At 65.0% G+C, this 57363-nt stretch carries 54 protein-coding genes (1 of these 54 cut by a window edge); 20 read left to right on the forward strand and 34 right to left on the reverse strand.

The features are described from left to right. Positions 1 to 34: 34 nt before the first annotated feature. A complete protein-coding gene (locus tag CIT37_RS36020; RefSeq protein WP_038974849.1) occupies positions 35 to 2911 on the forward strand; it encodes an EAL domain-containing protein in 2877 nt (958 codons plus the stop codon). Positions 2912 to 3059: 148 nt separating this feature from the next. On the opposite strand, the gene CIT37_RS36025 is transcribed toward CIT37_RS36020, so the two are convergent. Next, positions 3060 to 3323: a DUF7662 domain-containing protein gene (locus CIT37_RS36025; RefSeq protein ID WP_026202061.1), complete on the reverse strand. Its 264-nt coding sequence runs from the start codon at positions 3321 to 3323 to the stop codon at positions 3060 to 3062. 171 nt (positions 3324 to 3494) lie between these two features. Between CIT37_RS36025 and CIT37_RS36030 the strand changes: the two genes are divergently transcribed. Further along, positions 3495 to 4991 carry a sensor domain-containing diguanylate cyclase gene (locus tag CIT37_RS36030; RefSeq protein WP_095424693.1) on the forward strand — a complete coding sequence of 499 codons (1497 nt, stop codon included), beginning with the start codon at positions 3495 to 3497 and terminating at the stop codon, positions 4989 to 4991. 177 nt (positions 4992 to 5168) lie between these two features. Here the strand turns inward: CIT37_RS36030 and CIT37_RS36035 are convergent, their stop codons facing one another. Beyond that, entirely contained in the window at positions 5169 to 6044 is an 876-nt protein-coding gene (locus CIT37_RS36035) for a UTP--glucose-1-phosphate uridylyltransferase (protein ID WP_095424692.1), read from the reverse strand. A 215-nt stretch (positions 6045 to 6259) separates the two neighbouring features. Here CIT37_RS36035 and CIT37_RS36040 point away from each other — a divergent pair, with 215 nt between their 5' ends. Further along, complete coding sequence (locus CIT37_RS36040) at positions 6260 to 7645, forward strand: lytic murein transglycosylase (RefSeq protein ID WP_174719467.1); 1386 nt, start codon at positions 6260 to 6262, stop codon at positions 7643 to 7645. Positions 7646 to 7816: 171 nt separating this feature from the next. Beyond that, positions 7817 to 9526, forward strand: coding sequence for an SGNH/GDSL hydrolase family protein (locus CIT37_RS36045; RefSeq protein WP_095424691.1), 1710 nt, complete (start codon positions 7817 to 7819; stop codon positions 9524 to 9526). A 221-nt stretch (positions 9527 to 9747) separates the two neighbouring features. Here CIT37_RS36045 and CIT37_RS36050 read toward each other — a convergent pair whose 3' ends face one another. After that, positions 9748 to 10116: a CsbD family protein gene (locus tag CIT37_RS36050; protein ID WP_028142049.1), complete on the reverse strand. Its 369-nt coding sequence runs from the start codon at positions 10114 to 10116 to the stop codon at positions 9748 to 9750. 196 nt (positions 10117 to 10312) lie between these two features. After that, entirely contained in the window at positions 10313 to 11050 is a 738-nt protein-coding gene (locus CIT37_RS36055) for an SDR family NAD(P)-dependent oxidoreductase (RefSeq protein ID WP_095424712.1), read from the reverse strand. A gap of 97 nt (positions 11051 to 11147) precedes the next feature. Here CIT37_RS36055 and CIT37_RS36060 point away from each other — a divergent pair, with 97 nt between their 5' ends. Beyond that, positions 11148 to 11927, forward strand: coding sequence for an SDR family NAD(P)-dependent oxidoreductase (locus CIT37_RS36060; protein WP_095424690.1), 780 nt, complete (start codon positions 11148 to 11150; stop codon positions 11925 to 11927). Positions 11928 to 12024: 97 nt separating this feature from the next. Beyond that, a complete protein-coding gene (locus tag CIT37_RS36065; RefSeq protein WP_095424689.1) occupies positions 12025 to 12912 on the forward strand; it encodes a TauD/TfdA dioxygenase family protein in 888 nt (295 codons plus the stop codon). Positions 12913 to 13159: 247 nt separating this feature from the next. On the opposite strand, the gene CIT37_RS36070 is transcribed toward CIT37_RS36065, so the two are convergent. Next, a complete protein-coding gene (locus tag CIT37_RS36070) occupies positions 13160 to 13804 on the reverse strand; it encodes a YqgE/AlgH family protein (protein WP_028142053.1) in 645 nt (214 codons plus the stop codon). 142 nt (positions 13805 to 13946) lie between these two features. Between CIT37_RS36070 and CIT37_RS36075 the strand changes: the two genes are divergently transcribed. The 3 genes from CIT37_RS36075 (at position 13947) to CIT37_RS36085 (ending at position 17475) form a co-directional block, all read left to right on the forward strand. Then, positions 13947 to 14786 (forward strand): protein-disulfide reductase DsbD domain-containing protein, encoded by an 840-nt coding sequence (locus tag CIT37_RS36075; RefSeq protein ID WP_038950067.1) that lies wholly within the window; start codon positions 13947 to 13949, stop codon positions 14784 to 14786. Between the two features lie 300 nt (positions 14787 to 15086). Continuing rightward, positions 15087 to 16454, forward strand: a complete 1368-nt coding sequence (locus CIT37_RS36080) for a flippase (protein WP_161966268.1) — start codon at positions 15087 to 15089, stop codon at positions 16452 to 16454. Positions 16455 to 16650: 196 nt separating this feature from the next. Continuing rightward, positions 16651 to 17475, forward strand: coding sequence for a sulfite exporter TauE/SafE family protein (locus CIT37_RS36085; protein ID WP_028142056.1), 825 nt, complete (start codon positions 16651 to 16653; stop codon positions 17473 to 17475). 155 nt (positions 17476 to 17630) lie between these two features. On the opposite strand, the gene CIT37_RS36090 is transcribed toward CIT37_RS36085, so the two are convergent. The 12 genes from CIT37_RS36090 to cysG form a co-directional block, all read right to left on the reverse strand. Then, positions 17631 to 18419 carry a 3-hydroxybutyrate dehydrogenase gene (locus CIT37_RS36090; RefSeq protein WP_028142057.1) on the reverse strand — a complete coding sequence of 263 codons (789 nt, stop codon included), beginning with the start codon at positions 18417 to 18419 and terminating at the stop codon, positions 17631 to 17633. A 1-nt stretch (position 18420) separates the two neighbouring features. Further along, a complete protein-coding gene (locus CIT37_RS36095; RefSeq protein ID WP_028142058.1) occupies positions 18421 to 19596 on the reverse strand; it encodes a DUF3734 domain-containing protein in 1176 nt (391 codons plus the stop codon). Between the two features lie 77 nt (positions 19597 to 19673). Beyond that, positions 19674 to 20177 carry a CAP domain-containing protein gene (locus tag CIT37_RS36100; RefSeq protein ID WP_018318739.1) on the reverse strand — a complete coding sequence of 168 codons (504 nt, stop codon included), beginning with the start codon at positions 20175 to 20177 and terminating at the stop codon, positions 19674 to 19676. 197 nt (positions 20178 to 20374) lie between these two features. Next, on the reverse strand, positions 20375 to 21409 hold the full coding sequence (locus CIT37_RS36105) for a sulfate/molybdate ABC transporter ATP-binding protein (RefSeq protein ID WP_095424687.1): 1035 nt from the start codon (positions 21407 to 21409) through the stop codon (positions 20375 to 20377). After that, positions 21399 to 22322 (reverse strand): sulfate ABC transporter permease subunit CysW, encoded by a 924-nt coding sequence (gene cysW, locus CIT37_RS36110; RefSeq protein WP_038950062.1) that lies wholly within the window; start codon positions 22320 to 22322, stop codon positions 21399 to 21401. The genes CIT37_RS36105 and cysW overlap by 11 nt, the downstream gene beginning before the upstream one ends. A gap of 10 nt (positions 22323 to 22332) precedes the next feature. Next, positions 22333 to 23118, reverse strand: coding sequence for a sulfate ABC transporter permease subunit CysT (cysT, locus tag CIT37_RS36115; protein ID WP_038950061.1), 786 nt, complete (start codon positions 23116 to 23118; stop codon positions 22333 to 22335). A gap of 88 nt (positions 23119 to 23206) precedes the next feature. After that, on the reverse strand, positions 23207 to 24208 hold the full coding sequence (locus CIT37_RS36120) for a sulfate ABC transporter substrate-binding protein (RefSeq protein ID WP_038950060.1): 1002 nt from the start codon (positions 24206 to 24208) through the stop codon (positions 23207 to 23209). Positions 24209 to 24328: 120 nt separating this feature from the next. Continuing rightward, the gene (locus CIT37_RS36125) at positions 24329 to 25060 is read right to left on the reverse strand and encodes a phosphoadenylyl-sulfate reductase (protein ID WP_095424686.1); all 732 of its coding nucleotides are present in this window, start codon (positions 25058 to 25060) and stop codon (positions 24329 to 24331) included. Then, positions 25057 to 25572: a DUF934 domain-containing protein gene (locus CIT37_RS36130; protein WP_095424685.1), complete on the reverse strand. Its 516-nt coding sequence runs from the start codon at positions 25570 to 25572 to the stop codon at positions 25057 to 25059. The genes CIT37_RS36125 and CIT37_RS36130 overlap by 4 nt, the downstream gene beginning before the upstream one ends. Next, the gene (locus CIT37_RS36135) at positions 25559 to 27214 is read right to left on the reverse strand and encodes a nitrite/sulfite reductase (protein WP_095424684.1); all 1656 of its coding nucleotides are present in this window, start codon (positions 27212 to 27214) and stop codon (positions 25559 to 25561) included. The genes CIT37_RS36130 and CIT37_RS36135 overlap by 14 nt, the downstream gene beginning before the upstream one ends. Positions 27215 to 27225: 11 nt before the next feature. After that, complete coding sequence (locus CIT37_RS36140; RefSeq protein WP_028142067.1) at positions 27226 to 27543, reverse strand: DUF2849 domain-containing protein; 318 nt, start codon at positions 27541 to 27543, stop codon at positions 27226 to 27228. Then, positions 27540 to 28964 (reverse strand): siroheme synthase CysG, encoded by a 1425-nt coding sequence (gene cysG / locus CIT37_RS36145; protein WP_095424683.1) that lies wholly within the window; start codon positions 28962 to 28964, stop codon positions 27540 to 27542. Before cysG ends, CIT37_RS36140 begins: the two co-directional genes overlap by 4 nt. A 245-nt stretch (positions 28965 to 29209) precedes the next feature. Between cysG and cysD the strand changes: the two genes are divergently transcribed. From cysD to CIT37_RS36165, 4 genes are all read left to right on the forward strand, one after another. Continuing rightward, positions 29210 to 30004, forward strand: coding sequence for a sulfate adenylyltransferase subunit CysD (cysD, locus tag CIT37_RS36150; protein WP_038950054.1), 795 nt, complete (start codon positions 29210 to 29212; stop codon positions 30002 to 30004). A 19-nt stretch (positions 30005 to 30023) separates the two neighbouring features. Next, entirely contained in the window at positions 30024 to 31940 is a 1917-nt protein-coding gene (cysN, locus tag CIT37_RS36155; RefSeq protein WP_095424682.1) for a sulfate adenylyltransferase subunit CysN, read from the forward strand. A 398-nt stretch (positions 31941 to 32338) separates the two neighbouring features. Next, the gene (locus CIT37_RS36160; RefSeq protein WP_038971358.1) at positions 32339 to 34504 is read left to right on the forward strand and encodes a malate synthase G; all 2166 of its coding nucleotides are present in this window, start codon (positions 32339 to 32341) and stop codon (positions 34502 to 34504) included. 142 nt (positions 34505 to 34646) lie between these two features. Further along, positions 34647 to 34847, forward strand: a complete 201-nt coding sequence (locus CIT37_RS36165) for a CsbD family protein (protein WP_008546815.1) — start codon at positions 34647 to 34649, stop codon at positions 34845 to 34847. A 170-nt stretch (positions 34848 to 35017) separates the two neighbouring features. Here the strand turns inward: CIT37_RS36165 and CIT37_RS36170 are convergent, their stop codons facing one another. Then, entirely contained in the window at positions 35018 to 35173 is a 156-nt protein-coding gene (locus CIT37_RS36170; RefSeq protein ID WP_007599832.1) for a Thivi_2564 family membrane protein, read from the reverse strand. A gap of 271 nt (positions 35174 to 35444) precedes the next feature. Here CIT37_RS36170 and CIT37_RS36175 point away from each other — a divergent pair, with 271 nt between their 5' ends. Continuing rightward, the gene (locus CIT37_RS36175; RefSeq protein ID WP_095424681.1) at positions 35445 to 37538 is read left to right on the forward strand and encodes a methyl-accepting chemotaxis protein; all 2094 of its coding nucleotides are present in this window, start codon (positions 35445 to 35447) and stop codon (positions 37536 to 37538) included. A gap of 198 nt (positions 37539 to 37736) precedes the next feature. Then, positions 37737 to 39830, forward strand: a complete 2094-nt coding sequence (locus tag CIT37_RS36180) for a methyl-accepting chemotaxis protein (RefSeq protein ID WP_095424680.1) — start codon at positions 37737 to 37739, stop codon at positions 39828 to 39830. 217 nt (positions 39831 to 40047) lie between these two features. Here the strand turns inward: CIT37_RS36180 and CIT37_RS36185 are convergent, their stop codons facing one another. Continuing rightward, positions 40048 to 40695 (reverse strand): DUF2865 domain-containing protein, encoded by a 648-nt coding sequence (locus CIT37_RS36185; protein ID WP_028142074.1) that lies wholly within the window; start codon positions 40693 to 40695, stop codon positions 40048 to 40050. Between the two features lie 17 nt (positions 40696 to 40712). Next, entirely contained in the window at positions 40713 to 41492 is a 780-nt protein-coding gene (locus CIT37_RS36190; RefSeq protein WP_028142075.1) for a L,D-transpeptidase, read from the reverse strand. A gap of 209 nt (positions 41493 to 41701) precedes the next feature. Here CIT37_RS36190 and CIT37_RS36195 point away from each other — a divergent pair, with 209 nt between their 5' ends. From CIT37_RS36195 to CIT37_RS36215, 5 genes are all read left to right on the forward strand, one after another. Then, on the forward strand, positions 41702 to 42814 hold the full coding sequence (locus CIT37_RS36195) for an AI-2E family transporter (RefSeq protein WP_161966269.1): 1113 nt from the start codon (positions 41702 to 41704) through the stop codon (positions 42812 to 42814). 78 nt (positions 42815 to 42892) lie between these two features. Continuing rightward, positions 42893 to 43264: an ElaB/YgaM/YqjD family protein gene (locus tag CIT37_RS36200; protein ID WP_028142077.1), complete on the forward strand. Its 372-nt coding sequence runs from the start codon at positions 42893 to 42895 to the stop codon at positions 43262 to 43264. A gap of 93 nt (positions 43265 to 43357) precedes the next feature. Continuing rightward, positions 43358 to 43813, forward strand: a complete 456-nt coding sequence (locus CIT37_RS36205; protein ID WP_038950047.1) for a hypothetical protein — start codon at positions 43358 to 43360, stop codon at positions 43811 to 43813. Between the two features lie 189 nt (positions 43814 to 44002). Continuing rightward, positions 44003 to 45145 carry an OpgC domain-containing protein gene (locus tag CIT37_RS36210; protein WP_038950046.1) on the forward strand — a complete coding sequence of 381 codons (1143 nt, stop codon included), beginning with the start codon at positions 44003 to 44005 and terminating at the stop codon, positions 45143 to 45145. A gap of 84 nt (positions 45146 to 45229) precedes the next feature. After that, the gene (locus CIT37_RS36215; protein WP_038971346.1) at positions 45230 to 45838 is read left to right on the forward strand and encodes a TetR/AcrR family transcriptional regulator; all 609 of its coding nucleotides are present in this window, start codon (positions 45230 to 45232) and stop codon (positions 45836 to 45838) included. Positions 45839 to 45903: 65 nt separating this feature from the next. Here the strand turns inward: CIT37_RS36215 and CIT37_RS36220 are convergent, their stop codons facing one another. The 14 genes from CIT37_RS36220 to urtB form a co-directional block, all read right to left on the reverse strand. Further along, positions 45904 to 47562 carry a CHASE domain-containing protein gene (locus tag CIT37_RS36220; protein WP_028142081.1) on the reverse strand — a complete coding sequence of 553 codons (1659 nt, stop codon included), beginning with the start codon at positions 47560 to 47562 and terminating at the stop codon, positions 45904 to 45906. 296 nt (positions 47563 to 47858) lie between these two features. Continuing rightward, positions 47859 to 48482 (reverse strand): urease accessory protein UreG, encoded by a 624-nt coding sequence (gene ureG, locus CIT37_RS36225; protein WP_008131868.1) that lies wholly within the window; start codon positions 48480 to 48482, stop codon positions 47859 to 47861. Between the two features lie 39 nt (positions 48483 to 48521). Further along, on the reverse strand, positions 48522 to 49250 hold the full coding sequence (locus CIT37_RS36230; protein WP_081494296.1) for an urease accessory protein UreF: 729 nt from the start codon (positions 49248 to 49250) through the stop codon (positions 48522 to 48524). Next, positions 49231 to 49881 (reverse strand): urease accessory protein UreE, encoded by a 651-nt coding sequence (locus CIT37_RS36235; protein ID WP_095424678.1) that lies wholly within the window; start codon positions 49879 to 49881, stop codon positions 49231 to 49233. The genes CIT37_RS36230 and CIT37_RS36235 overlap by 20 nt, the downstream gene beginning before the upstream one ends. Positions 49882 to 49895: 14 nt before the next feature. After that, positions 49896 to 50195 carry a putative quinol monooxygenase gene (locus CIT37_RS36240; protein ID WP_018318764.1) on the reverse strand — a complete coding sequence of 100 codons (300 nt, stop codon included), beginning with the start codon at positions 50193 to 50195 and terminating at the stop codon, positions 49896 to 49898. 142 nt (positions 50196 to 50337) lie between these two features. Next, positions 50338 to 52053, reverse strand: coding sequence for an urease subunit alpha (ureC, locus tag CIT37_RS36245; RefSeq protein WP_095424677.1), 1716 nt, complete (start codon positions 52051 to 52053; stop codon positions 50338 to 50340). A 34-nt stretch (positions 52054 to 52087) separates the two neighbouring features. Continuing rightward, entirely contained in the window at positions 52088 to 52627 is a 540-nt protein-coding gene (locus CIT37_RS36250; RefSeq protein ID WP_095424676.1) for an HD domain-containing protein, read from the reverse strand. Positions 52628 to 52684: 57 nt separating this feature from the next. Beyond that, positions 52685 to 52990, reverse strand: coding sequence for an urease subunit beta (locus CIT37_RS36255; protein WP_035708642.1), 306 nt, complete (start codon positions 52988 to 52990; stop codon positions 52685 to 52687). 111 nt (positions 52991 to 53101) lie between these two features. Beyond that, positions 53102 to 53404, reverse strand: coding sequence for an urease subunit gamma (locus CIT37_RS36260; RefSeq protein ID WP_028142087.1), 303 nt, complete (start codon positions 53402 to 53404; stop codon positions 53102 to 53104). A gap of 37 nt (positions 53405 to 53441) precedes the next feature. Next, positions 53442 to 54272, reverse strand: coding sequence for an urease accessory protein UreD (locus CIT37_RS36265; RefSeq protein ID WP_095424675.1), 831 nt, complete (start codon positions 54270 to 54272; stop codon positions 53442 to 53444). A 33-nt stretch (positions 54273 to 54305) separates the two neighbouring features. Next, the gene (urtE, locus tag CIT37_RS36270; RefSeq protein ID WP_038971341.1) at positions 54306 to 55001 is read right to left on the reverse strand and encodes an urea ABC transporter ATP-binding subunit UrtE; all 696 of its coding nucleotides are present in this window, start codon (positions 54999 to 55001) and stop codon (positions 54306 to 54308) included. Positions 55002 to 55004: 3 nt separating this feature from the next. Next, positions 55005 to 55766, reverse strand: a complete 762-nt coding sequence (gene urtD / locus CIT37_RS36275) for an urea ABC transporter ATP-binding protein UrtD (protein WP_018318771.1) — start codon at positions 55764 to 55766, stop codon at positions 55005 to 55007. 6 nt (positions 55767 to 55772) lie between these two features. Next, positions 55773 to 56942, reverse strand: a complete 1170-nt coding sequence (gene urtC / locus CIT37_RS36280; protein WP_028142090.1) for an urea ABC transporter permease subunit UrtC — start codon at positions 56940 to 56942, stop codon at positions 55773 to 55775. Beyond that, positions 56939 to 57363, reverse strand: partial view of an urea ABC transporter permease subunit UrtB gene (gene urtB / locus CIT37_RS36285; protein WP_095424674.1) — the final stretch only. 1183 nt of this gene lie beyond the right edge of the window; the window shows 425 of its 1608 coding nt (coding positions 1184–1608); the start codon falls outside the window, past its right edge — the gene reads right to left on this strand; its stop codon occupies positions 56939 to 56941. Before urtB ends, urtC begins: the two co-directional genes overlap by 4 nt.

Here is a 57363-nt window from a genome sequence, read left to right on the forward strand (position 1 = left end):
CTGAAGAGTTTGCGTCGAACGCGGAGAACTGGCCTTGCGTCTGATCAGGTGCCTCGCGCCCATCGCGCTGGGCCTCATGATTCTTGTCGCCGCGCATCCCGCGCGCGCGCTCGACGCCGTCAGCGTCCGCAGTGACGCGCCCGCGATCGACCTCACCGGCGTGCTCGAGCATCAGCGCAGCGATGCCGATCGCATCCAGGTCTCCACCGCGCCGGGCACCGACGGCATCGTCCGCCGCATCGAGGTGCGCGCCCGCGAGGGAGGCCAGAACTGGGTGGTGTTCGCGCTCGCCAACAACACCGACGACCAGCTCGACCGCCTGATCGTCGCCCCGCACTACCGTATCGTCTCCTCGGGGCTCTTGTGGCCCGACCTCGGCCTGTCGCGCATCGCGACCATCACGCCCTCGACCGGCGACCGGCCTGAGCGGCAGGAAAGCCCGACCGCCGACGTGTTCCGCGTCACGCTCGACCCCGGCGCCGTCATCACCTTCGTCGCGGAGCTGCGCACCGACAAGCTGCCGCAGCTCTATCTGTGGGAGCCTGAAGCCTACAAGGACAAGGTCAACTCGTTCACGCTGTACCAGGGCATCGTGATCGGCATCTCGGGCCTGCTGGCCTTGGTGCTGACCATTCTGTTCGTGGTGAAGGGCAGCATCATGTTCCCGGCCGCCGCGGCGCTGGCCTGGGCGGTGCTGGTCTATATCGGCGTCGATTTCGGCTTCTGGGGCAAGGTGCTCGACATGTCGAACAACGCCGAGCGCATCTGGCGCGCGGCGGGTGAAGCGATTTTGGCGGCCACGCTGCTCGTGTTCCTGTTCGCCTATCTCAACCTCAGCCGCTGGCATGTGCGCTATTCGCACATCACGGTGGGCTGGCTCGCGTTCCTGGGGTCGCTGGTGGCGCTGGCCCTGTTCGATCCGGCGGTGGCCTCCGGCATCGCGCGCATTTCGCTGGTGCTGATCGCCTTCGCGGGCTTCGCGCTGATCGTCTATCTCTCCACCCACGGCTTCGACCGCGCAGTGCTCTTGATCCCGACCTGGTTCCTGCTGGTGGTCTGGGTGGTCGCGGCCGGCATGACGGTCGCGGGTTCCGTGACCAACGACATCGTCGGTCCCGCCCTGCTCGGCGGCCTCGTGCTGATCGTGATGCTGATCGGGTTCACGGTGATGCAGCACGCTTTTGCCGGCGGCGGCGCCACCACCGGCGTGGTCTCCGACATCGAGCGGCGCGCACTGGCGCTGGCCGGCTCCGGCGATCTGATCTGGGACTGGGACGTCTCCGCCGACAAGGTCTTCACCAGCCCCGAAACCGAAGCCCTGCTCGGCCTCAAGCGCGGCACGCTCGAAGGGCCCGCGGCCTCCTGGCTAGAGGTTCTGCATCCGCTCGACCAGGATCGTTTCCGCGCCGCGCTCGACAGCGTGCTCGACCAGCGCCGCGGCCGCCTGGTGCAGGATTTCCGCCTGCGCACGCCGGACGGCCATTTCATGTGGTTCGCGCTGAAGGCGCGGCCGGTGGTCGGCTCCGACGGCGAGGTCTCGCGCGTGGTCGGCACACTCACCGACGTCACCGAGCTGCGCAACGCCGAGGAACGCCTGCTGCACGATTCCGTGCATGACAACCTCACCGGCCTGCCCAACCGCAAACTGTTCATGGACCGGCTGGGTGCGGTGGCGCATTTCGCCAAGACCATGCCGACGCTGCGACCGACGCTGATGGTGATCGACCTCGACCGCTTCAAGCAAGTCAACGATTCCGTCGGCATCGCGGTCGGCGATTCCATCCTGTTGACGCTGGCCCGCCGCCTCACCCGCATCCTGAAGCCGCAGGACACGCTGGCGCGGCTTGCCGGCGACCAGTTCGGCCTGATCCTGCTCTCGGAGCAGGACCCGGCCCGCATCACCGCCTTCGCCGAGACCATCCGCAAGACCATCCGGGCGCCGATCGCCTTCAACGATCGCGAGATTTTTCTCACGGCCTCGATCGGTCTCGCCCTTTCTGATCCGCAGGTTCAGCTCACGGACGAGATCATCAAGGATGCCGAGCTTGCGATGTATCACTCCAAGCGCATCGGCGGCGACCGCATCGACGTCTACAAGCCCGCGATGCGCGCGCGGAAGACCGATCGCCTGACGCTGGAGAGCGAGCTGCGCCGCGCCATCGAGCGGCAGGAACTCACGATCCTGTACCAGCCGATCGTGCGGCTGGAAGATCGTTCGGTCGCCGGCTTCGAGGCGCTGGTGCGCTGGGATCACCCGAAGCTCGGCCGCATGGCACCCTCGGAGTTCATCACCATCGCCGAAGAGACCGGCCTGATCGTCGACCTCGGCATGTTCGTGCTCGACCAGACCGCCAAGCAGCTCTCGATCTGGCAGCGCGCGATGCGCTCACGCGAGCCGATCTTCGCCTCGGTCAACGTCTCCTCGCGGCAATTGCTGCGGCACGATCTGATCCACGACATCCGCACCGTGCTGTCGCGCTCCTCGGTGGCGCGCGGCACGCTCAAGCTGGAATTGACGGAATCGCTGGTGATGGAGAATCCAGAGCACGCAGCGCAGATGCTGACGCGGATCCGCGAGCTCGGCACCGGGCTCTCGCTCGACGATTTCGGCACCGGTCATTCGTCACTGGCCTATCTCCAGCGCTTCCCGTTCGACACCATCAAGATCGACCAGTCGTTCGTGCGCACCACCAATCGCGGCACGCGCCCGGTGATCCTGAAGTCGATCATCGCGCTCGCGCATGATCTCGGCATGGATGTGGTCGCCGAAGGCGCCGAGACCGATTCCGACGCGGTCGAGCTCTACCAGATGGGCTGCGAATACGCGCAAGGCTTTGCCTTCGGCGAGCCGATGGACGCGGACGCCGCGATGCGGCTATTGACCGAAGTGCGGCTCGAAGCGGCGAGCTGAACTCGCCGCGCGTCCGGTATCGTAGGGTGGGCAAAGGCGCGAAGCGTCGTGCCCACCATACATCCAGCACCGCAAAGAAGTGGTGGGCACGCTTACGCTTTGCCCACCCTACGATACTTTCCCCCTGGTGAAGGACGAACGCACGCCGCTACCGCCGCCCGTCCTTCTTCATCTTCGTGAACCGCACGCTCTGGCCGTCCGGCATCCGCACTGCCTTGAACCCGGCAGCAAGGCAGGCTTCGCGTTGCGGCATCTGGATGTCGGGGCTGCGCAGGCTGTCCCACCATGAGGCCCGATTGGCCGCGCGCGGCAGGGCCGCGCCGATGATCTCTTCGATCTGTTCGAAGCTCAGGACGAATTCGGCCTGCTTCTGCCGCAGCAGATAGTCGCGCAACGCGTCGTAGTCGTTCACAATTGTCCTCTCGTCCGAACCCCAACCTGCTCAAATGAGCCCGCTCACATCCGGGCTGCCCAAAACCGTGAGCGGCGTAAACCGATTCTTAACTCACTACGGCAGCGTTGTTCCACCTTAAACACTACTCAAGATTTCGGGCGCATCCACTAGGGGTATCGGGAGCAAGCGATGCTGTCTGGATGGCGCGAAGTCATGGCCCGCCGGCCGTGGCGGATTTCGGCGAAGCTGCTGATCATCTCGTCCGTGGTGACGGTGATCGGCTTTTCCGCCATTTGCGTCAACGTCATGCTCGACATGCGCCGGGGCGAGGAGGCGCTTGCCCGCCAGACGCTGGAGAACCTCGCGACCACCATCCAGTCCGACGTCAGCCGCAACGTCGAGATCTACGACCTGGCGCTGAAGGCGGTCGCCAGCAACATGCTGCTGCCCGAGCTCGCGACCGTGTCGAAGCCGATCCGTCACCTGATCCTGTTCGATCATGCGACGACGGCGAGGCATTTCGGCGCCATCCAGGTGTTCGACGCCGAGGGCAGGCTGGCCATCGACGCTTCCACGCTCGATCCCCTCCCCGAGAACCGGAGCGAGGAGGAGTATTTCAGGGTTCACCGCGACAATCCCGACGTCGGGCTGTTCATCAGCCGCCCGATGCTGTTCCGCGGCGCCTACGCGATCGTGCTGAGCCGTCGCATCAGCGATACCGACGGCGGCTTCCTCGGCGTCGTCGCCGGCTCGATCCGCTTCAGCTATTTCCACGAATTGTTCGAGCGGCTGAATCTCGATCCTGAAGACACCATCACCGTGCTCAGGCGTGACCGCACCATCATGATGCGGCGGCCGTTCGATCTCGACATCATCGGCACCAATTTGAACGACCGCCGGACGTGGAAGGCCGACAATCTCCCGGTCGGCACCGCCTATTCGGGAAAGGGCCCGGTCGATCCGACGCCGCGGCTCTATGTCCGCAGCGCCGACAACGGGCCGCTGTTCGTGGTGGCGGGCAAGCCGCTGACTGCGGTTTTCGCGCTCTGGCAGAAGGAGGCGTATCGCATCGGCGCCGTGGTGCTGGCGCTCGCGCTGTTCGTGCTGGGATCGACGCTCGTGCTCGCGCGCGAGATCGGCCGCCGCGCCGAGGCCGAGCGCAAGCTCGAGGAGATGGCGACGACGGACGCGCTCACCGGCCTGAAGAACCGCCGCAAGTTCGATACCGTCATCGACGTCGAATGGCGGCGCGCAATGCGGCAGAAGGCGCCGGTCGCGCTGTTGATGATCGATGCCGATCACTTCAAGGCCTACAACGACACGTTCGGCCATCAGGCCGGCGACCAGGTGCTGGTCGGCATCGCCATCTGCATTTCCGATTCGGTGAGCCGGGCCGGCGACTGCGCCGCGCGCTATGGCGGCGAGGAATTCGCGGTGCTGCTCCCCAACACGTCTGCGACCGACGCCTTCAAGGTCGCCGAGACGATCCGCCTCAAGGTGCAGGGCTGGTCTGACGACGAGGTGACGTTGACGGTCTCCTGCGGCGTCGCCAGCCTCGTTCCCACCGCCGGCATGGACTGGGCGATCCTGGTCGCCGCCGCCGACAAGGCGCTCTATGCGGCGAAGGCGGGCGGACGCAATCAGTCCGTGGTTGCGAGCCTGCCGAAGCTGTCGCTGGTGGCGTGAGTGTTGTAAGCGGAGCCGCGCGCCACATCCCCGGTGTCGTCCCGGCGAAGGCCGGGACCCAAGCCACAGGGAAGAGTTTGGCGAAGACTCGCAGTTCGGTACTGCTACCGACTGCAATCGATGAATCACGCGGTATGGGTCCCGGCCTTCGCCGGGACGACACCGAGAGTGTAGCGACTACTGCCCCAGATACTTCTTCATCTCCGCGATCAGCCCGTCCCGCAGCTCCGGGCGCTTCAGGCCGTAGGCGATGTTGGCGCGGAGGAAGCCGGGCTTGGAGCCGCAATCATGGCGCTCGCCCTCGAACTCGACGCCGTAGAACTTCTGCGACTTGGCAAGGCCGATCATGGCGTCGGTGAGCTGGATCTCGCCGCCGGCGCCGCGCTCCTGTGTCTCGAGGATCTTGAAGATCTCAGGCTGCAGGATGTAGCGGCCGGTGATCGAGAGATTGGAGGGCGCGGTGCCCTTGGCCGGCTTCTCGACCATGCCGTCGACCTCGAACATCTTGCCGTTGCGCTTGCCGACGCCGCAGATGCCGTATTGATGGGTGAGATGGTCGGGCACCGCCTCGACCGCGACCAGGTTGGATTTCTCGCCGAGCGTCGACGCCGTCTCGATCATTTGCTTGAGGCAGCCGGGCGAGTTGAGCACGAGCTCGTCGGGCAGCACGACGGCGAACGGCTCTTTGCCGACGATGTCGCGCGCGCACCAGACCGCGTGACCGAGGCCGAGCGGCGCCTGCTGGCGGGTGAAGCTGACGGCGCCGGCTTCAGGCTGGTTCTGCGCCAAAATCTCCTGCTCGGCCTTCTTGCCGCGCTGGCTGAGCGTCGCATCGAGCTCGAACATCCGGTCGAAGTGATCTTCGATGACATTCTTGTTGCGGCCGGTGACGAAGATGAAGTGCTCGATGCCGGCCTCCCTCGCCTCGTCATAGACGTACTGGATCAGCGGCTTGTCGACGATGGTCAGCATTTCCTTCGGCATCGCCTTGGTGGCGGGCAGGACACGGGTGCCGAGGCCGGCGACGGGGAATACGGCTTTGCGAATTTTCATGTGATTGATCGAATACCTGGGGGCACATGGGAACGGCGGAACGGAGCAATGGCATCTTGCTAGCCTGTTTGCAGCCGCCAACAAAGGCGGATGTGGGGCCTCACCCGCGCAGAGTTAAGAAAAAGGCCGCCACCAAAATTTCACGTTTGTTAAGCTATTGGCAACGGTAACCGGGCCTCCTGATGGCAGATTTTTGGAAGGCCGATGGGTGGGACATGATGCAATTGGTGGCAGGGCAGGCAAGACGGGCAGGATCCGTGACCGGCGCGGCGATGATCGCGGCCGCTCTGCTGCTGCCCGTCAGCGCGCACGCCCAGGCGCAGAACGGCCTGTCCAATCTGTTCGGCGGCATCTTCTCGGGCCCCAACGCTGCGCCCTCGCAACCTGCGCCCGGTCCCGGCGGCGCTCTCCCCTGGAGCGGTGAGGACGGGGCTTCCGGCCATCCGCTGATGACGGCCGCGGCGATCCGCGAGGCCGCCGGCAATTTCAGCAATTGCGTTGCCGCGATGTGGCCCGATGCCGCACGGCGCAACATCACCCAGGAAAACTTCCAGCGCTTCACGGCCGGGCTCTCACCCGATCTGCGCATCATGGACCTGATGGACTCGCAGCCGGAGTTCACAAAATCGATCTGGGACTATCTCGACATCCTCGTGAACGACAACCGCCTCGCCAAGGGCCGCGAGATCCTCGCCAAGTACAAGGCGCAGTTCGACGCCACCGAAAAGGCCACTGGCGTCGACCGCTTCATCATCGCCTCGATCTGGGGCATCGAGTCCAATTACTCGACGCAGATGGGCGATCGCAGCGTGCTGCAATCGACCGCGACGCTCGCCTGCATCGGCCGCCGCCAGGCCTATTTCAAGGACGAGTTCCTCTCCGCGCTGGAGATCCTCAACCGCGGCGACCTCAGGCCGGAGCAGATGCGCGGCTCCTGGGCCGGCGCGTTCGGCCCGACCCAGTTCATGCCGACCGCGTTCAAGCGCTTTGCTGTCGACGGCGATGGCGACGGGCGGCGCGACGTCGTCGACAATCCGACCGACCTGATCGCATCGACCGCCAACAACCTGAAGAAGGACGGCTGGCAGGCCAGTCAGACCTGGGGCTTTGAGGTCGTGGTGCCCCAGGGGTTCAACTACATGCTGGCCGACCGCGCCAAGGCGATGACGATCGCGCAATGGGAGAAGCTCGGGCTGAAGCGGGCGACGGGCCAGCCGTTCCCGCATCCGGCGGAGAAAGCCTATCTGCTGGCCCCCGCCGGCGCGCAGGGGCCCGGCTTCCTGATGCTGCAGAATTACCGCGTCATCATGAAATACAACCCGGCCGAGGCCTATGCGCTGGCGATCGGCCATTTCGCCGACCGCCTGCGCGGAGGGCAGCCCTTCGTGCAGCCCTGGCCGCGGCAGGAGCGCGAGCTGTCGCGCACCGAGCGGCTGGAGCTGCAGCAGCTGCTGGCCCAGCGCGGCTTCTACAAGGGCACCCCGGACGGCCAGTTCGGCGGCCAGACCCGGGAAGCCCTGCGCAATTTCCAGGCCTCGATCGGAGTGCCCGCGGACGGTTTTGCCTCCTCGGACGCACTGGAACGGCTGCGCGGACGGTAAAATCGCGCCGAAAGTAACCCTGAACGGGGATTTTGGCAGGCAGCCTTGACGTAGGCGGCTGTTCCCCGGTGTATGGGTTCAAGAATCTGCAACGGAATTTGCCCGTTTGGCGCCTGATTCCGTTATTATATTGAGCTACCTCCGATCCCCATTGCGTTGGCCCGAGATCGCATGTCGAAGCCGAAGTCCCTGTTCAAGGCGCTGACCGAGACCGGCCCGTTGATCGCGCTGGGGACGGCGCTTGCGATTCTGGTCTCGGTCGCAGGGCCTGCCTCGGCGCAGTTCTTCAACTTCCCCGGCTTCGGCGGCCCGCCGCAGCGTTCGGCTCCGCCACCACAACGGGGCGGTGGCGGAGGCGGCGGCTGGTTCGGCGGCGACTTCTTCACGCCGTTCCAGCAGCAACAGCCGCAGGCGCCACGCCAGGATTTTTCGCGCGCGCCGGCGCCAGCCAAGCGCGACACCATCCCTGAGAAGAACGTGCTGGTGATCGGCGACGCCATGGCCGACTGGCTCGCCTATGGCCTGGAAGACGCCTACACCGAGCAGCCCGACATGGGCGTGATCCGCAAGCACAAGACCACGTCCGGTCTGATCAAGTACCAGCCGCGCGGCGAGCCCGCGGATTGGACGACTGCCGCAAGGGGCATCCTCGAGACCGAAAAGCCCGACGTGATCGTCGTCATGCTGGGTCTCAACGACCGCAGCGCGATCCGCGAGCCCGTCGCCGACAAGACGGACAAGGCCGCCGCAGACAAGGACAAGAAGAACGACAAGGGCGCGCGCGCCAAACAGCCAGCGAAGCCGGGGGACGCCAAGCCCGGCAACGACACCGCCGCCAAGCCCGACGACAAGCCTGCCGATGCCGATCTGCCGCAGGACGACGCCGACAATGCCGACGCGCCGGCGGCCGCGCCCGAAAAGACGGCCCGCAATCCGAACGGCCTCTACGAATTCCGCGACGACCGCTGGGTCGAGCTCTACGGCAAGAAGATCGAGGAGCTCGCTAACGTCCTCAAGACGAAGGGCGTGCCGGTGCTGTGGGTCGGCCTTCCCGCCATCCGCGGGCAGAAGGGCACGGCGGACATGCTGTTCCTGGATTCGCTCTATCGCGAAGGCGCGGCCAAGGCCGGCATTACCTATGTCGACGTCTGGGATGGGTTTGTCGACGAGGCCGGCCGCTTCCTCCAGAAGGGTCCGGACTTCGAAGGCCAGATCCGTCAGCTCCGCAGCTCTGACGGCGTCTTCTTCACAAAGCCCGGCGCGCGCAAGCTCGCGCACTATGTCGAGCGCGAGATCACGCGCCTGCTGGCAGGACGCTCCGGCCCGATCGCGCTGCCGAGCGAGCCGGCGACGCCCGACACCAGCGCCGAGCCCGGCAAACCCGCACCGCGGCCGCTGGCGGGGCCGATCGTGCCGCTGGTTGCGGCCTCGATCTCGACCGATCAATTGCTGGGCGGCCCGGGCTCGCGTCCCGCCGCCGTCGATGCGCTGGCTGCGAAGACGATGGTGAAGGGCGAGCCGCTGGCCGCTCCAGCCGGCCGGGCCGACGATTATGCCTGGCCGCGCCGCGAAGTCGGCCGCGAGCAGGCCAAGGGCGATACGCCGATGGCCGCGACGACGCCCGACGGCGGCGCGCCTTCCGCATCGCCGGGCGCAGCCGCGGCGATCGCGCCGCCAAGGCTCGCGCCGAAGAAGCCGCCGGTGGTGCAGCAGCCGGCACAGGCCCAGCCGTCGTTCCGCGATTTCTTCGGCTTCGGCTCTCCGCAGCCGGCGCCAGCACCGCGTCAACTGGCGCCTGCGCCGCGCAACCCAAATCCGGCCAATCCAGGGATTCCTCGTCCGCCCGGCAGCGTCGGGCGCTCGGCGGAGATGTTCCGGTAGTTCCCGGAGTTGCTCTTCCCGGAGTTGCTCGCGTGTCCCGGACGGGCAGCAGCGTGTAATGCTGCTGCTCAGAGCCGGGACCCAGCTTGAGCGGCGCTTACAAAAGAACGAGCCCCGGCTCAGCAATGCGGCTTTGCCGGACGATGCTACGCATCGCCTGGGCCGCATTGCGTCCGGGGCACGAGAGTTCGGGCGTTAGTTACGGGACTTGGTCACAAATCCTAATAGCGCCAGCGCGTCGGCGGACGGCGTGCAGGTCGCGACATCAGAAGCGCGAGCGCGAAACCGATGCCGCCGGCAACCAGCAGCGCGCCGAGCGGATTGTCCTGCACCTTCTTCGACAATGCCTGCGTACCATCGCGAAGAGTCTCGCCGCTGTTGTCGTAGGCGTCCTTGGCGTAGTCTGCCGCAGTCTCGCCGGCCTCGCGTACGGCATCCTTGGCCTGGCCGTAGAGATTCTGCACCGTGCCCGCGGCTTCCCGCGCCTTGCCCGATGCCTGCGTCTTCGCATCGCCTGCCATGTCTCCGACCGCGCCTTCCGCGCGTCCGGCATATTCCTTGGCCGATCCAACAATCCGATCCGTGTCCATGATGATCCTCCTCGGTGGTCAGCCGAAGTAACCGATCAGGCGCGGCGCAGTTCCAAATCATGACGAAAGTGTAGAAGGCGTAGTGCGCAGCCCGGATAAGCCAACGGATCGGCGCGAAGCGCCGTCCCGATGACAGGCTCCGCGACATCCGGGACTTTGCTTACACCGTTCCCGGGTATCGCTGCGCTCACCCCATCTACAGGATCAGCCCGCCATCGACGACCAGCGTCTGTCCGACGATGTAGGACGACAGCGGCGAGGCCAGGAACAGGGCCGCGCCGGCCATGTCGGCCGGCGTTCCCAGGCGCCGCAGCGGAATGCGTGATAGTGCGCCTTCGAGCCGCTTGGGATCGTCGGTCGTCACCTTCGTCATCTTGGTGTCGACGAGTCCCGGCGCGATGCCGTTGACACGGATGCCATCCTCGGCCCAGGCCTCGCCCAACGTCCGCGTCAATCCGACCGCACCGGTCTTCGAGGCGTTATAGGCGGGATTGCCCATGGTGGAATGATAGGCCGCGGTCGAGGACACCATGATCAGCGACCCCTTCGCATCCCGCAGCATGGAATGAAATCGCGTGGCGCAGGCCATCAGGCTCATCAAATTGACCTCGACCACCTTGCGAAAGCCGATCATCTCGAATTCGCCGCGGCGATAGAGCACGGCGCCCTGCGCCAGCACGAGCACGTCGAGCCGTTCGAAGGACGGCTTGAATGCCTCGATCGCACTGGGGTTGCTGACGTCGAGCTGCGCGTAAGACAGACCCGTGAGATCAGAACCTTCCTCGATCGAATAATCCTTTGGCTGCGCACGCGTGCCGCAAACCGCGACATGCGCGCCCCTCGTGCGAAACGCTTGCGCGATGCCGTTGCCGATCCCGCTGGAACCGCCGACCACCAGCACCTGCCTGCCTGAGAAATCGAGCTCGTTCGCCATCGCGGCCTCCCCTCTTGTCTTGCTTGTTTGACCTGTCTGCGGATCGATGCCAGCCTTGTCAATCATAACAAGAACAAGCAGGGCGCGAGGAAACAGCATGTCCGAGTTCAAACGGCTCAGCCGGTCCGTAAAGGGCCTGACCGTTCTCGTCACCGGCGCAGCCAGCGGCATGGGGCGCGCCACCGCCTACGTGTTCGCCGCGGAGGGCGCGAACGTTGCCGTCACCGACTATGATGAGCAAGGCGCGCTCGCCGTCGCGAAGGAGATCGCCGCGAGCGGCGGTTCGGCAAAAGCCTGGAAGCTCGACGTCGCCGATGGCACCGAGATCGAGCGCGTGGTGAATGATGTCGCGGCACATTTCGGCGGGCTCGATATCGTCGTCAACAATGCCGGCATCTCCGTGCGCATCGCGATCGACGACGAGGCCTATGAGGACGCCTGGGCAAAGGGCATCGCCGTGATGCTGACGGCGCATCCGCGCATCATCCGCGCGGCACTGCCTTACCTGCGCAAATCGAAGAGCCCGCGCATCGTCAACATCGCCTCGACCGAGGCCCTCGGCGCCACCGCATTGCATAGCCCCTATTCGGCGGCGAAGGGCGGCGTGGCGAGCCTCACGCGCTCGCTTGCCGTCGAGCTCGGCCGCGAGGGCATCACCGTCAACTGCATCTGCCCGGGTCCGATCCGCACCGCAATCACCGACCGCATCTCGGAGGAGCACAAGACGATCTACGCCAAGCGCCGCACCGCACTCGGCCGCTACGGCGATCCCGAGGAGGTCGCGCATATGACGCTGAGCCTGTGCCTGCCGGCGGCGTCCTTCCTCACCGGCGCGGTGATCCCGGTCGACGGCGGTCTGATGGCGCGCAACGCGTGAGAGCCATGCGCGCCGAGCGTTGACAACGGCGAGTGCGAGAGTAGCTTTTTCGCCGACAGAGCGGGGCCAAACGCTCGCACATGCGGGAGAAAACGCCATGACGATCGCCATCCGGCAGCTTCAGAAGCATTTTGTCGGCGAGGTTTCCGGCCTCGATTTGCGAAAGCCTCTGACCGAGGTCGAGGCGCGCGAGGTCGAGGCCGCCATGGACAAATACGCGGTGCTGGTTTTCCACGACCAGGACATCACCGACGAGCAGCAGATGGCCTTTGCGCTGAACTTTGGTCAGCGTGAGGATGCGCGTGGCGGCAACATTACCAAGGCCAGCGAACACCGCCTCAACTCGGGCCTGAACGACGTCTCCAACCTCGGCAAGGACGGCAAGCCGCTGCCGAAAGACAGCCGCGCCAATCTGTTCAACCTCGGCAATTGCCTGTGGCACTCCGACAGCTCGTTCCGGCCCATCCCTGCAAAACTCTCGCTGCTGTCGGCGCGGGTCGTGAACCCGAAGGGCGGCAACACCGAATTCGCCGACATGCGCGCCGCCTATGACGCGCTCGACGACGACACCAAGGCGGAGATCGACGATCTCATCTGCGAGCACTCGCTGATGTATTCGCGGGGATCGCTCGGCTTCACCGAATACACCGAGGATGAGAAGGAGATGTTCAAGCCGGTGCTGCAAAGGCTGGTGCGGACGCATCCCGTGCATCGCCGCAAGTCGCTGTATCTGTCATCGCATGCCGGCAAGATCGTCGGCATGAGCGTGCCCGAGGGCCGCCTGTTGCTGCGCGATCTCAACGAGCACGCAACGCAAGGAGAGTACGTCTACGTCCACAAATGGAAGCTGCACGACCTCGTGATGTGGGACAACCGCCAGACCATGCACCGCGTTCGCCGCTACGACCAGTCGCAACCTCGCGACATGCGTCGCGCGACGGTGGCGGGGACGGAGCCGACGGTGCAGCAGCAGGCGGCGGAGTGAGTGGCATTGGAGTAGCCACAAATTCGGCCGTCGTCCCGGACAAGCGTAGCAAAGCGAAGCGCAGATCCGGGACCCATAACCACAGGCAGTGGTTTGACGAAGACTCGGAGTTAAGTTCCCACGCTCTAATTCCGGCCTGGGGTTATGGGTCCCGGATCTGCGCTTCGCTCTGGACAACGCTACGCGTTGCCAGAAGCTCCGCTTGTCCGGGACGACACGGGAGGTTGTTGCAACAGCTACTAGCCAGCTACGCGTGCCCGGCCTCGTTCGAGAGCATGCCGGGGTCGATGCCGATCTTGCGCAGGGCGCGTCCGTACTTGTCGTCGACGTCGTCTCCGAAGATCAGATCCGCATCCGCATCGCAATGCAGCCAGCCGTTGCTCTGGATCTCGGTCTCGAGCTGGCCCGGCGCCCAGCCGGCATAGCCGAGCGCGAGGATGGCGTGCTTGGGGCCGGAGCCGTTGGCGATCGCGCGCAGGATGTCGACGGTCGCCGTGAGGCAGACGCCGTCGTCGATCCGCAACGTCGCGTTTTCGATATAGAAGTCGCTGGAATGCAGCACGAAGCCGCGCCCCGTGTCGACCGGGCCGCCGCGCAGCACCTTCATGCTTTCGGCGTTCTCCGGCAGCTTGATGTGCTCGCCCTTCTTGATGATGCCGAGCTGCTGCAAGAGTTCGGGGAAGTCGATGCTGCCAGCCGGGTGGTTCACGATGATGCCCATCGCTCCCTCCGCCGAATGGGCGCAGAGATAGATCACCGAGCGTTCGAAGCGGGAATCGCCCATCACCGGCATCGCGATCAAGAGCCGGCCGTCGAGATAACCGGCCGAATTAGGGAGCACGGGTCCCGCGCTGCGGGTGCTTTCGCCCGTCCTCTTGCCTGTGGGAGCCATCGGTTAAGCACTCCGGTTTCAATTCCTATCCTGATGTCGGGCCGGGCCGCTGTCAAATCAAGGCTTGCAGAGACTTGATTCAAGTGCATCCATCACAAGCAATTCAATGGTTTGCCTCAGGGCGACCCTGTAAAGACGTGCCATGCTCACAAGAGTTCCCCTACGTGCGGCGATTGGCGTCGCGACAACCCTGTTTGCGTCGTCGCTGGCCATCGTAGCCCGGGCCGATGACGCCTCGCCGTGGCAGCGCGACGGACATTCCGCGGTGCGGCTATTGGCGGGATCGCGCAGCGGCGCCGTCCTGCTCGGCGGTATCGCCATCCAGCTCCAGCAGGGGTGGAAGACCTATTGGCGCTCCCCCGGCGATTCCGGTGTCCCGCCGCGGTTCGATTTTTCCAAGTCGGACAATGTCGAGGCGGTGACGGTGATGTGGCCTGCGCCGCTGAAATTCAACGACGGCGCCGGCGGCCATTCGATCGGCTATCACAACCAGATCGTGCTGCCCCTGCGCATCGTCGCCAAGGCAGCCGACAAGCCCGTGACCCTGCGCGCAGAGATCAATTACGCGGTGTGCGAAAAACTCTGCATTCCGGTCGAGGCCAGCGCCGAGCTCGGCTTCAACAGCGTGGCCTCGACCGAGGATGCCAATCTACGTGCGGCCCTCGACACCGTGCCGAAGCCCGCCAATATCGGCGATCCCAATCCACTCACCATCCGCGACGTCAAGCGCGACGGCGCCACCAAGGTGACGGTCGACGTGGTCACGCCGGATGCGCGCGACGTCAATCTGTTCGTGGAAGGTCCGACGCCCGACTGGGCGCTGCCGATTCCGGCTCCGGTCGAGCAGAGCCCGCCAGGGGTGAAGCGATTTTCGTTCGAGCTCGACGGCCTGCCGCCTGGCGCCAAGCCGGAGGGCGCGGCGTTGAAATTCACGCTGGTCGGGCCGGACAAGGCGTACGAGTTCAATACGAATTTGGAGTGAGTACCGGTTAGCGCGAGGAAGTTGCACGGCTCGCGCCCCACTTTCAGCTGTCGTCCCGGACAAGCGCGCCTCAGCGCGCGCCGATCCGGGACCCATGGCCACAGGCGTGGTTTGGCGAAGACTCGGAGTGACCAGCTCGCCCACAACTTCTTCTCGGGGTTATGGGTCCCGGATCTTCGCTTCGCTCGTCCGGGACGACACCGAGTATGGAACGCCACCCAACCGAATCTTAACGAATGGTTGCTAAGCCCCAGGGCCACCGCAGCAAGCCTGCGTCATGCGGTAGCCTGGGGACTTTAATTGGCCGTGATGGATGCAGAACCTGCAACGACCGGACCGGCCGGGCTGATCGCGCGGCTGCGGGCCAGGCTGACGGGCGGCCCGAGCGAGGCATCGCTGACGCGGCGGCTGGCCGGCACCATCTTCATCATCCGGGTCATCAGCGCGGGCCTTGCCTATTTTTCGCAGGTCCTGCTCGCGCGCTGGATGGGCACCTCCGACTACGGCATCTACGTGTATGTCTGGACCTGGGTGCTGCTGCTCGGCAGCATGATGGATTTCGGCATCTCGGCCTCGGCGCAGAAAATCATTCCGGAGTATCGCACCAGCGGCGAGCAGGCGCTGCTGCGCGGCTTTCTCTCCGGCAGCCGCTGGCTGACCTTCGCGGTGTCCACGCTGGTCTCGCTCGCTCTTGCCGGCATCGTCAGGCTGCTGTCGCCCTGGATCGACCCGGCCGAGGAGCTGCCACTCTATATCGGCTGCATGACGCTGCCCGCCTTCGTCGTCGCCAACACCCAGGACGGCATCGCGCGCTCGCATGACTGGATGCAACTCGGCCTGATGCCGCAATTCATCATCCGCCAGGCGCTGATCATCGGCATTACGGCCAGCGCCTTCCTGCTCGGCTACCATCTCGGCGCCGTCGCCGCGATGGTCGCGAGCGCCGGCGCAGTGTGGGTCGCGATGACCGGGCAGATGGTGGTGCTGAACCGCAAGCTCGCCGACCATATCGAGCCCGGCCCCAAGACCTATGACATCGGCGGCTGGCTCGCCGTCTCGCTGCCGATCCTGCTGGTCGAGAGCTTCTACCTGCTGCTGTCCTACACCGACGTGCTGGTGCTGCAGCAGTTCCGCCCCTCCGACGAGGTCGGGGTCTATTTCGCGGTGGTGAAGACGCTGGCGCTGGTCTCGTTCATCCACTACGCGATGTCGGCAACGACGGCGCATCGCTTCGCCGAATACAACGCCAGCGGCGACAAGGCGCGCCTGTCCGCCTATGTCGCGCATGCCATCAACTGGACGTTCTGGCCGTCGCTGGCGGCGACCATCGTGCTGCTCGCGCTCGGCAAGCCGCTGCTCTGGCTGTTCGGGCCGCAATTCGTGGTCGGCTACGACATCATGTTCGTCGCCGCGATCGGGCTCGTGGTGCGCTCCGCGATCGGACCGGTCGAGCGGCTGCTCAACATGCTCGGCCAGCAGAAGATCTGTGCGCTCGCTTATGCATTGGCCTTCGTGATGAACCTCATGCTCTGCATCGCACTCGTGCCGCGCTACGGCGGCCACGGCGCCGCGGCCGCGACCTCGATCTCGCTCACCTTCGAGACGGTGCTGCTGTTCTGGATCGTACGACAGCGGTTGGGGCTGCACGTGCTGGCGTTTGGTAAATAGGTACTAAGGCGCGCCCTTGCTCGCTCCCCGTGGGGAACGACTGTTTCGCAGTGCGCCTGGGAACAACCGGAAACACCTCTCCATTTCCGACACGCAGCACAATTTTTCTTATTCCGCCCAAGCGGTTGCGCCCCGGGGAAAGTTTATTCTACGTCGTATTGCTCAACCGACGAGATCAACCTAAGATTCTCCAGACATGATCGATCCACTCTACGTCGCCTCCGGTTTCGGCGTCGGCCTGCTCGTCGGGATGACCGGCGTGGGCGGCGGTTCCCTGATGACGCCGCTGCTGATCCTGCTGTTCGGTGTTCATCCCTCCACCGCGGTCGGCACCGATCTGCTCTATGCCGCCGCCACCAAAACCGGCGGCAGCGTGGTGCATGGCTGGTCGCGCAGCGTGCACTGGCCGGCGGTGCTGCGGCTCGCCTGCGGCAGCATTCCCGCGAGCGCAGTGACGCTGCTGGTGCTGTGGAAGCTCGACCTCAGAAGCGATTCCGAGCGCAGCCTGGTTAATCTGGTGCTGTGCTTTGCGTTGCTGCTGACCGCGACCTCGCTGATCTTCCGCAAATCGATCATGGAGCGTTATCGCGGCCGGCTCGAACAGGTCGACGAGCGCACCACCGCGATTGCCACCGTCGTCACCGGAATCGTGCTCGGCGTGTTGGTGTCGATTTCGTCGGTGGGCGCCGGTGCGGTCGGCGTGACCGTGCTGCTGCTGCTCTACCCCCGCCTGCCCATGGCGACCATCGTCGGCTCCGACATCGCCCATGCGGTGCCGCTGACGCTGGTCGCCGGCATCGGGCACTGGGCGCTCGGCGACGTGGATTGGGCCCTGATGGGCGTGCTGCTGATGGGCTCGCTGCCCGGCATCATCATCGGCAGCTACAGCGCGACGCGGGTGCCGGAGACGGTGCTGCGGCTGACGCTTGCCAGCGTGCTGTTCGTGGTCGCAGGCAAGATCATGTTTGCGGAGCTGAACCTGTCGTCGGCGTTCGTGACGGCGCTGGCCTGGACGCATTGAGCGGGAGCGGACGCCTCGTTCTCGGTTTCGTAGGGTGGGTTAGCCGAAGGCGTAACCCACCTCTTTTGTTTCCGCGGTGACAGACGCGGTGGGTTACGCCGAGCAGATACGCTTCGCGTATCTGCAGGGCTAACCCACCCTACGGCATCGAGCCGTTACTCCGCCGTCCAGCCGCCATCGATCGAGAGATTGGTGCCGGTGATCTGGGCGGCATCATCGCCGCACAGGAACAGCGCCAATGCGGCGACCTGCTCGGACGTCACGAACTCCTTGGTCGGCTGCGCGTCGAGCAGAACGTCGTTGATGACCTGCTCGCGCGTCAGATTGCGCGCCTTCATCGTGTCGGGGATCTGCCGCTCCACCAGCGGGGTCCAGACGTAGCCGGGACTGATGCAGTTGCAGGTGATCTTGTGGGTCGCGACCTCCAGCGCCACGGTCTTGGTCAGGCCTGCGATGCCGTGCTTGGCCGAGACGTAGGCCGACTTGAAGGGCGAGGCGACCAGCGAATGCGCCGATGCCGTGTTGATGATGCGGCCCCAGCCTTTCTTCTTCATGCCGGGCACGGCGGCACGGATGGCGTGGAAGGCCGAGGACAGGTTGATGGCGATGATCTGGTCCCACTTCTCGAGCGGAAACTCCTCGATCGGCGAGACGAACTGGATGCCGGCATTGTTGACGAGGATGTCGACTGAACCAAAGGTCTTCTCGCCGAGCGCGATCATGCCGGCGATCTCGGCCGGCTTGGTCATGTCGGCGGGCGAATAGATCGCCTTCACCTTGAAGTCCGCCTCGATCTTCGCGCGCTCCTTCTCAATGTCCTCCGGCGTGCCGAAGCCGTTGATGACGACATTGGCGCCGGCGGCGGCGAAGGCGCGTGCATAGGCGAGCCCGATGCCGCTAGTGGACCCGGTCACGACGGCATTCTTGCCTGACAGACTACCCATTCTATTCGCTCCTTTTTGCCGGGGGCGCGGTGACGTCCCCCGTGAGATCGTAGGTCACCATGGTCTCACCGGACTGCGGCCGCTCGAGCCAGTCCTTGTGGCGCATCGACAGATGCACGTCGCGCACGCCGGCCTCCCAATGCTCGACCATGGCGACGTGCGAGAAGTCGTAATCCTTGGACGAGGATTCGTAGTTCTTGCTGCGGTAGATCAGATGCACGACGGTGACGGTGCTTTCGCGCGACACCTTCGCCAGGAATTCGACGGAAGGATCGTTCTTGAGATAATCCGGCAATTTGCCGATCAGGTCGCGCACCGCCCTGCGGGCGTTGTGGATCTGCTTGTTCTTGTCGGTGTTCATCCGCGTGCGGCTGGAATAGCGGATGTCCTTCTCGCGCTCGGCGGCCTCCAGCAGCGAGGTCGGCAGATCGCCGCGCGCGGAAAACAGGTCGACCTGGAAGATCAGCATGTCGCGATCGACCTCGGCGTCGAGCACGTAGTCGAGCGGCGTGTTGGAGGCGATGCCGCCGTCCCAATAATGCTCGCCCTCGATCATCACGGATGGAAAGCCGGGCGGCAGCGCGCCGGAGGCCATGATGTGCTCGGGGCCGATGGTCTTGCCGAGCTTCTTGAACTCGTAATTGTCGAAATATTTGAAGTTGCCGGAGGTGACGCCGACCGCGCCGACCGACAGGCGCGTCTTCAAATCGTTGATGCGGTCGAAATCGACCAGACGCTCCAGCGTCTTCTTCAGCGGTGCGGTGTCGTAATAGCTCTCGGCCTGCGGGCTGCCGGGCGGCCAGAGCGGCGCCGGCGGAATCCGCGGCGTGAAGAAGCCGGGCACGCCGAAGGTCGCGATCAGCGCGGCACTGGTCGAATTGAACAGCTCGCGGCTGTGGTCGCTCTTGCCGATCGGTTTCCACGGCACCGGCGCGGAGACCATCTCCCAGAATTCCTTGAGCCGCTTGACGCGCGTCGGGCCCTCGTTGCCGGCGATGATGGCGGCGTTGACCGCGCCGATCGAGATGCCGGCGACCCATTCCGGCTCGAAACCGTGGCCGCACAGCGCCTGATAGGCGCCGGCCTGATAGGAGCCAAGCGCGCCGCCGCCCTGAAGGACCAGGACGCGTTGCGCATTCGCGGGGATGCTGGCGGATTCCGGGCTATGATCGATCATGCAGGAACAATAGCAAAAGGCGAGCCACCGTGGCGACCCTCCGCCGCGGCGTCAATGCATCCCGGATCAAGTCTGGCTTATCGGGGCTCGGTCGAGGCCAGGATCATGGTCCAGAACACCTTGTATTTGGTGCCGGGAGCATAGCTCGCCGCGATGCCCAATTTTGTGACACCGCCCTTGAGCATGTTGGCGCGGTGGGGCGGCGAATCGCGCCAGCCGGAAAACGCTTCCGCCAGCGTATGATAGCCGGCCGAGACGTTCTCGACGGCAACGGTGGCGGGATAGCCGCCGGTGGCAAGGCGCTTGGCCAGCGGCGCGCGGACGTCGTGATCCATCTTGTTGGCCGCAGCCATAGCCTGGGACTGGGATTCGGCGAGCCGCATCAGGTCAGGGTCGATGACGACGGTGCCGAGGGCGTTGTTCTGGCGGTATTGCGAGATCATGATCGCGGCCGCCTGCGCATCGAGCTTGGAGCCCGGGACCGCCATATCGGCATACATGGACGGCTGCTGGACCGGTGCCTCGTTGCCGGCACAGCCGGCAAGCAGCAAAGTGATGAGAATTGCGGCCGCAGCGCGCATGTAAAGCCCCCGAATGAGGGGCCGTTGTTGCATACCAACCGTGGCTGAAAGGTGAATTTTGAAGAAAATCGTTCCTGTCATTCCGGGGCAGCGCGTAGCGCTGAACTGTGGTGCGCAATCGCGCACCTGAGACTCTCGCGCCATAACCTCGAGATTCCGGGGGCGATGCTTCGCATCGCCACGGAATGACAGAGCGTTTAGCCCGCAAATATCCGGTAACGGCGCGGCTCGAGGCCGATGGTGTCGCCGGCGCGCAGTTCCTTGTCGCGGGGGGCGTCGATCTCGATGGTCTCGCCGCCCGACAATGCGACCTCGGCGCGCTGCACGGGACCGAAATTGCGGACGTGCTGGACCGCGCCCTCGAAGGCGCCGCTGCCGGGGGGCCCGACCAGCATGTCATGTCGCCGCACGAACAGTTTTGACGCGCCAGGCGCAAGCCCGTCCGCCGCGAGGGTGAGCGGCCGGTCACCCAGCCTGATCACGCCGCCTTCGACCTGAACCGGCAGTTCGATGGACTCGCCGATAAAGCCGTGCACGAAGGCCGTCGCCGGGGTCTCATAGACGTCGTCGGGCGAGCCGATCTGCTCGATCCTGCCCTTGTCCATGACGACGACGCGGTTGGCGACTTCGAGCGCCTCCTCCTGGTCGTGGGTGACGAAGATGGAGGTGACGTTGATCTCGTGATGCAGCGAGCGCAGCCATCGGCGCAGTTCTTTCCGCACCTTGGCATCGAGCGCGCCGAAGGGCTCGTCGAGCAAGAGGATGCGCGGCTCGATCGCGAGCGCGCGGGCGAGCGCAATGCGCTGGCGCTGGCCGCCGGAGAGCTGGCTCGGATAGCGGTCGGCGAGCCAGTCGAGCTGAACGAGGTCGAGCAGTTCCTTGACCCGCGCCCGGATCGCGGTTTCGTCCTTGCGTACCGCGCGCGGCTGCACGCGCAGGCCGAAGGCGACGTTCTCGAACACGGTCATGTGGCGGAACAGCGCGTAATGCTGGAACACGAAGCCGACATGCCGCTCGCGCGCACCCTGCGCCAGCGCGTCCTCGCCATTGAAGGAGACCTCGCCGGAATCAGGCCAGTCGAGGCCGGCGATGATCCGCAGCAGCGTGGTCTTGCCGGAGCCTGACGGACCGAGCAGCGCCAGCAATTCACCATTGTCGACCTTGAGGTCGACGCCGTCGAGGGCGGCAAAACTGCCGAACTTCTTGACGAGATTCTTGACTTCAATGGTCACTTGCGTCGTCTCCTTCGTCGAGGTGACGTTCGAGAACGGTCTTTGCGATCAGCGTGATCAGCGCCAGCATCGCCAGCAGCGAGGCGATCGCGAAGGCGGCGACGAACTGGTATTCGTTGTAGAGGATCTCGACCAGCAGCGGCATCGTGTTGGTCTCACCGCGGATATGGCCTGAGACGACGGAGACCGCGCCGAACTCGCCCATCGCACGCGCATTGCAGAGCAGGACGCCATAGAGCACGCCCCATTTGATGTTGGGCAGGGTGACGCGGAAGAAGGTCTGCAAGCCCGAAGCGCCGAGCGAAACCGCGGCCTCCTCCTCCTGCGTGCCCTGCTCCTGCATCAGCGGGATCAGCGCGCGCGCGACGAACGGGAAGGTCACGAAGGTGGTGGCGAGCGCAATGCCGGGCACGGCGAACAGGATCTGGATGTCGTGATCCCTGAGCCAGCCGCCGAAATAACCCTGCGCGCCGAACAGCAGCACGAAGACGAGACCGGAGATCACCGGGCTGACCGAAAACGGCAGGTCGATCAGCGTGATCAGGAAGGTCTTGCCCGGGAAATCGAATTTTGCAATCGCCCAGGCGGCGACGAGGCCGAAGACAAGGTTGAGGCCGACCGAGATCGCCGCGACGATCAACGTCAGCTTGATCGCGGCCAGCGCCTCCGGCTCGGCGAGCGCGGAGAGATAGGCGAGGATTCCCTTCGAAAAGGCCTGCGCGAACACGACCACCAGCGGCAGCACGACGAAGACGGAAAGAAAGATCATCGCCAGCGCGATGATGGTGATGCGCACCGCGCGCGGTTCGGTGCGCAAATTGTCTTGCGCCGCCGCCGCATGTGCCCGTGCCTTCGCACGTGCCTTGGCGTCGGGAGCCGAGAGCGACACGGAGTCTGCGATCTGCATCGTCATCGCATCCTCCTCAGCGCGCCGGGATCCGGCTCCGCGCCCAGCGCTGGAGCCGGTTGACGGCGAAAATGATGACGAAGGAGACGACGAGCATGACCACAGCGATGGCGGTCGCGTCGGCGTAGCGAAATTCGGACAGCCGGATCACGATCAAGAGCGGCGCGATCTCGGAGACATTAGGCAGATTGCCGGCAATGAAGATCACCGAGCCGTATTCACCGACCGCGCGGGCAAAGGCGAGCGCGAGCCCGGTGAGCAGCGCCGGCGCGAGCGAGGGCAGGATCACGCGGATGATGGTCTGCCAGCGGCTGGCGCCCAGGCTGCCCGCGGCCTCCTCGATCTCGGGGTCGAGATCCTGCAGCACCGGCTGCACCGTGCGCACCACGAAGGGAATGCCGATGAAGATCATGGCGACGAAGATGCCGACCGGCGTGAACGCCACCTTGATGCCGAGCGCCGCGAGCGGCGCCCCGAGCCAGCCCTTCTCGGCGAACAGCGCGGTCAGCGCGACCCCGGCGACCGCCGTCGGCAGCGCGAAGGGCACGTCGACGATGGCGTCGAACAGCCGCCGGCCGGGGAAGCGGTAGCGCACCAGCGCCCAGACGATGATGCTGCCCATGACGAGGTTGACGCAGGCCGCCGCGAACGCGAGGCCGAAGGAAACCCGCAGGGCATTCAGGGTGCGCCGGCTGGAGAGGATGTTCCAGAATTGCTCGGGGCTGAGCTCGAGCGATTTCAGGAACAGCCCGGCGAGCGGAATCAGGATGATGATCGACAGCCAGGAAAGCGTCAGTCCCATGGTGAGACCGAAGCCCGGCAATGTCCGGCGTCGTGCTGCGCGTGCGCTCACCAGGCCCCCTGCTAAAGCCCATTAAGACAGCGCCAGATCAATTCTTATAGATCTGGTCAAAGATGCCGCCGTCGGCGAAATGTTCCTTCTGCGCCTTGGTCCAACCACCGAAAACGTCGTCGATCGTGAATAGTTCGACCTTTGCGAAGGCATTTTCGTATTTTTTGGCAATCTCGGCATCGCGCGGGCGGTAGAAGTTGCGCGCGGCGATCTCCTGCCCCTCCTTGGTGTACCAATACTGGAGGTAGGCATCGGCGGCGTTGCGGGTGCCCTTCTTGTCGGCAACCTTGTCGACGATCGCGACCGGCGGTTCGGCGAGGATGGATTGCGGCGGCGCCACGATCTCGAATTTCTCCCGGCCGAATTCCTTCAGGGCGAGAAACGCCTCGTTCTCCCAGGCGAGCAGCACGTCGCCGACGCCGCGCTCGACGAAGGTCACGGTGGCGCCGCGCGCGCCGGTATCGAGCACCGGCACCTGCTGGTAGAGCTTTCCGATGAAGTCCTTGGCCTTGTCGGCGGCGCCGTATTTCTTCTGCGCAAAGCCCCAGGCCGCCAGATAATTCCAGCGCGCGCCGCCCGACGTCTTCGGGTTCGGCGTGATCACGGCAACGCCCGGCTTGATCAGATCGTCCCAGTCCTTGATCGCCTTGGGGTTGCCCTTGCGCACCAGGAACACGATGGTTGACGTGTAGGGCGACGCATTCTGCGGTAACCGCTTCTGCCAGTCCGTCGCCGTGAGGCCCTTGCCGGCGATCGCGTCGATGTCGTAGGCGAGCGCGAGCGTCACCACATCGGCCTGCAATCCGTCGATCACCGCCCGCGCCTGCGAACCGCTGCCGCCATGCGACTGCTTGATCTCGACGCTCTTGCCGGTTTCCTTCTGATAGGCATTCGCGAACGCCTTGTTGAATTCGGCATAGAGCTCGCGCGTCGGATCATACGACACGTTGAGCAAATTGATGTCGGCAGCGAGAGCCGCGCTTGCCACAAAAACCGTCGCGAGAAGTCCTGCAGCGAGCGGAACGATACGGCGCATCATGTCCATCTCCATTCACTTCGATGACATCGGTGTCAGCGAAGGCAGGCGAAACTCGCGGCGAAACGCACTTAAGTCAACGAAACCGGATTTTCTTGTTCGCAGCGTGGCAGCGTGACTGTGCTACGAAGTCTTCATCGTGTGGATGCCGCATTCTGTCTTGGCCCGGCCGCGCCAGCGACCGGCACGTTCATCCTCACCTTCGGCCGTTCTGCTCGTGCAAGGCATACACCCAACCGACAGGAAACCGGAGGCGGCCAGTGGATGACGCGGCAATTTGGCGCGGACGAAGATGGCCTCGAGTTCCTCGCGCGAGACGTTGGCGAAGGGGTTGAACTTCAACCGCACGCCATCGTCTTCAACCACCGGAATGTCGGCGCGCGCATTGCCCTGGAAGCGCTTGCGGCCGTTGATCCAGGCCGAGAACGGCTTCAATGCCCGCGCCAGCGGCTCGACTTTACGAATGCGACAGCAGGCATCGGGATCAGAGAACCAGAGATCGCGGTCGGCATCTTCGCGCGCCAGCGTCTCCTCCGCCGGTTTGATCGAGCGGACGTCCTTCAATCCAAGCGTCGCGATCAGCATGTCGCGATAGGCCAGCGTCTCCTCGAACAGCCAGCCGGTATCGAGGAAGATCACGGGGATCGCGGGGTCGACGTCCGCCATGACCTTCAGCAGCGTCGCCGATTCCGTGCCGAACGACGACACCAGCGCCAGCTTTTCGCGCCCGACCGTCTTCAGCGCCGCGGCGACGATCTCCGCGGGCGAGGCATCGCGCAGCGCGCGATCGAGTTCGTCCGCCGACGGCAGCGCAGAGGCAGACGTCGGCGAAACCTGAGGCGCGATCGCGTTCACGTGCCGACGCCTTCGGAATGGCGCAGCTGCATGCGCCGGTGCAAGGCCGTGATGCGGCCGTCGCCGGTCGGCTGGTAGAACACCGAATAGCGCTTGGCGGTCTGCATGAAGGCTTCCGCGTCGGCCTGCTTCTTGACGTCGAAGGAATCAAAGCCGGCGCGCAGCATGAACACGAACTGGTCGCGCAGCACCTGGCCGGTGGCGCGCAATTCGCCGCGGTAATTGTATCGCTCGCGCAGCAGCCGGGCCTGGCTGTAGGCACGGCCGTCGCGGAAGGTCGGGAACACCAGCGCAACGACGGCGATCTTGCCGAGATAGGGGACCAGTTCGGCGATGTCGCGGTTGTTCGGCCAGATCACGCCGACCTTGCCGGCACGCTCGAGCAGCGCATCGGCCTCGCCGATGAAGCGCTCGGCCGGCACCAGGATGTCGCCGCCCTCGGGCAGCGGCGTGTCGACGGCCAGCTTGACGAAGCTGTCGTCGGCGATCTTTCCGCCGTTAACGAGTGGCATAAACGCGCTCCTTGAAGGGTTCGACGCCGAGGCGTTTCACTGTGTCCATGAACAGCTCGTCGGGCCGCTCGCGCAGCGCCAGATAGGCTTCCACGATGTCCTCGACGACGTCGGCGACCTCGTCGAACTTGACGCCCGGCCCGATCAGGTTCCCGAGCGCGGCGTTTTCGTCTGCACGGCCGCCGATGGTGATCTGGTAGACTTCCTCGCCGTTCTTCTCGACGCCGAGAATGCCGATATGGCCGACATGGTGATGACCGCAGGCGTTGATGCAGCCTGAGATGTTGATGTGGAGCCGGCCGATCAGGTTGGCGAGCTCGTGGTTGGCGAAGCGCCGCGTCAGTTCCTGCGCGATCGGGATCGAGCGCGCATTCGCCAGCGAGCAATAGTCGAGACCCGGGCAGGCGATGATGTCGGTGATCAGGTTGACGTTCGGCGTCGCAAGGCCAAGCTTGTCGAGTGCCTTCCACAGCGCCGGCAGATCGCGCTTGGCGACATGCGGCAGTGCCAGGTTCTGTTCGTGACCAACGCGGATCTCACCGAAGGAATATTTGTCGGCGAGATCGGCCAGCGCATCCATCTGCTCCGCCGTGGCATCGCCCGGGGGCGCGCCAATCGGCTTCAGCGAGATCGTGACGATGGCATAGCCCTGGTTCTTGTGCGAGGCCACCGAGTTCTTGCGCCACGCTTCGAAATCGGGATCGGCCGCGGCCTGCCGAAGTTCGTCCGGCATGTGCGGGAGCTTTTCGTAAGGAGGATAGGTGAAGCGCGAGCGGATGTCCTCGATCACCTCGTCGTCGATGTGGAGCGAGGAGTTGCGGATGTGCTGCCACTCCTCCTCGACCTCGCGGGAGAACTTCTCGATGCCGAGCTCGTGCACCAGGATCTTGATGCGCGCCTTGTAGATGTTGTCGCGGCGACCGTACTGATTGTAGACGCGCAGGATCGCCTCGATATAGCTCAGGATATCGCGGCCGTGCACGAAGTGCTTGATGGTCTTGGCGATGAACGGCGTGCGGCCAAGACCGCCGCCGACCAGCACCTCGAAGCCGGTCTCGCCCTTTTCGTTCTTGATCAGGCGAAGGCCGATGTCGTGGATCTTGATCGCGGCACGGTCGTGGTCCGACGCGGTGATCGCGATCTTGAACTTGCGCGGCAGGAACGAGAACTCCGGATGCAGCGTGGTGTGCTGGCGGATCAGCTCCGACCAGATGCGGGGATCCTCGATCTCGCCCGGCGCGACGCCGGCCCACTGGTCCGAAGTGACGTTACGCATGTTGTTGCCGGAGGTCTGCATCGCATGGATGCCGACCTTGGCGAGATCTTCCAGCGCGTCCGGCAATTCAGCGAGCTTGATCCAGTTGAACTGGATGTTCTGCCGCGTGGTGAAATGGCCGTAGCCGCGGTCGTATTTGCGCGCGACATGGGCGAGCGCCCGCAGCTGGTTCGTCGCCAGCGTGCCATAGGGGATCGCAACGCGGAACATGTAGGCGTGCAGTTGCAGATAGACGCCGTTCTGCAGGCGCAAGATCTTGAACTCGTCCTCGGTGAGCTCGCCGGAGAGGCGCCGCTTCACCTGGTCGCGGAACTCCGAGACGCGCTCATTGACGAGCGTGCGGTCGATTTCGTCGTAAGCATACATAAGAAAGCGCCTTAAACCTGGGCCGACTGTCCGATGGTCACACCGGTGCGGCGGATCTGTTCGCGCAGATTGCCGGGTTCGATCTTGCCGTCCGCGCCGACCTGCACCGGGGCGATATAGGGACCGATCGCGCCGACGTCATCGGCGACGGACTCCGCAAGCAACGCCTTGGCCTCGTCGGAGTTGCGCACGATCGCAGCTTCCGACAGGTCCGGGGACCAGCTCCTGGCGGCGGTGCGATAAACCACGATGCCGTCCCAGGTACGGTTGGCGGTCACGATCGAGGGGCCGGCGATCTTGATCTTCTTCTGTTCAAGCGGAGAGGTCATTCGGCTGCATCCAATAGGTCAGAGATGATTTGCTTTGGGGTTTCGCGGCGAAGGGAACCGGCATGCCGGACCACCTCGCCGATGATGACAATGGCGGGACCGCCGCTGACCCGCCGCACCAGCTCGGGAAGGTCGCGCAGCGTGCCGATCGCGCTCTGCGCGTCGGGACGCGTCACACGCGCGAACACCCCGACCGGCGTCTCCGGCGAACGGCCAGCGGCGAACAGGCCGGCGCGCACGGCGGGCGCGGCAGTCATGCCCATGTAGACCACAACGGTCATTCTGGTGTCGGTCAGCGTGGCCCAGTCCACGACTTCCGCGTCGCGCGCCTTGTGCGCGGTGAGGAAGGTGATGCGGGTCGCTTCGTGACGGTAGGTGAGCGGCACCTCGAAATCGGCGGCGCCGCCGAGCCCCGCGGTGATGCCGGGGATGATCGAATAGGCGACGCCTGCCGCGCGCAGGGCTTCGACCTCTTCGCCACCACGGCCGAACACGAAGGGATCGCCGCCCTTCAGCCGCACCACGCGCTGACCGGATTGCGCGGCCTCGATCATGCGCTTGTTGATGGCGTCCTGGCCGATGCCGGGCTTGCCGACGCGGCGGCCGACGGCAACGCGCGTGGTGTCGCGGCGGATGCGGTCGAGAATTTCGCCCGAGACCAGCTCGTCATGGAAGACGATGTCGGCGTCCTGCAATGCGCGCAGCGCCTTGATGGTGAGAAGATCGGGATCGCCGGGACCGGCGCCGACCAGCGCGACCGAGCCTTCCGGCTTATCGGCACGCGCGAATTCGGAGGGATCGGCAATCGCCTTGAGCGCGGCATCCGCCTCGCTCCTGCGGCCGCCGAGCACGGCAGCGCCGATCGGGCCGTCGATGACGCGCTCCCAGAACCGGCGGCGCAGCGGAAACTCGGTGATGCGCTCGTTGATGGACTTGCGAAAGCCGCCGATGAACTCGGCGAGCTCGCCGATACGGGCCGGCAGCAGCGCCTCGATCTTCTCGCGCACGCGCCGTGCCACGACGGGCGAAGTGCCGCCGGTGCCGACTGCGACCACGACATCGCCGCGATCGACGATCGCCGGGAAGATGAAGCTGGAATGTTCGAGATCGTCCATGACGTTGACGGGCAGACCGAGAGCCTTGGCGCGAACCGACATCGCCACGCCCACATCACCCGCACCAGCGCAGACGATGGCGATGACGCCGGCGAGATCGGCGGTCAGTGGATCGCCGGCAGCGATCTCGATGCGCACCGCGTCCTCCGAGTTGAGACCCAGATCATGATTGCCGTCGATCGCATGCACGCGGATGCGCGCACCGGCCGCAGCGAGCACGCGCAGCTTGGCACGCAAAAGCTCACCCGCGCCGATGAGGACCACCGGACCGGCCTTGAGATCGAGAAACACCGGCAAGAACCGCATGCGATACTCGCTTCCCCCACATCCGGGGTTGACTGGAATTATTTTCTATATATGTGTCGTTTCGAGCGCGCAAAGAGAAAATTTTTTCTTCTCTTCCGCACCGCAACTATAGAATTTTCGCCTCCAAACGCAAAGTGGCAGAGATGCATCTTCTCAAGGACGATTCCGCAGCGAGCGGACTGAGCAGCCCGGCCCCGGCCGAGCGCGCACGCACGCAAGAATTTTCTGCTGACCTTGCCCCCAGCATGGACCATCTCGACCAGCTCGAGGCGCAGAGCATCTACATCTTCCGCGAGGCCTTCGCCCGGCTGAAGAAGATCGCGCTGCTGTGGTCGCTCGGGAAGGACTCCAACGTCATGATCTGGCTGGCAAGGAAAGCGTTCTTCGGCCGCGTGCCGTTCCCGGCTTTGCATGTCGACACCGGCAAGAAGTTTCCGGAGATGTACCGCTTTCGAGATCACTACGGCAAAGAGTGGGATCTCGATTTGCGCGTCGAGCCCTGCCCGCCCATCGATGCCGTCGATCCGACGCTGCCGCCGGCCGCGCGCTCCGCTGCGCGCAAGACCGAAGGCCTCAAGATGGCGCTCGGCAAATTCGGCTTTGACGGCCTGATCGCCGGCATCCGCCGCGACGAGGAGGCAACGCGCGCGAAGGAGCGTGTGTTCTCGCCGCGCGGGCTCGAAGGCAATTGGGACGTGCGCGACCAGCCGCCGGAGTTCTGGGACCATTTCAACGCCTCGCCGCCGCAGGGCGCGCATTTGCGCATCCATCCGATCCTGCATTGGACCGAGGCCGATATCTGGGCCTACACCAAGCGCGAGAACATCCCGATCATCCCGCTATATCTCGCCAGGGACGGCAAGCGCTATCGCTCGCTGGGGGATCAGGACATCACCAATCCGGTCGCGTCTACCGCGTCCAACATCGACGAGATCCTGATCGAGCTCGAGCAGACCAAGGTGCCGGAGCGCGCCGGCCGCGCACTCGACCACGAGACCGAGGACGCCTTCGAGCGCCTGCGCGTCGCCGGCTATCTCTGATCAAGAACGCGAGCGCGATATGAACATGATCGTCACCCCCGCTTCGCCGGCCACCCCGAACGGCACCACCCGTCCGCAGGTCCGCATCGTCATCGTCGGCCATGTCGACCACGGCAAATCGACGCTGGTCGGCCGCCTCTTGCACGAGACCGGCAGCCTGCCCGACGGCAAGCTCGAAATGCTGAAAGCCGTCAGCGCGCGACGCGGCATGCCGTTCGAATGGTCGTTCCTGCTCGATGCGCTGCAGACCGAGCGGGACCAGGGCATCACCATCGACACCACGCAGATCCGCTTCCGCACCAATTCGCGCGACATCGTTCTGATCGACGCGCCCGGCCACGCCGAATTCCTGCGCAACATGATCACCGGCGCCTCGCAGGCCGACGGCGCGGTGCTGATCATCGACGCGCTCGAAGGCGTGCGCGACCAGACACGGCGGCACGGCTATCTCCTGCATCTGCTCGGCGTGAAGCAGGTCGCGATCGTCGTCAACAAGATGGACCGAGTCGACTTCTCCGCAGAGCGTTTCAAGGAGATCAGCGACGAGATCTCCGCGCATCTGAACGGCCTCGGCGTGAAGCCCACGGCGGTGATCCCGATCTCCGCGCGCGACGGCGACGGCGTCGCAATGCGCACCGATCGCATCTCCTGGTACAAGGGACCGACGGTGGTCGAGGCGCTCGACGCTCTCGAGCCGGCCCGGCCGCTGGAAGCGCTGGCGCTGCGGCTGCCGGTGCAGGCGATCTACAAGTTCGACGACCGCCGCATCGTCGCGGGCCGCATCGAATCCGGCAGCCTCATTGCCGGCGACGAGATCGTGATCATGCCGGCTGGCAAGATCGCGAAGATCAAGACCGTCGAGAGCTGGCCGGTGACGCCGGTTGCGGGACGGCAGGGCGCGGGCCGCTCGGTCGGCATTACGCTCGACCGCGAACTATTCGTCGAGCGCGGCGATATCATCGCGCACGCGAGCGCCGCCCCGCGCGAGACGCGGCGGCTGCGCGCGCGGATCTTCTGGCTGCACGACAAGCCGCTCGCCAAGGGCGACCAGCTCCTGGTCCGCTGCGGGCCAAAGGAAAGCCGCGCCACGGTCGTCGCGATCGAGAAGGCGGTCGATCCGGGCGAGCTCTCGAGCAGCGAGAACAAGGCGATCGGCCGCAACCATGTCGGCGAGATCGACATCTCGCTGTCGAATCCGATTGCCACCGATCCCTACACCGAGAATCCGCGCACCGGCCGTCTCGTGATCGAAGTCTCCGGGCGCATCGCCGGCGGCGGTCTGGTGCTGTCGGTCGATGCCGGCCAGCGCGCCTTGCCGGTGGACATCGTGCCGGTGGAATCCGCACTTCGTCCCGACGAGCGCTCCGCGCGCTATCAGCACAACGGCGCGGTGGTCTGGCTCACCGGCCTGCCGGCCTCGGGCAAGTCGACGCTCGCCAAGGCGCTGGAACGGCGGCTGTTCACCAATGGCGGCTCGCCGATCCTGCTCGACGGCGACACGCTGCGCGCCGGGCTCAACAGCGATCTCGGCTTCTCCACGGCTGACCGCAGCGAGAACATCCGCCGCCTTGCCGAAGTCGCAACGCATCTCGCACGTAACGGCCATATCGCCATCGTCGCCGCGGTCTCGCCCGCGCGCGAGCACCGCGCCACGGCGCGCCGCATCGCCGACACCGCGTTCCGCGAGATCCATGTCGCGACGCCGGCAGAGGTCTGCGAGGATCGCGACCCCAAGGGGCACTACAAGAAGGCCCGCGCCGGCGCGCTGGCGTCGTTCACCGGCATCGGTAACGACTACGAAGCGCCGCAGGCGGCCGAGCTGGTGATCGACACCTCGACGCGGACCGTCGCCGAGGCAGCCGACGAGATCGAGCAGATGCTGAAGACGACGGGCGTGCTGTTCGACGAAACCGTGGACCTCGCCGCGAATATTTGAGGCAGGCTCCATCCGCTTGCGCAGCTGCGTTCCCTCCCCCCTTGCGGGGGGGGGGAGGGCTAGGGAGAGGGGTCCACACGGGGACTCTCTCAATCAATCAGAGCACTCCGCTCCCGTCGAATCCCGACACACCTTTTCCTGAGCCACCCCTCTCCCCCGCCCTCCCCCACAAGGGGGGAGGGAGCGCAGTTGTGTCCGTGGCGCGAAGTTGGGATCAAATTTGTAAAGCCAGCTGCCCGCCACACCTGCTCTTGACATTTTGACAAACCCCTGGGGGTCTTCTCACCGCCCCGATTTTGGGGCTAATAGGCCCCGAAAGCCGCTCCCTCGTGGGCGCATTTTGCTGCTATCGGGTCAAAAGCAGCCAAAAACAGCCATTTCCAACAAGAAAGCCCATCATGAAACGCGTCGACGCCCACGGATTGAAGATCGCTCCCGTCCTGTTTGATTTCATCGCCAAGGAAGCGGCCCCGAAAACGGGGATCGCGCCGGATGCGTTCTGGGCCGGGCTTGCCGCCATCATCAAGGATCTGGGGCCGAAGAACCGCGCATTGCTGGCGGTGCGCGACACGTTGCAGGCCAAGATCGACGACTGGCACCGCGCCAGCAAAGGCAAGGCGTTCGACCTCAACGCCTATACCGCCTTCCTCAAGGAGATCGGCTATCTCGTTCCGGAGCCGGCGACCCAGAAGGTCGAGACCGCCAATGTCGACGAGGAGATCGGCAAGATCTGCGGCCCGCAGCTCGTCGTGCCCCTCACCAACGCGCGCTATGCGCTGAACGCGGCGAATGCGCGCTGGGGTTCGCTCTATGACGCCTTCTACGGCACCGATGCGATCCCGCATGATCCGTCCGAGAGCGGCAAGGGCTACAACAAGGCGCGCGGCGACAAGGTGATCGCCAAGGCCAAGGCGTTCCTCGATGCCGCTGTGCCGCTTGCCACCGGCAGCCACACCGACGTCACCGCCTACAGTGTCGTCGCGGGCCAGCTCGCGGTGAAGCTGAAGAGCGGCAATGCCACCGCGCTGAAGAACGCGGCGCAGTTCGCCGGCTTCCAGGGCGATGCGGCCGCGCCTTCGGCCGTGCTGCTCGCCAACAATGGCCTGCATGTCGAGGTGAAGATCGACCGCAGCAGCGCGATCGGCAAGGACGATCCGGCCGGCGTCGCCGACATGATCATGGAATCCGCGGTTTCCACCATCCTCGACATGGAGGACTCGGTCGCAGCCGTCGATGCCGAGGACAAGGTGCTGGTCTACCGCAACACGCTCGGCCTGATGAACGGCACGCTGTCGGCCGATTTCGAGAAGGGCGGCAAGACGCTGACGCGCTCGCTCAACGCCGACCGCAGCTACAAGACCCCGGACGGCAAGGGCGAGGTCAAGCTGCACGGCCGCAGCCTGCTCTTGATGCGCAATTGCGGTCACCACATGTTCACCGACGCGGTGCTGGACGAGAAGGGCGAGGAGATTCCGGAAGGCCTTCTGGACGCCGCCGTCTCCGGCCTGCTCGCGATCCACGACCTCAAGGGCAATTCGAAGGTCAAGAACAGCCGCACGGGATCTGCCTATATCGTCAAGCCGAAGATGCACGGCCCGGACGAGGTGTCGCTCACCTGCGAGATCTTCGACCGCGTCGAGAAGATGCTGTCGCTGCCGGAGAACACGCTCAAGGTCGGCATCATGGACGAGGAGCGGCGCACCACCGTCAACCTCAAGGCCTGCATCCAGCGCGCCTCCAAGCGCATCATGTTCATCAACACCGGCTTCCTCGACCGCACCGGCGACGAGATCCACACCTCGATGGAAGCCGGCCCAATGATCCGCAAGAACGAGATGAAGGCGCAGGCCTGGATCAAGGCCTATGAGGACTGGAACGTCGACATGGGCCTGACCTGTGGCCTGCCCGGGCACGCCCAGATCGGCAAGGGCATGTGGGCCGCCCCCGACAAGATGGCGGACATGCTGGCGCAAAAGCTTGGCCATCCGCAGGCCGGCGCCACCACCGCCTGGGTGCCCTCACCGACTGCAGCGACGCTGCACGCGCTGCACTACCACCAGGTCAACGTGATCGCTCGCCAGGAAGAGCTCACCAAAGGCGGACCGCGCGCAAAGCTTTCGGACATCCTCACCATTCCGGTGTCGAAGTCGAACTGGGCGCCCGATGACGTCAAGCAGGAGATCGACAACAACTGCCAGGGCATCCTCGGCTATGTCGTGCGCTGGATCGACCAGGGCGTCGGCTGCTCCAAGGTGCCCGACATCCACGACGTCGGCCTGATGGAAGACCGCGCCACCTTGCGGATCTCCAGCCAGCATCTCGCCAACTGGCTGCACCAGGGCGTGATCACCGAGGCGCAGGTGATGGAATCGCTCAAGCGCATGGCGGTCGTTGTCGACAAGCAGAACGCGGGCGATGCCATCTACAAGCCGATGGCGCCCGCCTTCGACGGCGTCGCCTTCAAGGCCGCCTGCGACCTCATCTTCAAAGGCCGCGAGCAGCCGAACGGCTACACCGAATACATCCTCACCGCGCGCCGCCGCGAGGCCAAGGCGAACGGCTGATAGTCAGCCGGCTCGAAACACCGAAAGCCCCGGCTCACGCCGGGGCTTTTTTGTTGAGCGCAGCGGGCGAAACGTCGCGCCGCGCAGCGGAACGGCCGCGCGGCGGTCGCGTTGTACGGCCATCAACCCATGGGAGATGGTCATGGACTGGAATCGCATCGAAGGAAACTGGAAGCAGTTCAAGGGTTCGGCCAAGGAGAAGTGGGGCAAGCTCACCGACGACGACCTCCAATTGATCGAGGGACGCCGCGAACAGCTCGAGGGCCGGCTCCAGGAACGCTACGGCAAGGCCAAGGACCAGGTTCGTCAGGACGTCGACGACTGGCTGAAATCGCTGCACTGAAGCAGCGCAAACGAAGCCCCGGCGAAAGCCGGGGCTTCTTGTTTGGCGAGTGGCCCGGATGAGCCAGCGGGTCGGCGCGAAGCGCCGCCCGATGACAGGCTCCGCGATATCCGGGACCTTTGTTGCGGCACCCCGGATATCGCTGCGCTCATCCGGGCTTTGATCCCTTGCTAGAACACCGCGAGATATTTCAGCAGCGAGACGATGCCGATGATGATGACGACCACGCGCGCGATCTGCTTGGCGCGGCCGTCCATCGGCAGCATGTTGATGAGATAAAGGACGAGAATAACGACGAGAAAAGTGACGAGTACGCCCACCAGCATCGCGAAACCCCCTTCAGGCAAATTGCGACCACCGCTCTAACGCCTGTCTCCCGCGCTGGTTCCATCGCGGCAACCCACTGCAACTTCTAGTAAATACGTACTTCTACGATCGGACGGCCTGCCCAAAATTTTACCCTTTTCCATTCAGATGCGGAAATGACGCCGGTGCCGTGGGCCGCAAACGGCGTGCGATTGCCGTTCTGCCGCGCCGGGCTTGTCGATGTTGCCGGGCGCTTTCAAGAGCTTTGCAATGGGAGTTGGGGGGACTTCGATGCTGAATCGTCTGACCGTATCCACGCTGCTGAAGGCGGTGATCGCGATCACGTCGGCCTGCGTGGTGCTCGCGCTCTCGCTCACCGCCTACGAATCCTGGGATCGCCTCAAGACCGCCAACCGGATCTCGCAGACCGCCGACGCATCCGCCGATTTGTTCAAGGCGATGCACAGCCTGCGCACCGACCGATCGACCACGACGCGGCTCCTCAACTCGGCCGAACCGATGGATGCCGAGATCGAGAAATATCTGCGCGCGATCCGGGACACCGAGATGCCGGCAATGGCACGCGCGCTGGAGCTGCTGCCGGTCATGGACTTCCCGCAATCGGGCACGCTGGTGCCGGAGCTTGCGCGCCTCCACAAGTTGCTGACCGAAGAGCAGAAACAGTTCTGGGCGGATATGGCCAAGCCCAGGGATCAGCGCCGCGCCGGCCTGCCGAAGGAATATATGGAGACGACGGGCGGCCTGCTCGAAACGCTCGACAAGCTGTCGAACGTCCTGGCCGCCACCGTCAATCACCAGGACGCCGTGATCGACCAGCTGCTGTCGATCAAGCAGAACGCCTGGCTGCTCCGCAACACCGCGGGCGAAGCTTCCCTGGTCGTCTCGACCGGTCTTGCCGCCGGCAAGATCACACCGGAAGCCCGCAACAACTACACCCAGCATGTCGGCGGCACGTCGGCGATGTGGAAGGCGCTCGAATTGTCAGCCTCGGGCATGCAGTTGCCGCCCGCGCTCGTCTCCGCCATGGCCGCGGCCAAGACCGCCTATTTCGAGCCGCAATATCTGACCCTGCGGGACCGCCTCGCTGACACTTTGGTCAAGGGCGAGAAGGCCGAGATGACCGCCAACCAGTGGAGCCCGCTCACGGTCGGCCGCCTTTCCAGCGCTGTCACCGTGGCGGAAGCCGCCCTTGACGCCGCCAAGGTCCATACGCTGGAGCAGCGCGGCGCCGCGCAGCGCGCGCTGATCGTGCAGCTTGGATTGCTGGGGCTCGCCATCGGCCTTGCCGTCGGCGCGGTCATGCTCGTGAGCCGCCGCGTGATCCATCCGCTCAACACCATCCGCGACGCCATGCTGAAGGTCGCCGGCGGCGACCTTGCCGTCGACAGCGGCTATCTCGATCGTCAGGACGAGATCGGCGCACTGGCCGGCGCGCTGGAGGCCTTCAAGCAGCAGGCCACCGACAAGCTCAAGATCGAAGAGCAGGAGCGCGAGCGCAATGCGGGCGCTTCCGCACGCCAGCGCGCCGTTGAAGCCTATGTCGGCGAGTTCGAGGGCGCGGTGCGCAAGACGCTGGGCGAATTGGGCGAGGCGTCCGGCGAGATGCGCAAGACCTCGGGCGACCTCTCCGCCGTGTCGCGCCAGACCAACGATCGCGTCCAGGTCGCCGGCAAGGCCTCCAACGACGCCTCCATGAGCGTCGACAGCGTCGCCGCCGCCGCCGAGGAGCTCTCGGCCTCGATCAACGACATCAGCCAGCAGGCCGCGCATGCCGCAGGCATCGCCGGTCGCGCCGTCACGCAGGCGCGCGAAACCGACGGCACCGTGCAGGGCCTGGCGAAGTCGGCGGGGCGCATCGGCGAGGTCGTCGGTCTCATCAACACCATCGCGGCGCAGACCAATCTGCTCGCGCTCAACGCCACCATCGAAGCGGCGCGCGCCGGCGAAGCCGGCCGCGGCTTTGCCGTGGTCGCCTCCGAGGTGAAGTCGCTGGCAAGCCAGACCGCGAAGGCGACCGAGGAGATCTCCGAGCAGATCGCCGACATCCAGAAAGTCGCGGGCGACGCCATCAACGCGATCCAGACCATCGGCGGCATCATCGGCGAAGTGAACGAAGTGGCGACCGCCATTGCCGCCGCCGTGCAGGAGCAGGGTGCGGCGACGCAGGAGATCACCCGCAGCACGCAATTCGCGGCGCAGGGCACCAAGAACGTCTCGGACAACATCACCGGCGTCAAAGCCGATGCGGACGCTGCCGCCGCAGCCGCCGACAATGTGAAGCAGGCCTCCGAGATGCTGGAGAGCCAGAGCCGCCAGCTCGGCCATGAGGTCAGCGACTTCCTCGGCAAGATCCGCGCGGCGTAGGCGCGGATCGGGAGAGGGCGCCGCGCCCGTAATTTTACGGCAGGAACGCTGCCTAAGTTTTTACCCTTTTCGGGCCAAATGCGCCTCACGCGCTCGCCGCTGGCGGGCGCATCTGTTGCGTGCATCCCTTGGTCTCTTCGAACTTCGTGGGGCTGCCGTTCAGGGCCACGAACTCGAAACGCGCACCCGGGGTGTCCGATGCTCAATCGCTTGACCGTATCCACGCTGTTGAAGGCGGTAATCCTCTCCACCGCATTCATCGTCGTCATCGGCTTCTCGATCAGCGCATGGAGCTCATGGGGCCGTCTTCAACAGGCCAACCGGATCGTCGCGGTTTCGGCCGCCTCGGCCGAAGTGTTCAAGGCGATGGCCAACATTCGGGCCGACCGCTCGACCAGCAGCCGCCAGCTCACTTCCGATGTCGCGGTGGACAAGAACATCGAGAAGTACATCCGCGAGCTGCGCGCGGCGCTGATGCCGGCGCTGGCCCTCACGCTTGAGCTCCTGCCCACGACCGACATCGTCCAGCGCGAGGCGTTCCTCGCCGATCTCGGCAAGCTGAACAAGACGCTGCTGGCCGCACAGGCCGAGTTCTGGACCGAGGTCGTCAAGCCCAAGGCCGAGCGCCGCGCAGGCCTCGCCAAGGAATATGTCGCGACCGAGGACGCGCTGATGGCGCAGCTCGAAAAACTCTCGGGCGCGCTCGCGGCGAGCGTCAACCACCAGGACGCGACCATCGACCAGCTCCTGTCCATCAAGCAGATGGCCTGGCTGCTCCGCAACACGGCCGGCGAGTCCTCGCAGATCGTCGGCAATGCACTCAACGCCGGCAAGATCGCGCCCGAGGTGCAGCTCACCTACACCAAATTGGTGGGCGGCACCGACACCGCCTGGACCGCGATCGAGCTCGCCGCATCCGGCATGCCATTGCCGCCGGCGCTGGCGGCGGCGATGACCGAGACCAAGTCGACCTATTTCGATCCGCAATACGCCGCCACGCGCGACGGCGTCATCACGACGGTCGCCAAGGGCGAGAAGCCGTCGATGACCGCCAACCAGTGGAGTCCCTATTCGGTGCCCCGCATGATGACCGCGGTGAGGCTCGCCGACGCCGCGCTGCAGGCCGCCAAGGATCACTCCGCCGCGCAGCGGGCGGCCGCAGTGCAGTTGCTGATCGTCAACACCGCCCTGCTCGTCGCCGCGATCGTCCTGACCGGTGCCGCCATGCTGGCCGTCAGCCGCCGCGTGATCACGCCGCTGCACCGGATTCGCGATGCCATGCTGAGGGTCGCCGGCGGCGACCTCACCGTCGACAGCGGCTATCTCGACCGACGCGACGAGATCGGCTCGCTCGCCGGCGCACTGGAGACCTTCAAGCAGCAGGCCATCGACAAGCAGAAGATCGAAGAGCAGGAACGCGAGCGCAACGCCGGTGCCGCCGCGCGACAGCGCGCGATGGAAGCCTATGTCGGCGAGTTCGAAGGCGTGGTGCACAAGTCGCTGGGCGAGCTGAGCGAGGCGTCCGGCGAAATGCGCAAGACCTCGGGCGACCTCTCCACGGTGTCACGCCAGACCAATGAACGCGCCGAGATCGCAGGCAAGGCCTCGAACGACGCATCGACCAGCGTCGAGAGCGTCGCGGCAGCCGCCGAGGAGCTCAGCGCATCCATCAACGACATCAGCCAGCAGGCCGCGCATGCCGCAGGCATCGCCAGCCGCGCCGTCAACCAGGCACGCGAGACCGACAGCACCGTCCAGGGGCTCGCGCAGTCGGCGGGGCGCATCGGCGAGGTCGTCGGTCTCATCAACACCATCGCGGCACAGACCAACCTGCTGGCCCTGAACGCCACGATCGAGGCGGCACGCGCCGGGGAAGCCGGCCGCGGCTTTGCGGTCGTGGCCTCCGAGGTGAAGTCGTTGGCGAGCCAGACCGCCAAGGCGACCGAAGAGATCTCCGAGCAGATCGCCGACATCCAGAAGGTCGCGGGCGATGCCATCAATGCGATCCAGGCCATCGGCGGCATCATCGGCGAAGTCAACGAGGTCGCGACCGCGATCGCCGCCGCCGTCCAGGAGCAGGGCGCGGCCACTCAGGAGATCACCCGCAGCACGCAATATGCGGCGCAGGGCACCAAGAACGTCTCGGACAACATCACCGGCGTGAAAGCCGACGCCGACACCGCAGCCGGTGCCGCGGAGAACGTCAAGCAGGCCTCCGAGATGCTGGAAACCCAGAGCCGCCAGCTCGGCCATCAGGTCAGCGACTTCCTCGGCAAGATCCGCGCGGCGTAACGTTGTAAGTTAGATGGCAAATTGCTCTAGACCTTCGGTGGCATCCCCGCGAACGCGGGGATCCATAGCCACGGGGAGGAGTTCGGCGAAGACTCGTGGTTGCCGGCTCGTGCCGTAACGCCTCCCTGTGGTTATGGATCCCGGATCTGCGCTTCGCTTGTCCGGGATGACAGCGGAGATCGAGGCGGTAGCGCTAGGCCCACGTGAAGCCGCCGCCCTACTCCTTCGCCACCACAGGCACCTGGCGGAATTTGGCGCGCACCGATGCCGGCAGCGGCGAAAAATTCATCGCGACGCCGCGGCGGTCGTTGGCGTTGCGGCTGGCGACCACCAGGCCGTCAGCGCCGGCGACGATATCGCCCTTGCGCAGCGTGGGATCGTCCTCGACCTTGACCGATGCGAGCCCGGCCGGATCCTTGCCGTTGCAGGTGCAGCCCGCGACGATCTCGTTGCGGTAGCGGAACGCGTTCGGCAGGTCGGAATAGGGCTTTCCATTCTCAGCCGTGGCGTCGTCGATATTGCTGCCATAGACCAGCGACGTCTCGGAAGCCGGGCAGAAGCTCTTGCAGGATTGCGCCTTGCTCTCGGCATCATTGCCTTGCGCCGGGAAGTAGCGGCCGTCGCAGCCGCGCACGCAATAGGCCGTGCCGCCGCCATAGGCCGCGCGTTGGCGAGGGGCGTCGTAGCGTGGCATGTCATCGCCAGGGAACGGTGTCCGGATCTGTGGAGGCCGCGCTCCGAACGCACCGAACAGCGCCGAGAAGAAATCTTCCGCATGCGCCGACGGTGCGAATGCCAGACCGGCGGAGACAACGACCATGATCGCCGTACCGCCAGCCACTTTGCCAATCAGGCGTCTGCTCATATGACTCACTCTTACTCCTAGTTCACGGCCGACGTCGCGATGTTCAGCGCCTGCCGGCCCGACGGCATCGCCGTCACGGCTGGACGCTTGCGCGCGGGGTCGCCGCCCTTGGCCATCAGCGGCGCGTTCTTCGGCAGCACCACGACCTTGGCGCCGACATTAACGCGGCCGAACAGGTCGGTGACGTCCTCGTTGGTCATGCGGATGCAGCCGGAGGAGACGAACTTGCCGATCGTGGAGGGATCGTTGGTGCCGTGGATGCGGTATTCGCTGGAGCCGAGATACATCGCACGCGCCCCGAGCGGGTTGCCGGGACCGCCGGCGACGAAGCGCGGCAGATAGGGCTGGCGCGCAATCATCTCGGCCGGCGGATGCCAGTCCGGCCATTCCGCCTTGCGGCTGACGCTCTGCACGCCGGACCAGGTGAAGCCTTCGCGGCCGACGCCGACGCCGTAACGGATCGCACGACCATTGCCGAGCACGTAATAGAGATAGGTGTTGTTGGTATCGATGACGATGGTGCCGGCCGGCTCGCTGCGGTCGAAGCCGACGATCTGCTTGCGCAGGCGATCGGGCAGCTGGGCATCCTCGTCCGCCGCCTGCCGCTGCGGCGCTTCGTTCACATAGCCCTGCGCGTAACCCTGGTCCTGCGGATACGCCTGCGGCTGCATCGGCGCATAGCCGTAGGTCTGCGCGCTCGCGCCAGCGAACGGCACCGCCAGCAGAGCGGTCGCGAAGGCGAAGGCGGTGACGACGCGCGGCGAGAAGCTGCGACGGACTGCAGAGAACTTTGTCATGTGCTGCCCCGTTGGATGCGTGCATCAGGGTGATGCGCTTGCGAACAAACGCCGCGGGGGCGATTCAGGTTCCGGCCCTGCGCGCGGCATCCTTGTCACAGTCAAGCGAGCGCGTGTTCACGAAGCCGCGATGGAACCGCCGCACCGCTCGCGCATTGTCAGGTCGCCAATGGGCGCGCGGATCGAGGCTTCCGTGCCGGAGAGAGATTGTGCGCGTCCTTCCCAGTGAACGTCTGACTCCCGGCAACAGCGAAGGCAGTCCGCTTCCCGACAGCCATATCGAGCTGCCGCCGGTGATCCGTCACACCGAGTTCGTTGCCTTCGCGCTTGCCGGCCTCTTGCTGATCGCCATCGTCACCGTGCTCTATGTCGGCAAGGCGTTCTTCCTGCCGGTCGTGATGGCCTTCGTCACCGGCACCATGCTGTCGCCGGCCGCCAGCTTTCTCGAACGGAGCAAGGTCCCGCGCGGGCTCGGCGCCGTCCTGATCGTGGTCGCGGTGACCACGGTGGTGGCCTTCGTGGTGGCGCTGATCGCCTCCCCCGCGATGGAATGGAGCACGCGCCTGCCGGAGCTCGGCGCGCAATTGAAGGACAAGCTGCACGTGTTCGACCGACCGCTCGCGCTGTGGCGCGAGCTGCAGGCCATGGTCGGCGGCTCGGAAGGACTGCCGAACTTCCAGATGCCGAAATTCGATTGGGTGCAGCCGACGCTGGAATTCCTGTCACCGACCTTTACCGAATTCCTGCTGTTCTTCGTCACCCTGATCCTGTTCATCGCAAGCTGGCGCGACCTGCGCCGGGCGCTGATCATGACCTTCAGCGACCGCGACGCCCGGCTGCGCACGCTTCGGATCCTCAACGAGATCGAGGTCCATCTCGGCAACTACCTCTTGACCGTCACGCTCATCAATATTGGGGTCGGCGTCGCCACCGGCCTCGTCTGTGCGCTCACCGGCATGCCCAATCCGGCCGGGCTCGGCGCGCTCGCCGCAACCCTCAACTTCATCCCGATCATCGGGCCGATCGCGATGTTCGCCGTTCTGATCGTGGTGGGGCTGGTCGCCTTCCCGACCATCAGCGGCGGCCTGATGGCGGCGCTCGCCTTCGGCGGCCTCACCTTCCTGGAGGGGCACTTCGTCACGCCCATGATCATCGGGCGGCGGCTGGCGCTGAACGCGCTCGCCGTGCTGCTGGCGCTCGCGTTCTGGACCTGGCTGTGGGGACCGATGGGCGCCTTCCTGTCGTCGCCGCTCCTGATCGTCGCGCTGATCCTGAAGGAGCATCTGTTGCCGGCGGATGCGCCGCAGCTGCCGCAGGATTGACCGGTTTCCGCGAACGGAACTTCCCCGACGACGAAACGTTTTCCGGCTATCTCAGCCGTCAACAGTTTGGAGCTCCCGATGTCCACGACCAATGCCGAAGCCGGGATGAAGGACTGGACCGACAAAGCCACCCGAGAACGCCTCGAGAAGGATGTAGCAGCCGTGAAAAGCGATATCGCCGCCCTCACCGACCAGATCACCGACGCGCTCAATACCTTTGCCAATTCCACCAGCAAGCAGGCTCGCCGCGGCTATCGCCAGGCGCGCGAAAACATGGATACCGCGCTCGACGACGTGTCGGAGCGCGGCAGTGCAATGATGGGCGCGGCCCAGGAAGCCTACGGCTCGATCGAGGAGACGCTCGAAGACGCGATCACGCAGCGGCCGCTTGCGACCGTCGGACTCGCGCTCGGCATCGGCTTCCTGATCGGTGCCGCCTGGCGCCGGTAAGATTTGCGGACGCGTGTTGAGGTGTCGGCACCGGCGCGTTGCCGGTGTCGGCCCGTGACGGTTTGGCTTGCGGGGAATTGAGGAGCGAGGGCCATGTTTCAGCGCATCATCGATGGGATCAGTGCATCCACCGGCACGACGGTGCGACTGACCTCGCTTGCCGCAGCCGCGGCCTTCGCGCTATTCGTGACGACGTGCTTCCTTTGCGCCGCCGCCTTCATCTCGGTGCTGGAGAAATATGGCCCGGTGCAGGCCTGTCTTGCCGGCGCTGGCATCTTCTTCCTGCTGACGCTGGCTGCGGCAGGTTCTTATTGGGGCTACAAGCGGGAGGTGCGGAAGCGCGCCCAGATCGCGGCCGAGCGCGCCGCGAAGTCGGCGGCGCAGAGCATGCTCGCGGATCCCATGCTGCTCGCCACCGGGCTGCAGATCGTCCGTGCCATCGGCGTCAAGCGGCTACTGCCGATCCTGGCGATCGGCGGCGTCGCCCTCGGCATCATGGCGAGCCGCGCGGGCGTTCCCGACGAGGCGTCGGCTGAACCGGCCGAATAGCGATCCGAGCGGGTCAGAAAATTTCGTTGTAAGTCCTCCGAGCGCATCTAACAGAATTCGTCCATAAGACGCCGCGCAATTTCGCGCCATCACGGCGCGGCTGCCCCCAGCCATCACGCAAACGCTACTCGGATGGGCAGGCGGTTGCCGTTAAAAGTACCACCCTGATTCCCAAAGCTATTTTAATCAATGAAACCGTCCGTTAAGGCGAACCTCGCCGCATTCCATCACGACGCCAGGCTTTATCTGACGCTCGGTATCGCCAACTGGTCGGTTTTCGTCGACCATATCCCGAACAACGTCGTCAACCTGCTGACGCTGCGCAATTTCGGCTTCAGCGGCGCGGCTGACCTGTTCGTGTTCGTCGTCGGCTATGGCGTCGCCATCATCCACGGCCGGATGGCGCTTGAACGGGGCTACCTCGTGGCGGCGACGCGCATCTTCCGCCGCGTCTGGCGGCTCTACGCCGCCTATGTCGTGCTGTTCGTGATCTACATCGACACCATCGCCTATGTCGCCTCGCAGTCGATGGCGCCGGAGATCATCCACGAATACAATATCTCGGGCATTCTCGAGCACCCGCTGCGGATCCTGGTCCGCGGCCTCGTGCTCCAGGAGGAGCCGCTGAACCTCGACCTCCTGCAATTGATGATCCCGCTGATGGCCTTTTTTCCGTTCGCGCTGTGGGGTCTGTTGCGGTGGCCGAACCTGACCCTGGCGGCATCGGTCGCGCTGTATCTTGCCGCACGCTGGTTCGACTGGAATTTTCGGGTCTATCCGGACCAGGAATGGACCTTCAATCCGCTCTGCTGGCAGATGCTGATGGTGCTCGGGGGCTGGTTCGCCGTGACAGGCGCGCCCGGGCGCGCGCTACGCGACATGCCCTGGCTGCGGATTCTCGCCGGCACCTATCTCGTATTCGCGATGGCCATCACCTTGCTGCGCCATTCGCCGGCAATGTCGGCTTACCTGCCGGACCTGCTCCTCGACAGCATCGCGCCGACCGACAAGGAAAACCTGGCGCCCTATCGCGTGATTCACTTCCTCGCGCTCGCCTTGCTGGCGACCCATCTCATTCCGGCCAATCATCCCGGCCTGCAATTGAAGCCGCTGCAGGCGGTCATCCGATGTGGCGAGGAATGGCTCGCCGTGTTCTGCGTCGGGGTGTTCCTGTCGTTTGCGGGCCATCTCATCCTGATCACCAGCGCCAATCTGGTGGCGATGCAGATCGTGGTGAGCCTCGCCGGCTTCGCCGCGATGACCGCGGTGGCCTACTACGTCGCCTGGTCGAGGTGGCAGGATCTCCCCACGGCCTTGCGGCAGCAGGCCTAGCCAGAGAACCGTGCGATTCTGCTAGGCCGAAAGCGGCGGCTGCGCTATGCGGAGAAGCTCTGCGTGAGGAGACCGGGCGTGGCGATGGCGAAAAGCGGGGGGGAAGAGACCGGGAGCACGCCCCGGCGCGGCCGGCCTCGGTCGATCGAGACCAGCAACGCCATTCTCGAAAGCGCCTATGCGCTGATGGCTTCCACCGGCCTTGCCGCCACCACCATCGACGCGGTCGCCCGCCACTCCAGCGTCTCCAAGATGACGATCTACAAATGGTGGCCGTCCCGCGAGGCGCTCTTGATCGACGCCTTTCTTCAACATGCCGCGCAGATGCTGCCGCTGCCTCCGGAGGGCTCCGGCAACCCCGCGGCGCGCGCCCGCCGCCATGCCGCAGCCTACGCCGAGGCGCTCCAGGGCGAGTTCGGCAAGGTCCAGCTCGCGGTGATCTCCGAATGCATTTCCAAAACCGGCTCGGCCGAGCTGTTCTATGCCCGCTATCTGCAATTCCGTCGCGACGCGCTGGTCGAGATGATTGCCGCGGGCCAGAACGACGGCAGCATCCTGGCCGAAGGGCCGGCTGAGGATCTTTACGACGCGATCTATGGCGGCCTGTTCTATCGCTACGTCTTCGGCATCGCGCCAATCACGCCGGCCTATGCCCGCAATCTGGTCGACCTGGTGTTGAGGCCCAAGGGCTAAGCCCAAGGAGTTAAGCCCAAGGGGTTAAGCCCAAGGGGTTAGTCCGAGGCTTAAGCCGGCGGCTTCTATCGCGCAGACCTCACCGGTGCGGAGATCTTGTCCGTGCGGTCGCGCTCGGTCATGTCGACCACCGTCTCCATCGGCGCGGTCAGCTCGTAGACATAGGAGGCGTCGGTGAAATAGCGCTTGGCGGTGCCGCCGAGAGCCTCGGGGGCGACACGGTCGAGCAGGATCAGGCCGAAATCGGAATCGGGGCGGCGGGTCGCCTCGCTGGTGTTGAGCTCCTCCCAGCGGAAATGGAAGACCTCGCCCGCCCCCTCGCCCGTCACGGTCCAGCTAGCGGTGATGTGCGGATGCTTTCCGACCAGCGACAGGCCCTCGTCGGAATGCGAGGCAAGTTCGAAGAACAGCAGCGAGAGGCTCTGCGCCGCGCGCGCGCTGACCGCGATATCAGGACCCGTGACGGCAATGCGGTCGGCATGCGGGATGGCGCGCGCCTCGAACAGGCCCTTCAGCTTGACGCCCTGCCACTGGCTCTCGCTGAGCAGCGAGACCACGTTGGACATGGCGTGGATGCGCCCGATCAGGAGCTCGCGGGCGACGTCGATGTCCGAGCCGTGACGCAAGGTGCGCGTCACGATAGACTGGATCACCGCGAGGATATTCTTGACCCGGTGGTTGAGCTCGTCGATCACCGCGGTCAGCCGGCGCTCGAAGCCGATTCTGACCTGGATTTCCCGGCTGAGCCTTAAGTTGTTGTAGGCGACATAGCCAAACAGGCCGCACACCATCGCAGTGATCGCAAAGCCGATCGCCGCCACGATGATCGCGGTCTGCTCGGCGCGACGCGCCGAGTTGGTCTTCGCGTAATAACCCAGCTGCCAGTCACGGCCGCCGAAGCTCACCGTGCGCGTCGCCGATGGCGTCGGCCCGTCCGTCGTCGTCATGCGGGTGGAGACGATTCCCTGATCGTTGGCGACGAGCTCGCCACCTTCCTTGCGCGGGTCCCTGAGCGCGACCGAGAACAACGACATGTCGTCATTGGTCAGCATCAGCGAGGCGAGTTCGTAGGAAAACGTGACGAACCCGGCCGGCTCGGTCGCACCCTCGGGGATGACGGGAGCTGCCACGATGATCCCGACCGGCCCGTTGCCGCGCAACAGCGGAATCGGGTCCGAGGCCACCGACCGCTTCTCGAGCCGGGCCCGTGTCAACATGGCGCTGCGAACCTGATCCTGGTCGTAACTACGGCCAGGCAGAGCCTTGGTCTCGTCGCTGCGCGGCTCGAGATCCAACAGCACGTCGATCGGCTGGGTGATCTCGGCCGGATTGATCGGCTTGTCGTCAAAGGTGCGGATCTTTGGATTGGGGAAGCCGGCGCCTCCAATGGCAGCCTGCGCCGCCGTAAGCTCGTTCGGCTTCAGCCGGGCGATCCAGCCGGCCACCACGAAATCGGTCTTGAAGGCGTAAATGGCCGAGCGCAGCGGCTCCAGCATGTTCGGCTTGATCACTGATGGTGTGCGGAACAGGCCTGAGGCGACACGTGCGAGCAGCTCGCGCTCAGTGAGCCGGTCCTGCACCAGGCTGGCATGAACGTCGATCGCGCGCGCGAGCGCGATACGATCCAGCGCCAGCTCCTGGTCGTGGACGCGATAGGCCGCAAGCCCGGAGAGCAAGGCTCCGAGCAGAGCGATGAAACCGATGATGAAACCCAGCCGGACCACGCGACTACTCAGGCGAAAGCAGGAGGTCGGCAATAAACAAGGAGCATATGTACGCCGCTCGAACGGCCATGTGCCGAAACAGGGTGAACCCCGGTGGCAGAGATAATGAAGGAGGAGGCATCAGTACGCAACTTGGGTCGCCTGGAAAGCTTAATCCGCCCGGCCAATGGTCTGGCCGGGATGAATTGCCCGGGCACCGGAGGTAGTTAATCGCCGTGTCCGAAATTTGTTCCGTGGTTGCGGCCCGGCCCCAGGGTTAACGGCGAAAAAAGCATGCGCCAAGTCGTCGCGCGCTGTCAGCCCGCCCGTTTCAGGCCGCCTTTGGCCTCGATGAAGCCGACAATGCGGTCAAGGCCCTCGCTCTTCTTCAGATTGGTCATGACGAAGGGGCGCTCGCCGCGCATGCGCCTGGCGTCCGTGTCCATCTTCTCCAGGGAGGCGCCGACATGGGGGGCGAGGTCGATCTTGTTGATGACCAGCAGGTCGGACCGGGTGATGCCGGGGCCGCCCTTGGACGGGATCTTGTCGCCGGCGGCCACGTCGATGACGTAGATGGTCAGGTCGGCCAGCTCCGGGGAAAAAGTGGCAGCGAGATTGTCACCGCCGGACTCGATCAGAACGAGATCGAGCCCGGGAAACTTGGCGCGCATGTCCGCCACCGCGGCGAGATTCATCGAGGCATCCTCGCGGATCGCGGTGTGCGGGCAGCCGCCGGTCTCGACGCCGGCAATGCGGTCCGGCGTCAGCGATCCCGAACGCACCAGGAACTCGGCATCCCATTTGGTGTAGATGTCGTTGGTGATCGCGGCAATGTCATAGCGCTCGCGCATGGTCTTGCAGAGCAGGTCCATCAGCGCGGTCTTGCCCGATCCGACGGGACCGCCGACGCCGACACGCAAGGGGCCGTGAGATTTCGACATGTCATTGGCTCTTTCTCGATGGGTCAAAGGTCGCACCGCTCACGACCGGAACAGCCGGGTATATTGCGTCTCGTGCCGCAGGCTGGCGAGATCGGCGCGGAAGGTCGCGCTGCCAAGATCGTCCAATGCTGCGTTCAACGCACGATTGGCGGTGGCGGCAACGGCGGCTTCCAGCCTCACCAGCACGCGCTGGCAGTCGGTCTGGCCGAGCGGAATGAGCCTACTGGCGGCCGAAATCCAGTTGGACACCAGCGCATGCAGGAACGCGTGCAACGTCGGCGCCAGCGCCACGCCGTGCTTAGCTGCAACCACGCCGACCGCGACGGGATAGACCAGTGGCGTGCGGCATGCCGCAACCATGGCATCAAGGCCGTCTGCATCCCAGGCAGCGCGAGCGATGTCGATGAAGGCGCGGCCCTGCGAGATCGTCTCCAGCTGCCGCTCGCGCGACGGCACCATGGCCGCGGCGAGCTCGGCGATGTCGCTCAAGGTCGCATCCTCGCCCATCTCTGCAGCACGATAGGCATGCACCAGAAGCGTCGCGTCGCAAAAGCCGGAGCCGTCGCCGAGCATCGCGTCGAGCCAGTCGGCCAGCGTGGCCGTATCGACGATGTCGCCCGCCTCGACCGCCCATTCGATGCCGCTGGAATAGGAGAAGCCGCCGACCGGGAATGCCGGCGACAGCCAGGTCATCAGCCGGTACAGCGCCGCCGCCTCGCCCTCGGCGAGGTCGCCGGCGCCGACCGACTCACTTGTGGTCATGAGCATGCTTGTGGCCGTGGTGATGGTCGGGATGGTCGCAATGCTCGTCGTGGTGATGGTGATGATCGTGCCCATGATCATGCGCGGCATGATCATGGGGGTGGTGGTCATGCGCGTGATGATCATGGCCATGGTGATCGTGACCATGGTCATGATGATGCCCGTGATCATGATGCGCATGATCGTCGTGGCCATGCGCGTGGCCGGCATCGGCATAGGCGCCGCCTTCGGGATCGAACGGCGCCTCGATCTCGATCACGCGCGCGCCGAGACCCTTCACCATGGCTTCGATGACGTGATCGCGGCGGATGCGCAAGGCCTTGGCCATGATCTGCGTCGGCAGATGACGGTTGCCGAGGTGCCAGCCGACGCGAATGAGGTGATGCGGATCGCGGCCGCGGATTTCCAGCAGCGGCTCGGGCGCCGCGACCACTTCGACGAGCCGGCCGTCCTCCAGCACCAGCGCATCGCCGCCGCGCAGCGCGACGGCCTGCTCCAGGTCGAGCAGGAATTCGAGCCCCCGCGTTCCCGTCATCGTCATGCGGCGGCGGTGCCGATCGTCGAAATCGAGCACCACCGTATCCGCCGGCGCTTCCGTGAAGCGGTGCTGTCCCCTGACCTGCGTCGCCCGGATCATGCGCTTTTACCCCGTTACCTTGTCTCGACCTTCTCGGGCGTGATCACTTCGATCTTCGGCGGTGCCGTGAAGCACTTGACCGCCACGCGCCCGAACGTCTTCATGTGCTCCATGCCACGATGCGGCACCAGCGCCTCGGCGTTCTCCCACTGCTCGACGAACACCATCTTGGCAGGATCGGTGACGCTTTCATGCAGATCATAGGCGATATTGCCGGGCTCCTTCCGCGTCTCCTTGATGCAGGCGGTGGCGGCTGCAATGAATTCGGCGCGCGTCTCTGGCTTGATGGTCAAGGTGGCAACGACGTAGATCACGAGAAATCCTCCCGGCTTTTCTTCTAAGGTTGGATACCGGGCGGGACATTAGACCAGGCAGGATCGAACGCAAAACCGTAAAAGCCATCCCGGGACATGCCCTCTGGACATAATCCCGGGGACATGCGTTGAGGCGCTATTTTCAGTACATGAAATATCGCTGCGCCATGGGCAGCACCTCGGCGGGTGCGCAAGTGAGCAATTCGCCGTCGGCGCGGACCTCATAGGTCTCCGGATCGACGTCGATATTGGGCGTGGCGTCGTTGTGGATCATGCTCTTCTTCGAGATCTTGCCGCGGGTGTTCTGCACGGCATAGAGCTTCTTCTCGATGCCGAGCTTTCGCGCGAGGCCGCCGGTGATCGCTGCCTTCGAGGTGAATACCACGGACGACGCGGTGCGCGCCTTGCCGAAGGCGCCGAACATCGGCTGGTAATGCACCGGCTGCGGCGTCGGGATCGAGGCGTTGGGATCGCCCATGGGCGCTGCGACGATGGTGCCGCCCTTGACGATGCAATCCGGCTTGACGCCGAAGAAGGCCGGCGACCACAGCACGAGATCGGCGAGCTTGCCCTTCTCGACCGAGCCGATCAGTTTCGACACGCCGTGCGCGATCGCGGGATTGATGGTGTATTTGGCGATGTAGCGCTTGACGCGAAAATTGTCGTTGTCCTTGCCCTTGTCCTGCGGCAGTGACCCGCGCTGCTTCTTCATCTTGTCCGCGGTCTGCCAGGTCCGGATGATGACCTCGCCGAGGCGGCCCATGGCCTGCGAGTCCGACGACATCATCGAGAGCGCGCCGAGATCGTGCAGGATGTCTTCGGCCGCGATGGTCTCCTTGCGGATACGACTTTCGGCGAATGCCAGATCCTCCGCGATCGAGGGATCGAGGTGGTGGCACACCATCAGCATGTCCAGATGCTCGTCGATGGTGTTGCGCGTGAAGGGCCGCGTCGGGTTGGTCGAGGACGGCAGCACGTTCTTGAGCCCTGCGACCTTGATGATATCCGGGGCGTGACCGCCGCCGGCGCCCTCGGTGTGGAAGGCATGGATGGTGCGGCCCTTGAACGCCTTGATCGTGTCTTCGACGAAGCCGGATTCGTTCAGCGTATCGGTATGGATCATCACCTGGATGTCGTGAGCATCGGCGACCGACAGGCAATTGTCGATCGCCGCCGGCGTCGTGCCCCAGTCTTCGTGCAGCTTCAGCGCGCAGGCGCCGGCCTTGATCATCTCGACCAGGGCAGCGGGCCGCGATGCGTTGCCCTTGCCGGAGATGCCGAGATTGACCGGGAAGGCGTCGAACGACTGAATCATCCGCCCCATATGCCAGGGACCCGGCGTGCAGGTCGTTGCGAAGGTGCCATGCGACGGGCCGGTGCCGCCGCCCAGCATCGAGGTGACGCCAGACATCAGCGCGTGCTCGATCTGCTGCGGGCAGATGAAATGGATGTGGCTATCGAAGCCGCCGGCGGTGAGGATTTTTCCTTCGCCGGCGATCACGTCGGTGCCGGGACCGATGATGATGGTGACGCCCGGCTGGATGTCGGGATTGCCGGCCTTGCCGATGCCGGCGATCATGCCGTCCTTGATCGCGACGTCGGCCTTGACGATGCCCCAGTGGTCGACGATCAGCGCATTGGTGATGACGGTGTCGGCCGCGCCCTGCTTGTTCGTCACCTGCGACTGCCCCATGCCGTCGCGGATCACCTTGCCGCCGCCGAACTTCACCTCCTCGCCGTAGGTGGTGAGATCCTTCTCGACCTCGATGATGAGGTCGGTGTCGGCCAGCCGCACCCTGTCGCCGGTGGTCGGGCCGAACATGTCGGCATAGACGGAACGCTTCATCTTGACGGACATCACAAGCCCCGTTTGCGTTTGAATGTTTGGTGTCTCACAGCAAGGCCCTCGCTGCTTTCACGGCGTCGTCGAATTTCTCATCGAGCCAGGGATTGCCGCCGCGGCAGCCCGCAACGACCTGCGTGGCCCAGCCGGCGTAGTCGGCAAGATCGTCGCGCTCCTCTGCACTCGGATCGGTCTGAATGCGCGCGCCGATGTTGCTGATCTTGTCGGCGATCTTGATCAGCTTCGCGCCAGCAGATTTCTTCGGCGCATCGACAATCTGCAGACGCCGCCGCTCTGCCTTGGGAAGGCTCATGTCGTCGGTGCATTCGACGACGAGGGAGGCAGCACGCTCCGAGAATTTCTGCGCCAGCTCCTCGCGCGTGGTGGCGGTGTCCTCGATGGTGTCATGCAGCCAGCCGGCCGCGACCAGTTCGGCATCGGCGCCGTCGGTCGCGGTCGCCAGCAGGTTCGCGACCTCGGCGAGATGATTGATGTAGGGCTCGTTGCCGCGCCCCTTGCGCTCCATGCCATTGTGACGGTGCGCAGCGAGTTCGGCGGCTTCTGAGACGAGGCGGACGGGCGACAGCATGGCAAAGACCTCCGTTTCCGCCTCAACCGTGCTGCACCGCGCTCGTTCCTGTGGGGTTCACAGCTTCCCCATCACGTCGCCACGAAAACCGTAAATCGTCTTCTTGCCCGCCATGGCCACAAGCTGGACGTCGCGGGTCTGGCCGGGCTCGAAGCGGACGGCGGTGCCGGCGGCGATGTCGAGGCGCATGCCGCGGGACTTCTTGCGGTCGAATTTCAGCGCCGGGTTGGTCTCGAAGAAATGGTAGTGCGAGCCGACCTGGATCGGGCGGTCGCCGGTATTGGCCACCGTCAGCGTCACGGTCTTGCGGCCGGCATTGAGCTCGATTTCGCCGTCCTGGATGAAGAGTTCACCGGGGATCATTCTATCCTCCTCGTCATTCCGGGCTCGCGCAGCGAGAAGGCCGGAATCTCGAAACCAAAACCTCTGGATTCCGGGTTCGCCCTGCGGGCGCCCCGGAATGACGAATTCGAATTACCTGATCGGCTCGTGGACGGTGACGAGCTTGGTCCCGTCCGGAAATGTCGCCTCGACCTGGATGTCGTGGATCATCTCGGGAATACCCGGCATCACCTGGTCGCGGGTGAGGACCTCAGCGCCGGATTGCATCAGCTCGGCGACCGTGCGGCCGTCGCGCGCGCCTTCGAGGATGAAATCGGAAATGATCGCGATCGCCTCGGGATGGTTGAGCTTGACGCCGCGATCCAGCCTTCGGCGGGCCACGATGGCCGCCATCGAGATCAGAAGCTTATCCTTTTCGCGGGGAGACAGGTTCATGCAGAATCTCTTCCGTTCAACACGTCAATTCGGCCAATCAGTTCAGCCAGAGTCGCGGCAGGGCCGTTCCAGTGCGCGCCAGCACCGCCATCATGTCGACCCGCAACCGCGCCGCATCTTGGGCACAGAACCGGGCCATTGCAAAGCCATTCCACGCCGAGATTCCAACCTCGCCGGAGAATGAGTCCGACGCCTCGCGGATGCGTTCGACCAGGGCCTCGTCGCCGGGCACGATCAGCGCCGTGCCAATCGCGGCACCGCCTTTGGCGACGGCGGATCGCCCAAGTTTTGCGCCGATATTGCCGTCGAGCCTGATGGTCTCGGCGAACACCAGCCTGCCACCACGCCGTAGCCGCCAGCGGTCGACAAACTCGCCCTGCTCCATCCGCTCGCCCATGGCAGTGCGGCCGAACACCACGATCTCGCAGAGCAGGAGCGAGGCGGCATCATCAAGCTCGATATCGAAACGGCGGTGGACCCGGGCGCGGTCAAACAGGATGGTCTCTTGCGGCAACCAGGACAGATGCGCACCCGCATCGACCTTCAAGGCAATGCTGAGCTGCGCCGCGGCTCCGGGCGCCCGATAGACCTTTTCGGCGGCGGCGGTCGTCAGCGTCAGGCGCGAGCTTTGGCCCGCCGTGATGTTGATATCGAAACTGTCGCCACCGGCAACGCCGCCTGCCGTGTTGACGAACACGCCGGAGAGCCCCTCGCCTTCCGGCGAGGGAAAGCGCACGCGCAGCGAGCCGGATTCATGCAAGACGCCGCGCCGCGTCACGCCGTCACGCGCATGGACGTCGAAACGCACCGCGCCGCGGGCACGGTTTGCCTCGAAAACCCCTGACGTGACCGAAACGTCGCTGCGCATCCGCCTCCCCCCAGCCGGTCGCGGCAGAACCTCTTACAGCGCCATCTGGCGGCTGATCTCGCTCGCGTCCAAATTGGCGCGATCGCAGGTGAATTTCACCGCGCCGCGATCCATCACGGCAAAACTGTCGCCGAGTTCGCAGGCAAAGTCGAGATATTGTTCGACCAGCACGATGGCGATGTTGCCGAGGTTGCGCAAATAGGAGATGGCGCGGCCGATGTCCTTGATGATCGAAGGCTGGATGCCCTCGGTCGGCTCGTCAAGGAGCAGCAATTTCGGCCGCATCACCAGCGCGCGACCGATCGCGAGTTGCTGCTGCTGGCCGCCGGAGAGATCGCCACCGCGCCGGCCGAGCATGGATTGCAGCACCGGAAACAGCGAGAACACGTCGTCGGGAATGTGCTTGTCCTCGCGCTTGAGCGGACCGAAGCCGGTCTTGAGGTTCTCCTCGACCGTGAGCAGCGGAAAGATCTCGCGGCCCTGCGGCACGAAGGCGATGCCCTTGCGTGCCCGCTCATAGGGCTTCAGGCCGGTGATGTCGCTGCCGTCGAGCACGATCGCGCCCGACGAAATCGGATATTGCCCGACCATGGCGCGCAGGAGCGAGGTCTTGCCGACGCCGTTGCGCCCGAGCACGCAGGTCACCTTGCCCGGTTCGGCCGAGATCGAGACGCCGCGCAGCGCCTGCGCCGCGCCGTAGAACAGATTGATGTCTTTGACTTCAAGCATCGCTCAGCGTCCCAGATAGACTTCAATGACCCGCTCGTTGGACGAGACCTGGTCGATGGTTCCTTCGGCCAGCACGGTGCCTTCGTGCAGACAGGTGACCTTGACGCCGAGCTCGCGCACGAAGGTCATGTCGTGCTCGACCACCATCACGGTGTGGGTCTTGTTGATCTCTTTCAGCAGCTCGGCGGTCAGATGCGTCTCGACGTCGGTCATCCCCGCGACGGGCTCGTCGACGAGGAGCAGTTTTGGGTCCTGCGCCAGCAGCATGCCGATCTCGAGCCACTGCTTCTGGCCGTGGCTGAGGCTGCCGGCAAGGCGGTTGCGGGCCTCGGTGAGACGGATCGTCTCCAGCACCTTGTCGATGCGCTCGGACTCGGCCTTGCTGCCGCGCCAGAACAGCGTGCCCTTGACGCTGTGGTCGACATTGAGCGCGAGCAGGAGGTTGTCCTGCACGGTCTGGCTCTCGAACACGGTCGGTTTCTGGAACTTGCGGCCGATGCCGAGCTCGGCGATGCGGGTCTCGTCCAGCCGCGTCAGATCGGTGACGCCGTCGAACAGCACCGTACCCTCGTCGGGCTTGGTCTTGCCGGTGATGATGTCCATCATCGTGGTCTTGCCGGCGCCGTTCGGGCCGATGATGGCGCGCATCTCGCCGGGCTCGAGCGTCAGCGACAGATTGTTGATGGCGTGGAAACCGTCGAAGGAGACGTGCACGCCGTCGAGATAGAGCATCGCGGAGGTCGCGCGGTTGTCCATGACGTTCATTTGCGCCTACTCCGCCATCTTGGGTTCGGTGACGCCGTCCTCGGCCGCAGCGCTCACGGTGGTCGCCGCGTTGCGTTTTTCTTTCGACTGGTCCCACCAGGCGTTGAAGGTGCCAACAATGCCCTTCGGCAGCAGCAGCGTCACCAGGATGAACAATGCGCCCAGCATGAACAGCCAGTACGGCGCGAGCACGCCCGAGGTGAAAAACGTCTTGGCGTAGTTGACGACGACGGCCCCGAGCGCGGCACCGACCAGCGTGCCGCGGCCGCCGACCGCGACCCAGATCACCGCCTCGATCGAATTGCCGGGCGCGAATTCGCTAGGATTGATGATGCCGACCTGCGGCACGTAGAGCGCGCCGGCGACGCCGGCCATGCAGGCCGACACCGTGAACACGAACAGCTTGTAGGATTCGACGCGGTAGCCGAGGAAGCGCGTGCGCGACTCCGCGTCACGCACCGCGATCAGCACCTTGCCGAGCTTGGAGGAGACGATGGCGCGGCAGATCAGGAAGCCTGCGATCAGTGCCAGACAGCTCAGCGCGAACAGCGCGGCGCGGGTGCCCTCCGCCTGCACGTTGAAGCCGAGAATGTCCTTGAAGTCGGTCAGGCCGTTGTTGCCGCCGAAGCCGAAGTCGTTGCGGAAGAAGGCGAGCAGCAGCGCATAGGTCATCGCCTGCGTGATGATCGACAGATACACGCCGGTGACGCGGGAGCGGAACGCGAGCCAGCCGAAGCAGAAGGCGAGCAGGCCGGGCACGAGCAGCACCATCAGCGCCGCGAACCAGAACATGTCGAAGCCGTACCAGGTCCAGGGTAGCTTCGAATAGTTCAGGAACACCATGAAGTCGGGCAGGATCGGATTGCCGTAGACGCCGCGGGTGCCGATTTGCCGCATCAGATACATCCCCATGGCGTAGCCGCCGAGCGCGAAGAAGGCGCCGTGGCCGAGCGAGAGAATGCCGCAATAGCCCCAGATCAAATCGATCGAAAGCGCGAGGATCGCGTAGCAGACATATTTGCCCCAGAGCGCGACCAGATAGGTCGGCACCTGTAGGAACGAGCCCGCGGGCAGCAGCAAATTGGAGAGCGGGATGAGGATGCCGCAGGCCGCGACGACGGCAAGGAAGATCGTCGCGCTGCGGTCCAGCGATCGCGTCAGCATGTGAGGGGTCATGCTTCCACCGCACGGCCCTTGAGCGCGAACAGGCCGCGCGGGCGCTTTTGAATGAACAGGATGATGAGAACCAGGATGGCGATCTTGCCGAGCACGGCGCCGGCGACCGGCTCCAGGAACTTGTTGGCGATGCCGAGCGTGAAGGCGCCGACCAGCGTGCCCCAGAGATTGCCGACGCCGCCGAACACCACGACCATGAAGCTGTCGATGATGTAGCTCTGGCCGAGATTGGGGCTGACATTGTCGATCTGCGACAGCGCCACGCCGGCGATGCCGGCAATGCCGGAGCCGAGCCCGAAGGTCAGCGCGTCGACGCGCGAGGTGGCGATGCCCATCGAGGCCGCCATGCGGCGGTTCTGCGTCACCGCGCGCATCTCGAGGCCGAGCGCCGTGTAGCGCAGCATCGCGAGCAGGATCGCGA

Source organism: Bradyrhizobium ottawaense, assembly GCF_002278135.3.
In the GTDB taxonomy this organism is placed as follows: Bacteria; Pseudomonadota; Alphaproteobacteria; order Rhizobiales; family Xanthobacteraceae; genus Bradyrhizobium; species Bradyrhizobium ottawaense.

Bases quoted from the DNA above. Each gene is read 5' to 3' on its own strand.
- CIT37_RS36030 (WP_095424693.1), top strand. From the start codon at position 3,495: ATGCTGTCTGGATGGCGCGAAGTCATGGCCCGCCGGCCGTGGCGGATT.
- CIT37_RS36035 (WP_095424692.1), bottom strand. From the start codon at position 6,044: ATGAAAATTCGCAAAGCCGTATTCCCCGTCGCCGGCCTCGGCACCCGT.
- CIT37_RS36040 (WP_174719467.1), top strand. From the start codon at position 6,260: ATGATGCAATTGGTGGCAGGGCAGGCAAGACGGGCAGGATCCGTGACC.
- CIT37_RS36045 (WP_095424691.1), top strand. From the start codon at position 7,817: ATGTCGAAGCCGAAGTCCCTGTTCAAGGCGCTGACCGAGACCGGCCCG.
- CIT37_RS36050 (WP_028142049.1), bottom strand. From the start codon at position 10,116: ATGGACACGGATCGGATTGTTGGATCGGCCAAGGAATATGCCGGACGC.
- CIT37_RS36055 (WP_095424712.1), bottom strand. From the start codon at position 11,050: ATGGCGAACGAGCTCGATTTCTCAGGCAGGCAGGTGCTGGTGGTCGGC.
- CIT37_RS36060 (WP_095424690.1), top strand. From the start codon at position 11,148: ATGTCCGAGTTCAAACGGCTCAGCCGGTCCGTAAAGGGCCTGACCGTT.
- CIT37_RS36065 (WP_095424689.1), top strand. From the start codon at position 12,025: ATGACGATCGCCATCCGGCAGCTTCAGAAGCATTTTGTCGGCGAGGTT.
- CIT37_RS36070 (WP_028142053.1), bottom strand. From the start codon at position 13,804: ATGGCTCCCACAGGCAAGAGGACGGGCGAAAGCACCCGCAGCGCGGGA.
- CIT37_RS36075 (WP_038950067.1), top strand. From the start codon at position 13,947: ATGCTCACAAGAGTTCCCCTACGTGCGGCGATTGGCGTCGCGACAACC.
- CIT37_RS36085 (WP_028142056.1), top strand. From the start codon at position 16,651: ATGATCGATCCACTCTACGTCGCCTCCGGTTTCGGCGTCGGCCTGCTC.
- CIT37_RS36090 (WP_028142057.1), bottom strand. From the start codon at position 18,419: ATGGGTAGTCTGTCAGGCAAGAATGCCGTCGTGACCGGGTCCACTAGC.
- CIT37_RS36095 (WP_028142058.1), bottom strand. From the start codon at position 19,596: ATGATCGATCATAGCCCGGAATCCGCCAGCATCCCCGCGAATGCGCAA.
- CIT37_RS36100 (WP_018318739.1), bottom strand. From the start codon at position 20,177: ATGCGCGCTGCGGCCGCAATTCTCATCACTTTGCTGCTTGCCGGCTGT.
- cysW (WP_038950062.1), bottom strand. From the start codon at position 22,322: ATGACGATGCAGATCGCAGACTCCGTGTCGCTCTCGGCTCCCGACGCC.
- cysT (WP_038950061.1), bottom strand. From the start codon at position 23,118: ATGGGACTGACGCTTTCCTGGCTGTCGATCATCATCCTGATTCCGCTC.
- CIT37_RS36120 (WP_038950060.1), bottom strand. From the start codon at position 24,208: ATGATGCGCCGTATCGTTCCGCTCGCTGCAGGACTTCTCGCGACGGTT.
- CIT37_RS36130 (WP_095424685.1), bottom strand. From the start codon at position 25,572: ATGCCACTCGTTAACGGCGGAAAGATCGCCGACGACAGCTTCGTCAAG.
- CIT37_RS36135 (WP_095424684.1), bottom strand. From the start codon at position 27,214: ATGTATGCTTACGACGAAATCGACCGCACGCTCGTCAATGAGCGCGTC.
- CIT37_RS36140 (WP_028142067.1), bottom strand. From the start codon at position 27,543: ATGACCTCTCCGCTTGAACAGAAGAAGATCAAGATCGCCGGCCCCTCG.
- cysG (WP_095424683.1), bottom strand. From the start codon at position 28,964: ATGCGGTTCTTGCCGGTGTTTCTCGATCTCAAGGCCGGTCCGGTGGTC.
- cysD (WP_038950054.1), top strand. From the start codon at position 29,210: ATGGACCATCTCGACCAGCTCGAGGCGCAGAGCATCTACATCTTCCGC.
- cysN (WP_095424682.1), top strand. From the start codon at position 30,024: ATGAACATGATCGTCACCCCCGCTTCGCCGGCCACCCCGAACGGCACC.
- CIT37_RS36160 (WP_038971358.1), top strand. From the start codon at position 32,339: ATGAAACGCGTCGACGCCCACGGATTGAAGATCGCTCCCGTCCTGTTT.
- CIT37_RS36165 (WP_008546815.1), top strand. From the start codon at position 34,647: ATGGACTGGAATCGCATCGAAGGAAACTGGAAGCAGTTCAAGGGTTCG.
- CIT37_RS36170 (WP_007599832.1), bottom strand. From the start codon at position 35,173: ATGCTGGTGGGCGTACTCGTCACTTTTCTCGTCGTTATTCTCGTCCTT.
- CIT37_RS36175 (WP_095424681.1), top strand. From the start codon at position 35,445: ATGCTGAATCGTCTGACCGTATCCACGCTGCTGAAGGCGGTGATCGCG.
- CIT37_RS36180 (WP_095424680.1), top strand. From the start codon at position 37,737: ATGCTCAATCGCTTGACCGTATCCACGCTGTTGAAGGCGGTAATCCTC.
- CIT37_RS36185 (WP_028142074.1), bottom strand. From the start codon at position 40,695: ATGAGCAGACGCCTGATTGGCAAAGTGGCTGGCGGTACGGCGATCATG.
- CIT37_RS36190 (WP_028142075.1), bottom strand. From the start codon at position 41,492: ATGACAAAGTTCTCTGCAGTCCGTCGCAGCTTCTCGCCGCGCGTCGTC.
- CIT37_RS36200 (WP_028142077.1), top strand. From the start codon at position 42,893: ATGTCCACGACCAATGCCGAAGCCGGGATGAAGGACTGGACCGACAAA.
- CIT37_RS36205 (WP_038950047.1), top strand. From the start codon at position 43,358: ATGTTTCAGCGCATCATCGATGGGATCAGTGCATCCACCGGCACGACG.
- CIT37_RS36210 (WP_038950046.1), top strand. From the start codon at position 44,003: ATGAAACCGTCCGTTAAGGCGAACCTCGCCGCATTCCATCACGACGCC.
- CIT37_RS36215 (WP_038971346.1), top strand. From the start codon at position 45,230: ATGGCGAAAAGCGGGGGGGAAGAGACCGGGAGCACGCCCCGGCGCGGC.
- ureG (WP_008131868.1), bottom strand. From the start codon at position 48,482: ATGTCGAAATCTCACGGCCCCTTGCGTGTCGGCGTCGGCGGTCCCGTC.
- CIT37_RS36230 (WP_081494296.1), bottom strand. From the start codon at position 49,250: ATGCTCATGACCACAAGTGAGTCGGTCGGCGCCGGCGACCTCGCCGAG.
- CIT37_RS36235 (WP_095424678.1), bottom strand. From the start codon at position 49,881: ATGATCCGGGCGACGCAGGTCAGGGGACAGCACCGCTTCACGGAAGCG.
- ureC (WP_095424677.1), bottom strand. From the start codon at position 52,053: ATGTCCGTCAAGATGAAGCGTTCCGTCTATGCCGACATGTTCGGCCCG.
- CIT37_RS36250 (WP_095424676.1), bottom strand. From the start codon at position 52,627: ATGCTGTCGCCCGTCCGCCTCGTCTCAGAAGCCGCCGAACTCGCTGCG.
- CIT37_RS36255 (WP_035708642.1), bottom strand. From the start codon at position 52,990: ATGATCCCCGGTGAACTCTTCATCCAGGACGGCGAAATCGAGCTCAAT.
- CIT37_RS36260 (WP_028142087.1), bottom strand. From the start codon at position 53,404: ATGAACCTGTCTCCCCGCGAAAAGGATAAGCTTCTGATCTCGATGGCG.
- CIT37_RS36265 (WP_095424675.1), bottom strand. From the start codon at position 54,272: ATGCGCAGCGACGTTTCGGTCACGTCAGGGGTTTTCGAGGCAAACCGT.
- urtE (WP_038971341.1), bottom strand. From the start codon at position 55,001: ATGCTTGAAGTCAAAGACATCAATCTGTTCTACGGCGCGGCGCAGGCG.
- urtD (WP_018318771.1), bottom strand. From the start codon at position 55,766: ATGAACGTCATGGACAACCGCGCGACCTCCGCGATGCTCTATCTCGAC.
- urtC (WP_028142090.1), bottom strand. From the start codon at position 56,942: ATGACCCCTCACATGCTGACGCGATCGCTGGACCGCAGCGCGACGATC.